This window comes from Kitasatospora sp. NPDC048715, assembly GCF_043198905.1.
In the GTDB taxonomy this organism is placed as follows: Bacteria; Actinomycetota; Actinomycetes; order Streptomycetales; family Streptomycetaceae; genus Kitasatospora; species Kitasatospora lactacystinica.
Map to the genome: position 1 here is coordinate 438,893 of NZ_JBICVH010000001.1, position 54,991 is coordinate 493,883.

The 54,991-nt window shown below is 74.5% G+C and carries 53 protein-coding genes (2 of these 53 cut by a window edge); 35 read left to right on the plus strand and 18 right to left on the minus strand.

The genetic code is table 11. The annotated features are described in order from the left end of the window. Positions 1-512, minus strand: the beginning of a protein-coding gene (locus ACGFSC_RS02015; protein WP_359910361.1) for an MFS transporter. The gene continues 1,051 nt to the left of window position 1, outside the view; the window shows 512 of its 1,563 coding nt (coding positions 1-512); its start codon is at positions 510-512; the stop codon falls past the left edge of the window. Between the two features lie 143 nt (positions 513-655). Between ACGFSC_RS02015 and ACGFSC_RS02020 the strand changes: the two genes are divergently transcribed. Then, entirely contained in the window at positions 656-1,246 is a 591-nt protein-coding gene (locus ACGFSC_RS02020) for a TetR/AcrR family transcriptional regulator (RefSeq protein ID WP_359910364.1), read from the plus strand. A gap of 76 nt (positions 1,247-1,322) precedes the next feature. On the opposite strand, the gene ACGFSC_RS02025 is transcribed toward ACGFSC_RS02020, so the two are convergent. Then, a complete protein-coding gene (locus ACGFSC_RS02025) occupies positions 1,323-1,640 on the minus strand; it encodes a cupin (protein ID WP_359910367.1) in 318 nt (105 codons plus the stop codon). Between the two features lie 131 nt (positions 1,641-1,771). On the opposite strand from ACGFSC_RS02025, the gene ACGFSC_RS02030 reads away from it, so the two are divergent. After that, the gene (locus ACGFSC_RS02030) at positions 1,772-2,038 is read left to right on the plus strand and encodes a hypothetical protein (protein ID WP_359910370.1); all 267 of its coding nucleotides are present in this window, start codon (positions 1,772-1,774) and stop codon (positions 2,036-2,038) included. 79 nt (positions 2,039-2,117) lie between these two features. Here ACGFSC_RS02030 and ACGFSC_RS02035 read toward each other — a convergent pair whose 3' ends face one another. Further along, positions 2,118-3,275 carry an acyl-CoA dehydrogenase family protein gene (locus tag ACGFSC_RS02035; protein ID WP_359910373.1) on the minus strand — a complete coding sequence of 386 codons (1,158 nt, stop codon included), beginning with the start codon at positions 3,273-3,275 and terminating at the stop codon, positions 2,118-2,120. A gap of 287 nt (positions 3,276-3,562) precedes the next feature. Between ACGFSC_RS02035 and ACGFSC_RS02040 the strand changes: the two genes are divergently transcribed. Continuing rightward, positions 3,563-4,768, plus strand: coding sequence for a TetR/AcrR family transcriptional regulator (locus ACGFSC_RS02040; protein ID WP_359910376.1), 1,206 nt, complete (start codon positions 3,563-3,565; stop codon positions 4,766-4,768). Here ACGFSC_RS02040 and ACGFSC_RS02045 read toward each other — a convergent pair. Next, complete coding sequence (locus ACGFSC_RS02045; RefSeq protein WP_359910379.1) at positions 4,765-5,145, minus strand: hypothetical protein; 381 nt, start codon at positions 5,143-5,145, stop codon at positions 4,765-4,767. The genes ACGFSC_RS02040 and ACGFSC_RS02045 overlap by 4 nt on opposite strands. A gap of 274 nt (positions 5,146-5,419) precedes the next feature. On the opposite strand from ACGFSC_RS02045, the gene ACGFSC_RS02050 reads away from it, so the two are divergent. The 6 genes from ACGFSC_RS02050 (at position 5,420) to ACGFSC_RS02075 (ending at position 15,401) form a co-directional block, all read left to right on the plus strand. Continuing rightward, positions 5,420-7,324 (plus strand): ATP-binding protein, encoded by a 1,905-nt coding sequence (locus ACGFSC_RS02050; protein WP_359910382.1) that lies wholly within the window; start codon positions 5,420-5,422, stop codon positions 7,322-7,324. A gap of 61 nt (positions 7,325-7,385) precedes the next feature. Further along, on the plus strand, positions 7,386-9,779 hold the full coding sequence (locus ACGFSC_RS02055) for a hypothetical protein (protein WP_359910384.1): 2,394 nt from the start codon (positions 7,386-7,388) through the stop codon (positions 9,777-9,779). A 197-nt stretch (positions 9,780-9,976) separates the two neighbouring features. Further along, a complete protein-coding gene (locus ACGFSC_RS02060) occupies positions 9,977-10,630 on the plus strand; it encodes a VTT domain-containing protein (RefSeq protein ID WP_359910387.1) in 654 nt (217 codons plus the stop codon). A gap of 238 nt (positions 10,631-10,868) precedes the next feature. Beyond that, positions 10,869-12,611, plus strand: a complete 1,743-nt coding sequence (locus ACGFSC_RS02065; RefSeq protein ID WP_359910390.1) for a threonine/serine exporter family protein — start codon at positions 10,869-10,871, stop codon at positions 12,609-12,611. 130 nt (positions 12,612-12,741) lie between these two features. After that, positions 12,742-13,815, plus strand: a complete 1,074-nt coding sequence (locus tag ACGFSC_RS02070) for a hypothetical protein (protein ID WP_359910393.1) — start codon at positions 12,742-12,744, stop codon at positions 13,813-13,815. Between the two features lie 308 nt (positions 13,816-14,123). Beyond that, positions 14,124-15,401, plus strand: coding sequence for a C40 family peptidase (locus tag ACGFSC_RS02075; RefSeq protein ID WP_359910396.1), 1,278 nt, complete (start codon positions 14,124-14,126; stop codon positions 15,399-15,401). A 176-nt stretch (positions 15,402-15,577) separates the two neighbouring features. Here the strand turns inward: ACGFSC_RS02075 and ACGFSC_RS02080 are convergent, their stop codons facing one another. Continuing rightward, positions 15,578-15,901: a hypothetical protein gene (locus ACGFSC_RS02080; RefSeq protein ID WP_359910399.1), complete on the minus strand. Its 324-nt coding sequence runs from the start codon at positions 15,899-15,901 to the stop codon at positions 15,578-15,580. 124 nt (positions 15,902-16,025) lie between these two features. Between ACGFSC_RS02080 and ACGFSC_RS02085 the strand changes: the two genes are divergently transcribed. Both ACGFSC_RS02085 and ACGFSC_RS02090 read left to right on the plus strand, forming a co-directional pair. Next, positions 16,026-16,547, plus strand: a complete 522-nt coding sequence (locus ACGFSC_RS02085) for a GNAT family N-acetyltransferase (RefSeq protein WP_359910402.1) — start codon at positions 16,026-16,028, stop codon at positions 16,545-16,547. A 40-nt stretch (positions 16,548-16,587) separates the two neighbouring features. After that, the gene (locus ACGFSC_RS02090; RefSeq protein ID WP_359910405.1) at positions 16,588-17,868 is read left to right on the plus strand and encodes a GNAT family N-acetyltransferase; all 1,281 of its coding nucleotides are present in this window, start codon (positions 16,588-16,590) and stop codon (positions 17,866-17,868) included. Between the two features lie 61 nt (positions 17,869-17,929). On the opposite strand, the gene ACGFSC_RS02095 is transcribed toward ACGFSC_RS02090, so the two are convergent. Continuing rightward, positions 17,930-18,748 (minus strand): TetR family transcriptional regulator, encoded by an 819-nt coding sequence (locus ACGFSC_RS02095; RefSeq protein WP_380355401.1) that lies wholly within the window; start codon positions 18,746-18,748, stop codon positions 17,930-17,932. Between the two features lie 180 nt (positions 18,749-18,928). Here ACGFSC_RS02095 and ACGFSC_RS02100 point away from each other — a divergent pair, with 180 nt between their 5' ends. Continuing rightward, positions 18,929-19,510: a GNAT family N-acetyltransferase gene (locus ACGFSC_RS02100; RefSeq protein WP_359910408.1), complete on the plus strand. Its 582-nt coding sequence runs from the start codon at positions 18,929-18,931 to the stop codon at positions 19,508-19,510. 73 nt (positions 19,511-19,583) lie between these two features. Here ACGFSC_RS02100 and ACGFSC_RS02105 read toward each other — a convergent pair whose 3' ends face one another. Continuing rightward, the gene (locus tag ACGFSC_RS02105) at positions 19,584-20,063 is read right to left on the minus strand and encodes a macro domain-containing protein (protein WP_359910411.1); all 480 of its coding nucleotides are present in this window, start codon (positions 20,061-20,063) and stop codon (positions 19,584-19,586) included. Between the two features lie 9 nt (positions 20,064-20,072). Further along, positions 20,073-21,407 carry an MFS transporter gene (locus tag ACGFSC_RS02110; protein WP_359910414.1) on the minus strand — a complete coding sequence of 445 codons (1,335 nt, stop codon included), beginning with the start codon at positions 21,405-21,407 and terminating at the stop codon, positions 20,073-20,075. A 114-nt stretch (positions 21,408-21,521) separates the two neighbouring features. Here ACGFSC_RS02110 and ACGFSC_RS02115 point away from each other — a divergent pair, with 114 nt between their 5' ends. Further along, positions 21,522-22,502, plus strand: a complete 981-nt coding sequence (locus ACGFSC_RS02115) for a LysR family transcriptional regulator (RefSeq protein WP_359910417.1) — start codon at positions 21,522-21,524, stop codon at positions 22,500-22,502. Between the two features lie 159 nt (positions 22,503-22,661). Here the strand turns inward: ACGFSC_RS02115 and ACGFSC_RS02120 are convergent, their stop codons facing one another. Beyond that, positions 22,662-23,276 (minus strand): YceI family protein, encoded by a 615-nt coding sequence (locus ACGFSC_RS02120; RefSeq protein WP_359910420.1) that lies wholly within the window; start codon positions 23,274-23,276, stop codon positions 22,662-22,664. Positions 23,277-23,459: 183 nt separating this feature from the next. Here ACGFSC_RS02120 and ACGFSC_RS02125 point away from each other — a divergent pair, with 183 nt between their 5' ends. The 8 genes from ACGFSC_RS02125 (at position 23,460) to ACGFSC_RS02160 (ending at position 31,616) form a co-directional block, all read left to right on the plus strand. Then, a complete protein-coding gene (locus ACGFSC_RS02125; RefSeq protein WP_359910423.1) occupies positions 23,460-26,684 on the plus strand; it encodes an SNF2-related protein in 3,225 nt (1,074 codons plus the stop codon). Next, complete coding sequence (locus ACGFSC_RS02130) at positions 26,681-26,884, plus strand: hypothetical protein (protein ID WP_359910426.1); 204 nt, start codon at positions 26,681-26,683, stop codon at positions 26,882-26,884. The genes ACGFSC_RS02125 and ACGFSC_RS02130 overlap by 4 nt, the downstream gene beginning before the upstream one ends. An 87-nt stretch (positions 26,885-26,971) precedes the next feature. Next, positions 26,972-27,952 (plus strand): RNA polymerase sigma-70 factor, encoded by a 981-nt coding sequence (locus ACGFSC_RS02135; RefSeq protein ID WP_359910444.1) that lies wholly within the window; start codon positions 26,972-26,974, stop codon positions 27,950-27,952. Between the two features lie 34 nt (positions 27,953-27,986). Then, entirely contained in the window at positions 27,987-29,084 is a 1,098-nt protein-coding gene (locus tag ACGFSC_RS02140) for a MerR family transcriptional regulator (protein ID WP_359910429.1), read from the plus strand. Positions 29,085-29,121: 37 nt separating this feature from the next. Continuing rightward, on the plus strand, positions 29,122-30,069 hold the full coding sequence (locus ACGFSC_RS02145) for an alpha/beta fold hydrolase (protein WP_359910432.1): 948 nt from the start codon (positions 29,122-29,124) through the stop codon (positions 30,067-30,069). Positions 30,070-30,174: 105 nt separating this feature from the next. Then, positions 30,175-30,582 (plus strand): helix-turn-helix transcriptional regulator, encoded by a 408-nt coding sequence (locus tag ACGFSC_RS02150; RefSeq protein WP_359910435.1) that lies wholly within the window; start codon positions 30,175-30,177, stop codon positions 30,580-30,582. A 2-nt stretch (positions 30,583-30,584) separates the two neighbouring features. Further along, a complete protein-coding gene (locus ACGFSC_RS02155) occupies positions 30,585-31,145 on the plus strand; it encodes a hypothetical protein (RefSeq protein ID WP_359910438.1) in 561 nt (186 codons plus the stop codon). Positions 31,146-31,262: 117 nt separating this feature from the next. Further along, positions 31,263-31,616: a DUF2516 family protein gene (locus ACGFSC_RS02160; RefSeq protein WP_359910441.1), complete on the plus strand. Its 354-nt coding sequence runs from the start codon at positions 31,263-31,265 to the stop codon at positions 31,614-31,616. Between the two features lie 112 nt (positions 31,617-31,728). Here ACGFSC_RS02160 and ACGFSC_RS02165 read toward each other — a convergent pair whose 3' ends face one another. Beyond that, positions 31,729-33,225, minus strand: coding sequence for a SpoIIE family protein phosphatase (locus ACGFSC_RS02165; RefSeq protein WP_359913711.1), 1,497 nt, complete (start codon positions 33,223-33,225; stop codon positions 31,729-31,731). Between the two features lie 234 nt (positions 33,226-33,459). Between ACGFSC_RS02165 and ACGFSC_RS02170 the strand changes: the two genes are divergently transcribed. Then, the gene (locus ACGFSC_RS02170) at positions 33,460-34,023 is read left to right on the plus strand and encodes an O-acetyl-ADP-ribose deacetylase (protein WP_359913714.1); all 564 of its coding nucleotides are present in this window, start codon (positions 33,460-33,462) and stop codon (positions 34,021-34,023) included. A gap of 236 nt (positions 34,024-34,259) precedes the next feature. Here the strand turns inward: ACGFSC_RS02170 and ACGFSC_RS02175 are convergent, their stop codons facing one another. After that, entirely contained in the window at positions 34,260-35,093 is an 834-nt protein-coding gene (locus tag ACGFSC_RS02175) for a class I SAM-dependent methyltransferase (protein WP_359913717.1), read from the minus strand. Between the two features lie 218 nt (positions 35,094-35,311). On the opposite strand from ACGFSC_RS02175, the gene mshA reads away from it, so the two are divergent. Both mshA and ACGFSC_RS02185 read left to right on the plus strand, forming a co-directional pair. Continuing rightward, positions 35,312-36,682 (plus strand): D-inositol-3-phosphate glycosyltransferase, encoded by a 1,371-nt coding sequence (gene mshA, locus ACGFSC_RS02180; RefSeq protein WP_380633278.1) that lies wholly within the window; start codon positions 35,312-35,314, stop codon positions 36,680-36,682. Positions 36,683-36,814: 132 nt separating this feature from the next. Next, positions 36,815-37,351, plus strand: a complete 537-nt coding sequence (locus tag ACGFSC_RS02185) for a YbjN domain-containing protein (protein WP_359913722.1) — start codon at positions 36,815-36,817, stop codon at positions 37,349-37,351. A gap of 52 nt (positions 37,352-37,403) precedes the next feature. On the opposite strand, the gene ACGFSC_RS02190 is transcribed toward ACGFSC_RS02185, so the two are convergent. Continuing rightward, positions 37,404-38,666, minus strand: a complete 1,263-nt coding sequence (locus tag ACGFSC_RS02190; RefSeq protein WP_359913725.1) for an MFS transporter — start codon at positions 38,664-38,666, stop codon at positions 37,404-37,406. Between the two features lie 176 nt (positions 38,667-38,842). On the opposite strand from ACGFSC_RS02190, the gene ACGFSC_RS02195 reads away from it, so the two are divergent. Then, positions 38,843-39,601 (plus strand): phosphoglyceromutase, encoded by a 759-nt coding sequence (locus ACGFSC_RS02195; protein WP_359913728.1) that lies wholly within the window; start codon positions 38,843-38,845, stop codon positions 39,599-39,601. 291 nt (positions 39,602-39,892) lie between these two features. Further along, positions 39,893-40,489, plus strand: coding sequence for a lytic polysaccharide monooxygenase (locus tag ACGFSC_RS02200; RefSeq protein WP_359913730.1), 597 nt, complete (start codon positions 39,893-39,895; stop codon positions 40,487-40,489). Positions 40,490-40,692: 203 nt separating this feature from the next. On the opposite strand, the gene ACGFSC_RS02205 is transcribed toward ACGFSC_RS02200, so the two are convergent. Together ACGFSC_RS02205 and phoU are read right to left on the minus strand one after the other, a co-directional pair. Next, positions 40,693-40,872, minus strand: a complete 180-nt coding sequence (locus tag ACGFSC_RS02205; RefSeq protein WP_359913733.1) for a hypothetical protein — start codon at positions 40,870-40,872, stop codon at positions 40,693-40,695. Between the two features lie 170 nt (positions 40,873-41,042). Next, entirely contained in the window at positions 41,043-41,732 is a 690-nt protein-coding gene (gene phoU / locus ACGFSC_RS02210) for a phosphate signaling complex protein PhoU (RefSeq protein ID WP_359830323.1), read from the minus strand. A gap of 306 nt (positions 41,733-42,038) precedes the next feature. Here phoU and ACGFSC_RS02215 point away from each other — a divergent pair, with 306 nt between their 5' ends. Then, positions 42,039-43,466, plus strand: coding sequence for an ATP-binding protein (locus ACGFSC_RS02215; protein WP_359913736.1), 1,428 nt, complete (start codon positions 42,039-42,041; stop codon positions 43,464-43,466). A 2-nt stretch (positions 43,467-43,468) separates the two neighbouring features. Next, positions 43,469-44,164: a response regulator transcription factor gene (locus ACGFSC_RS02220; protein WP_031069385.1), complete on the plus strand. Its 696-nt coding sequence runs from the start codon at positions 43,469-43,471 to the stop codon at positions 44,162-44,164. Between the two features lie 102 nt (positions 44,165-44,266). On the opposite strand, the gene ACGFSC_RS02225 is transcribed toward ACGFSC_RS02220, so the two are convergent. Continuing rightward, the gene (locus ACGFSC_RS02225; RefSeq protein ID WP_359913739.1) at positions 44,267-44,920 is read right to left on the minus strand and encodes a DUF461 domain-containing protein; all 654 of its coding nucleotides are present in this window, start codon (positions 44,918-44,920) and stop codon (positions 44,267-44,269) included. A gap of 428 nt (positions 44,921-45,348) precedes the next feature. On the opposite strand from ACGFSC_RS02225, the gene ACGFSC_RS02230 reads away from it, so the two are divergent. The 7 genes from ACGFSC_RS02230 to ACGFSC_RS02260 all read left to right on the plus strand — a co-directional run bounded on the left by ACGFSC_RS02230 (position 45,349) and on the right by ACGFSC_RS02260 (position 52,417). Then, positions 45,349-45,831 carry a CarD family transcriptional regulator gene (locus tag ACGFSC_RS02230; protein ID WP_014136563.1) on the plus strand — a complete coding sequence of 161 codons (483 nt, stop codon included), beginning with the start codon at positions 45,349-45,351 and terminating at the stop codon, positions 45,829-45,831. A 297-nt stretch (positions 45,832-46,128) separates the two neighbouring features. Further along, entirely contained in the window at positions 46,129-46,884 is a 756-nt protein-coding gene (gene ispD, locus ACGFSC_RS02235; protein WP_359913756.1) for a 2-C-methyl-D-erythritol 4-phosphate cytidylyltransferase, read from the plus strand. Next, entirely contained in the window at positions 46,874-47,377 is a 504-nt protein-coding gene (gene ispF, locus ACGFSC_RS02240; protein ID WP_359913742.1) for a 2-C-methyl-D-erythritol 2,4-cyclodiphosphate synthase, read from the plus strand. Before ispD ends, ispF begins: the two co-directional genes overlap by 11 nt. 141 nt (positions 47,378-47,518) lie before the next feature. Then, entirely contained in the window at positions 47,519-47,914 is a 396-nt protein-coding gene (locus ACGFSC_RS02245; RefSeq protein WP_359913744.1) for a PPOX class F420-dependent oxidoreductase, read from the plus strand. A gap of 94 nt (positions 47,915-48,008) precedes the next feature. Next, on the plus strand, positions 48,009-49,403 hold the full coding sequence (cysS, locus tag ACGFSC_RS02250) for a cysteine--tRNA ligase (RefSeq protein ID WP_359913747.1): 1,395 nt from the start codon (positions 48,009-48,011) through the stop codon (positions 49,401-49,403). Positions 49,404-49,539: 136 nt separating this feature from the next. Then, a complete protein-coding gene (gene rlmB / locus ACGFSC_RS02255) occupies positions 49,540-50,532 on the plus strand; it encodes a 23S rRNA (guanosine(2251)-2'-O)-methyltransferase RlmB (RefSeq protein WP_359913750.1) in 993 nt (330 codons plus the stop codon). Between the two features lie 217 nt (positions 50,533-50,749). Next, positions 50,750-52,417 carry a DoxX family membrane protein gene (locus ACGFSC_RS02260; protein ID WP_359913753.1) on the plus strand — a complete coding sequence of 556 codons (1,668 nt, stop codon included), beginning with the start codon at positions 50,750-50,752 and terminating at the stop codon, positions 52,415-52,417. A 235-nt stretch (positions 52,418-52,652) separates the two neighbouring features. Here the strand turns inward: ACGFSC_RS02260 and ACGFSC_RS02265 are convergent, their stop codons facing one another. From ACGFSC_RS02265 to ACGFSC_RS02275, 3 genes are all read right to left on the minus strand, one after another. After that, entirely contained in the window at positions 52,653-53,453 is an 801-nt protein-coding gene (locus ACGFSC_RS02265; RefSeq protein ID WP_359915312.1) for a nucleotidyltransferase family protein, read from the minus strand. A 147-nt stretch (positions 53,454-53,600) separates the two neighbouring features. Further along, positions 53,601-54,056, minus strand: coding sequence for a hypothetical protein (locus tag ACGFSC_RS02270; RefSeq protein WP_359915310.1), 456 nt, complete (start codon positions 54,054-54,056; stop codon positions 53,601-53,603). Positions 54,057-54,219: 163 nt separating this feature from the next. Next, positions 54,220-54,991 carry the 3' portion of a sn-glycerol-3-phosphate ABC transporter ATP-binding protein UgpC gene (locus tag ACGFSC_RS02275; protein WP_359915308.1) on the minus strand. The gene runs 320 nt beyond the window's last position, so the window shows 772 of its 1,092 coding nt (coding positions 321-1,092); its start codon lies off the right edge, out of view; its stop codon occupies positions 54,220-54,222.

Consider the following 54,991-nt stretch of genomic DNA (forward strand, 5'->3'; position numbering starts at 1 on the left):
GCCGAGCCCCACCAGAAGTGCTCCAGCAGGAGCCCGCCGGCGACCGGGCCGAGGGTGGCCCCGGCGGTGAGGATGCCGCCCCAGGCGCCGAGCGCGACCTGCCGCTGCTTGGGGTCGTGGAACATGTTGCGGATCAGCGCGAGGGTCGAGGGCATCACGGTGGCCCCGGCGGCGCCGAGCAGCGCACGCGCCGCGATCAGCTGGTCGGCGTCGTGCGACCAGGCGGCCAGCAGCGAGGCGCCCGCGAAGCCGGCGGCGCCGATCATCAGCAGTCGGCGGCGGCCGATCCGGTCGCCCAGCGCACCCATCGTGATGAGCAGTCCGGCCAGCAGGAACGAGTACATGTCCATGATCCACAGCTGCTGGGTGCCGCTCGGCGCCAGCGTGGTGGAGATGTACGGGACGGCGAAGAAGAGCACGCCCATGTCCATGGTGAGGACGAGGGTCGGGAGCAGGAGGACGGCCAGGCCGATCCATTCGCGACGGCCTGCGCGGCCGGTGGTTGCGGTCATGGGGAAGACGGTACGGATGACTCAGACGCTTGTCTAGTACATATGTGCAAGTCGCTCGTGCAAGACGGACGAGCGAGTAAGACGTACGACCGAGTGAGACGAATGTGCGAGACATTCGTCCATGGCTTCCGTAGGATCAGGGCATGGGAAACCGCGAAGACCTGATGGGCGGCGCCAAGCGCTGCCTGTACGAGAAGGGCTACGGCCGCACCACCGCCCGCGACATCGCGACCGCCTCCGGCGTCAGCCTGGCCGCGATCGGCTACCACTTCGGCTCGAAGGAGGCGCTGCTCAACGCGGCGATGATCGAGGCGATCGGAGAGATGGGGGAGGCCCTGGGCGCGGTGGTGATCGCCGCCAACCAGGTGTCGGACGACCCGGAGGTGCGCTTCGCGGCCGTCTGGGACGGCCTGCGGGACGTCTTCGTCGAGCACCGCGGGCTCTGGGCGGCCCAGTTCGAGGCGCTCGCCCAGGCGGGGCACGCCCCCGACCTGGCGGACGCCTTCGCGGCGGCGCAGAAGGAGGGCCGGCTCGGACTGGCCGCGGTGTTCCAGGGGCTGCCCGAGGTGCCGGACACCGCGGAGGAGGTCGCCCGCGGGTCCTTCTACCAGACGCTGCTGGCCGGCTACTGCGCCCAGTGGCTGGCCGCGCCCGAGCTCGCGCCCGGCGGGCAGGACTTCCTGCGGGGACTGCGGCTGGTCAGCGACAGCGTGTTCGCCCCCGTGGAGCACTGACCCGCTACCGAGCTCTCGCCCGCTGCGGAGTCCCCGCCCGCCGCGGAGTCCTCTCCCTCCACGGAGCCCTCGCCCGCTACGCGGTGACGGCGGTCAGCAGCACCACCGAGTCGACGTGCGCCAGCAGCCCGTGCCGCTCCTGCGGGACGGGCTCCAGGTGGCCGGCCGGCAGTTCCAGCCGCCGGCCGGCGATGGTCAGCGAGACCCGGCCGCGCAGCACCTGGACGCTGCCCGCGGCGGGCGGGTTGTGCTCGTCCAGCGTGGTGCCCGCGGTCAGCGCGATCACGGTCTGCCGCAGGATCCCGTCGTGCAGGACCAGGTGGGCGCTGCGCCCGTGCGGGCTCTCCGCCGCCCGGGCGGCGTGCTCCACGGCGAGCTGTTCGAGATCGGGCACCGCGCCTCCTCCTGGCTCCGGGCGCACTCCGTGAGCCCAGGGTCGCGGACGCCCGGGCGCCCCGCACCCGGAAGTGCCGCGGCCGGGCGGTCCGAGGTGCAGGCTCCGCCGACTGCCCGCATCGTGGAGGCATGGCGACCAACGACAGAGTCATTTCCGGGTTCCAGGTCAACCGCCCGCTGCTGACCGGCGGCGTGGCGCTCACCGCGATCGGCACGCTGCTCAGCGCGACCGGGACGGTGGTGGTGTGCGCGGCGCTGATCGCGGCCGGCCGCAGCTGGGTGCGCGGTCTGGACACCCCGCCGACCGCGCTCGCCCAGCGGGCCCTGCGGGAGGCGAAGGTGGCGTCCAACGCGGGCTGGGAGGCCTGGCGCGCCGAGCACAGCTCACCGAACTGAGCCCGCCCGCCGGGCCGGCGAACAGCGGGGCGGGCCGCCGCGGAACGGCGGCCCGCCGTGCCGTCGGACCCGAACGGCCCTACAGGCCGAGCGACTTGGCGATGATGCTGCGCATGACCTCGCTGGTGCCGCCGTAGATCCGGAACACCCGGTTGTCGGTGTAGAGCCGGGCGATCGGGTACTCCAGGATGTAGCCGTAACCGCCGTGCAACTGGAGGCACTTGTCGATCACCGTGGAGGCCGACTCGGTGCAGAACAGCTTCGCCGCGGCCGCGTCCGCGACGGTCAGCTCTCCGTGCTGGTACAGCTCCAGCGCCCGGTCCACCATCGACTGCTGCGCCACCACCTGGGACTCGCAGTCGGCCAGGGTGAACTTGGTGTTCTGGAACTCGGCCACCGCCTTGCCGAACACCTTGCGCTCCTTGACGTACTGGACCGCGAACCGCACCGCCGCCGCGGCCGCCGCGTACGCGCCGACGGCGATCGCCAGCCGCTCCTGCACCAGGTTGTGGGTCAGGTAGGAGAAGGCCCTGCCCTCCTCGCCGAGCAGGTTCTCCACCGGCACCCGGACGTCGCTGAACGCCAGCTCGGCGGTGTCCGAGGTGCGCAGGCCGATCTTCTGGAGCTTGCGGCCGACGGTGTAGCCCGCGGAGGCGGTGTCCACGCAGAGGATGGACAGCCCGGCCCGGCGGTTCTCCGGGTCGTACGGGGCGGTGCGGCAGACCACCAGGACGAGATCGGCCAGCACGCCGCCGGTGATGAAGGTCTTGGCGCCGTTCAGGACGTAGTGGGTGCCGTCCTCGGAGAGCCGCGCGGTGGTGGAGATGCCCGCGAGGTCGGAGCCGGCGCCCGGCTCGGTCATCGCGATCGCGGTCATGATGTCGCCGGAGACGAAACCGGGGAGCCAGCGCCGCTTCTGCTCCTCGTTCGCGTACTCCAGCAGGTACGGCAGCACCAGGCCGGTGTGCACGCCGGAGGAGCCGAAGCTCACGCCCGCCCGGGCGGTCTCCTCGGCGATCACCGCCTGGTACTTGAAGCCGCTCTCGCCCGCGCCGCCGTACTCCTCCGGCACCTCGATGCCGTAGACGCCGAGCTCGCCGAGCTGCCGGTAGAAGTCGCGCGGCGGGTGACCGTCGGCCTCCCAGCTCTCGTAGACCGGGACGACCTCGTTGGCGATGAAGTCCCGGATGGTCTCCCGGAAGGCCTCGTGGTCCTCGTTGAACACGGTGCGGCGCACGGCGGCGCTCCCTTCGACGGCGCCGGCCGGGGCTGCCGGCCGGGGCGGAACCTGCCTGGTGGTGGCTCCACAAGTTAATCCGGGGTAGCTTCGGCTGTCCAGAGTCGGCCGGGCGCGAAAAGCCGGTGGGGAGCACGGTCGGCGGGGTGCGAAGTGAATCCTTGCTAGCCTTCCGCCGACGCCGGTCACGGTCCCGTTCCAGCGGCCGGCGCCGTGCCGGACCAGTGCCGGGCCGGTGCGGGACCAGTGCCGGGCCGGTGCCCGGCCGAAGGGGAGGGAGGCTCGCCATGGTGGTCCGACGGCCGCCCGGGCGGCGCGCCCAGATCCTGGCCGTGGCCGCCGACCGCTTCCACCGCAGCGGCTACCACCAGGTCTCGATGACCGAGGTCGCCGCCGGTGTCGGCATCACCGCGCCCGCGCTCTACCGGCACTTCCGCGGCAAGCCCGAACTGCTGGACCGGGCCGTCCGGTTGGGCCTGGACGCGCTCGCCGAAGGCCTGCGCCCGGCCCGCACCACCGCCGACCTCGGCGCCGCGCTGGCCGCCGTCGCGGTCGGCCACCGCCCGCTCGGCACCCTGGTGCAGCGCGACGCCCGGCTGCTGCCGCCGGCCCGGCGGGCGGCGCTGCGCCGTGAACTGCGCGCCGACGTCGCCCTGATGGTCGCGGTGCTGCGCGTGGAACGGCCGGAACTCGCTGCCGGGGACGCCGAGTTGCTCTGCTGGTCGGCGCTCTCGGCCTGCGCCGGGCTGTCCTACCAGTCGGCGGCTCCGCAGCCCCGACGGGCCGAGGCGCTGCTGCGCGGGATGGTCGCGGCCGTCCTGGCGGTCCCCCTGGGCGGTACGGCCGCGGGGCCCTGCGCCGGGCCGGTGCCGGTGGTGCCGGAGTCCGCCTCCGGGCCGGTGCCGGCGGCGCCGGAGCCCAGGCCGCGGGCGCGCCGGGAGGAGCTGCTCGCGGCGGCCGTCCGGCTGTTCCACCAGCGCGGCTTCGACAACGTCAGCACCGACCAACTCGGCGCCGCCGTCGGCATATCCGGTCCCAGCGTGTACCGGCACTTCGACAGCAAGGCCGAGCTGCTCGCCGCCTCGCTGGTGCGCAGCCGCGAGCGGCTCTGGCACGAGGTGGACGGCGCGATCACGGCCGCCGCCGGGCCCGGGGCGGCGCTGGAGGCCGGGCTGGGCGCGTACGTCGGCTTCGCGCTGCGCAACGGGGACTACCTGGGCGCCATGCTGAGCGAGACGGAGCGGCTGGCCCCGCCCGACCGCCGGGCCGCGGTGGACTTCCGGCGGGACTTCCTGCGCACCTGGGTCGGCCTGCTGCGCCAGGTGCACCCCGGGCTCGACCCGGCGGCCGCCCGGATCCGGGTGCACGCACTGTTCGCGCTGGTCAACGACGGGGTGCGGAACCGTCCGCACAGCACCAGGCCGGACCTCGGGGACTGCCTGCTGCGGCTCGGCCGGGCGGTGCTGGGGACGTCCGGGGGAGGGGCGCTCTAGCGGTTGCCCCCGGTGGCCCCGGTGGCCCCGGTGGCCCGGGAGTTCCCGCCGGTGCCCCGGGAGTTCCCGCCGCTGCCCTGGGGGGTGCCGGTGTTCCCGCTGTTGTTCTGGGTGCCGCTGACGCTTCCGCCGTTGCCCGTCACCGCGAGGTTGTTGTTCTGGTTGCCCGCACCCGAACCGGTGGCCGTCTGCTGGGTGTTGACCACGTTTCCGTGGACGTCGCCGATGATGTTGCCGGAGCCCGCGTCGCTCACCACGCTGCCGGTGGAGTGGTCGGCCGCGCCGGCGCCGTCGTCGGCGTGTGCGGTGGCGGCGCCGACGCCGACGAGGAGGAACGCCCCGAGGGCGGTGGCGGCGGCTGCGCGAATACGGGACACGCTGGTCTCCCTGGCGAGAAGTGCGGACTGTGGCGCCGTCCGGGGTGGCCGCTCCGGGGCGCCGTGGCCCGCGGGGCCGGGCGGCTCGCCGTACGTACGTCGCCGGTTCAGCATTCACCAGTGCGGTGGACGAACTCCACCGAACGGGTGGCAATTCCCCCGATGGGGGAGGATCGGTCAATTCGAAGTTGACGGTATTCCGTCATTCCGTCAGGAGGGTGCCGAAGAAGAAAGAAATGGTCGCCAGATAGTCGCACTGGCACACTGGGGACCCATGTCTGATGGTGCCCCGCCCGAGCCCACCCCCGCCGAGGAGCTGCGCACGACCGAGGTCGATCTCGGCGGCCTGGTGAACGTCCTCGCCACCCACCTCTACTCCACCCCGCTGGTCGCCCTGCGCGAACTCGTCCAGAACGCGCACGACTCGCACACCCGCCGGCTCCTGGAGGACCCGGACGGCGACCACCGCCCGCTGATCCGGGTGCGCGCCGACGCCGCCCGGCGGACCGTCGCCATCGAGGACACCGGCGCCGGCCTCACCGAACCCGAGATCCACTCCTACCTGGCCACCGTCGGCACCGGCTACACCCGGATGCTGCGCGAACTGACCGGCAACCAGGAGCTGATCGGCGCCTTCGGCCTGGGCTTCCTCTCCGCCTTCTCGGTCGCCGACGAGGTCACCGTCACCACCACCTCGCACCGCGAACCGCACCTCGGCCACCGCTACCGCAGCCGCGGCGGCGAGCAGTACCGGGTCGAGCCGGTGCCCGCCCGGCCCCGCCCGGGCACGGTGGTCGAGCTGACCCTCAAGGCCGAGCACGCCCACCTCGCCGACGAGGACGTGCTGCGCGACGTGCTCACCCGCTACTGCGTGCTGCTGCCGGTCCCGGTCCACCTCGGGGACGACGAGCAGCCGGTCAACTCCGTCGAGGTGCCCTGGCGCCACCCCTCCGACGGCGACCAGTACGCCGCCCGGATGCGCTTCGCCGCCGCCTTCGGCCGCCGCTTCGAGCCGCTCACCGCGTTCCCGGTCCACCCGGTCGAGGACGTCACCGACGCGGTCGGCCTGCTCTGGGTCCAGGACGGCGGCACCTACGGCAGCAGCGACAACCGCGACCTCGCCGTCTACCTGCGCGGCATGCTGCTCGCCGAGGACGCCCGCGACCTGCTGCCCCGCTGGGCCGGGTTCATCGGCGGCGTGGTCGAGTCCAACCGGCTCACCCCCACCGCCAGCCGCGAGGACCTCCAGCGCGACGAGCACTACCACGCGCTGCGCAAGGCCCTCACCGACGCCATCGTGGACGGCCTCTACGAGACCGCCCGGCTGCGGCCCGCCGCGTGGCGCCGCATCCTCGCCCGGCACGGCAACGACCTGCTCGGTGCCGCGCTCTGCGACGACCGGCTGTTCACCCTGCTCGCCGACGACGTCCCGGTGCCCACCTCGCAGGGCGACCTCACGGCCGGCGCGCTGCGCGCGGCCGGAGGCGGCGCGGTGCACGTCGCGCTCGGCAGCGGCGGCGGCTTCGAGGAGATGCTGTACCGGGCGATGCGGGTGCCGATCGCCCGCGGAGACCGCTACGCCGTCCTGCCGTTCCTGCGCCGCTACGCCCAGCTGCGCGGCTGCCGGGTGGTCGAGCTGGGCAGCGAGCAGGGCGACCGCGAGCTGTTCCGCGACCCGGAGCGCCCGCTGCCGGAGCACGAGTCGGCCTGGCTGGCCGGCGCCCTCGCCGACCCGGGCGAGCAGCTCGTCCCGGCCCGCTTCGACCCGCCCGGCCTGCCGCTGGTGCTGGTGCCGGACCGCGAGGCCGAGCTGAAGGCCCGGATCGAGGACGACCGGGCGGACGCCCGGATACCCTCGGCCGCCCTGCGGCTGGCCCGCGCCTTCACGGCCCGCACCGACGGCGAGGTCCGGGCCCGGCTCTACCTCAACCTGGCCAGCCCGGCGGTCCGGGACCTGCTGGCGGCCTACCGCGGCGGGCACACCGGCAGCGCGACCGCCGCCGGGCTGCTCCGCTCGATCAAGGTGATCATGGCCGCGGCCTCGTCCGGACCGTCCGAGGGCGACCTCACCGCCGCGCTGGCCGGCATCGGCACCGCGGTCTCCGCCCTGACCGCCGCCGTCCCGGCCGGTCTGCCGGAGGTCCCGGACAGCCCCGGCGCGCTCTCGGAGGAGCGGTGACGGACGGATTGTCAGTGGGGTGCGGTAGACACCTCATCAGCACGACGCAGGGGGAGCAGGCATGACCACCGACATCTGGGCCTGGGTGCGCGACACCCACCGGCAGCTGGCCGAGGCCGGCCACCACCGGCTGGCCGACGCCATCGTCGAGCTGCCCGAGCACGCCACCGAGGGGCGGAACGAGCAGCTCGACGCGCTCTACCCGGAGGCCGTGGCCGCCGCCCGGGCGCTCGGCCTGCCCTGGGTCGAGGTCTACCTGCGGCACTGGCGGATGCAGAACCTGCTGAACAAGCGCCAGCAGGGCGAGGCGGTGCTGCCCGAGGCGGTCGACCTGCTGGACTTCGCGCACCGGGAGGAGACGGCGAACTGCCCGCAGTCCGTCTGCGTGGTGCAGGACTTCGCGATCTGCCACGCCCGGGTCGACGGGCCGGGGTACGTGGCCGAGCGGCTCGCCGTGGTCGGCGAGACGCTGGACCGGATCGAGCCCGACCGGGCCTGCTACGACTGCCTGTCCCGCGAGTACTCCGACGCCCTGGAGGACGACGGCCGGGCGGCCGAGGCGCTGGACCACCTGGACTCCGCGGCCAACCGGATGCGGGCGGCCGGCCAGCCGGTCTCGCTCCGCTTCCACCAGGCCCGGGCCGGCACCCTGCACCTGCTGGGCCGGCACGAGGAGGTGCTGGAGCTGCTGGAGACGGCCGAGCGGGCCGAGCAGACGCAGGGGCGCCGGCTGGACGAGCGCGACCAGCGCTGGGGCGCCCTGCTGCGGGCCCGCGCGCTCGCCTCGCTCGGCCGCACCGAGGAGGCGCTCGCCCTGCTGCCCGAGCGGGCCGAGGCCGAACGGCACGCCGACCTGCGCACCGCCTGGACGCAGACGGTCGAGCTGCTGGTCGCGGCCGGGGCCCGGGAGAACGACGCCGAACTGGGCGCCGTCCTGGCCGGCTGGGTCGGCTACCTGGACGGCGTCGGCGCGCACCGCCCGTGCGTGGACCTGCTGCTGGCGGCGGGGCGGCTCGCGCTCGCCCGCGGTGCCCGTACGGTGGCGCTCACCCTCGCCGTGACCGGGGAGCGCAAGCTCACCCGGCTGCGGCGCACCGACGGCGTGTCGGAGCAGGTCGCTGCGCTGCGCGCGGCCGCCGAGGCACTGCCGGAGCCCGAGCTGCCCGTCCCGCCGGGCGAGCTGACGGCGCACCTGGCCGAGGTCCGGGTGCCCTACGAGACCGGCGCCGACCTGCTCTCCGTCGCCCTGGACCGGTACCGGGGTGAGCAGGCCGGCGCCACCGGACTGGCGGTGCTCCTGGCCACCGTGCTGGGCGGCCTCGGCCACGCCCGTGCCGCGGCCGACCTGCTGTGGCGGTACCTGGAGGACGACCCGGCGGACCGCGAGCTGACCGGCGCGCTCGGCGAGATGCTGATCGAGGCCCGGGACGCCGAGGGCATCCGCCGCCTCGCCGACCGGGTGGCCGTCTCCGCCCCGGCCGACGGGCACTGGATACGCGCCCGCTGGGCCGCCGCCGAGGGCCGCTGGACCGAGGCGCTGGAGCAGTGCCGGGCGATCCTGGTGCTGGACGACGAGGTGATCAACACCCGTCGCCTCGCCGCCCACGCCGCCACCGAGCTGGGCGACCACGCCACCGCGCAGCGGATGTACCTGGAACTGCTGGAGCGCGCGGCGCCGGCCGCGGACACCTCCGAGGACAGCGCCGAGGACTCCGCCGAGGACTCCGCCGAGGAGGACGGCCACCGGGCGGTCCGGGAGCCGGACCTGTGGCACCTGATCACCGCGGCCACCGCCAACCGGGACTGGGCGGTGGTCCGCTCCACCGGCGCGCTGCTCGACATCGAGTTCGACGAGCCCGAGGGCCCGGTGGACGAGGAGTGGCAGCTGGTCACCGTCCGGGCCACCCGCACCAACGGCGCGACGTCCGACCTGCCCGCCCTGCGGACCGGCCCGGCCACCGCCCGCATCCTGCCCGTGCTCGGGGACGACCTGACGCTCAACCACGGCGACGTGGTGGTCTTCGCCCCGGCCCTGCTGGAGCGCCCGCCCGCCGAGGACGCCCCCGAGGAGGAGCGGCAGCGCTGGCGCCCGGTGTTCGAGTTGCTCACCCTGCTCGACCCGGCCGGGTACACCACCTACTGGATCGACGGCGGCTGGCCCGGCGACGAGCAGTGGTCGGCCCTGCGGGACGAGCTGCACGGGGCGGGGTACGCGGTCTGGGTGTACAGCGGGGAGCAGTACCGGATCACCGACCCGGCGGACGGCGGCGACACCCTGCCCGGTGTCTACGCGGCCCTCGGCGTCCCGCCGACCGCCTCGGCCGCCGAGGCCGACGCCCTGCTGCTGCGGCTGACCGACGGCTGGGCCCACCCGCTCGCCTGGGCGGAGCTGGCCAAGGCGGCCGGCGCGGCCCCCGCCCGGCACGAGGAGATCGTCGAGCGCTACGGGCTCTGACCGTCCTCGACCGCGCGGCCCCGGCGGGCCGGCCCTTCCCGGGCCCCCACCGGGGCCGCGCGCGTTCCCGGCCGTGCCGCGCGCTCCGCGCCCGGCCGTGTGCGGGCCGGCCCGGGAACCTTTCCGCCTCCAGCCGAGTCTTTGTCAATGCTTTACTGTTTCATTGCCAAGACTCGACCTCCCGGAGTGCCCGCACCGTGACCAGCCTCGCCCTCGGCCCGTCCTGGCTCGATCCGACCACCCTGATCTCCACCTTCGGCCTGATCGGCATCCTGGCCATCGTCTTCGCCGAGTCCGGTCTGCTGATCGGCTTCTTCCTGCCGGGTGACTCGCTGCTGTTCACCACCGGCCTGCTGGTGGCCGGCGGCACCTACCTGCACCAGCCGCTCTGGCTGGTCTGCGCGCTGATCGTGGTCGCCGCGGTGGCCGGGGACCAGGTCGGCTACCTCTTCGGCCGCAAGGTCGGCCCGAGCCTCTTCCGCCGTCCCGACTCCCGGGTCTTCAAGCAGGAGAACGTCGAGAAGGCCGCCGCCTTCTTCGACCGGCACGGCCCCAAGGCGATCGTGCTGGCCCGCTTCGTGCCGATCGTGCGCACCTTCACCCCGATCGTCGCCGGGGTGAGCAGGATGAACTACCGCGGCTTCGTGGTGTTCAACCTGGTCGGTGGCGTGCTGTGGGGCGGCGGCGTCACCGTGCTCGGCTACTTCCTGGGGCAGATCCCGTTCGTCCGGGACAACATCGAGGCCATCCTGGTCGGCATCGTGCTGGTCTCGGTGATCCCGGTGGCGATCGAGCTGCTGCGGGCGCGCCGCTCCGGCGCGGCGTCCGCCACCCGCCACCGCGCCGGGTAGGCGTCCGCCGCTCCGGCCACCGCGCCGGGTAGGCGTCCGCCGCTCCGGCCACGGGACGCCGCGTACATGTGCGTCCGGCTGTTCGATCAGGCAAGGTGTAACCCGAGATCGAGCGGTGGCCGGAGGCCGCCAGGGGTGGCGAGGAGCGGAAGTGCCTAAGCGGGGCCGACCGGGTACGGGCAAGCGGGCGAGGGGGGGCAGGGCGGTCCGACAGGCGCGGCAGGCACCCCCGAAGCCGGTGCACCCCGCCGACGCCCCGCCCACCGAGGGCCTGCTCGGCTACCCCGCCCCGCCGGTCGAGCCCACCACCGTCGTCCCGCTCGCCCTGCCCGTTCCGGAGACCAAGGGCCTGCTGGCCCCCGAGCCCGAGCCCGAGCCGGTACCCGAGTCGGTACCCGGGCCGGCGGTCCGCGCCGCGACCGGACGGGCCGAGACCGAGCGCCCGGTCCGTCGCCGTTCGGTCGCCGAGGACACCCTCACCCCCGAGGAGTGGCGGGCGGCCGGCTACACCCCGCCCACCGGCATCCCGGTCCCGGACCTCACCGCCGGCGCCCCCGGCGAGGCGCCCTGGCCGGACCGGATGCGCACCCTGCTGCGCACCCCGATGTCCGAGCGGCCCGCCTTCGAGCGCACCGCCCGCGAAATGCACCCCTCCGCGTCCGTCACCCGCAACGTCCCGCGCATCCTCGACCTGACGCTGCGCATCGGCGAGCTGCTGCTGGCCAGCGGCGAGGCGGCCGAGGACGTCGAGGCGGCGATGCTCGGCATCGCGCACGCCTACCGGCTGGACCGCTGCGAGCCGCAGGTCACCTTCACCCTGATCGGCATCTCGTACCAGCCCTCGCTGGTCGAGCCGCCGGTCACCGCCGACCGCGTGGTGCGCCGCCGGACCTCCGACTACACCCGGCTCGACGCGGTGTACGCGCTGGTCGCGGACATCACCGCGGAGAACGTGACGGTCAACGACGCCTACCGCCGGCTCGCGCTGATCCGCCGCAACCGGCACCCGTACCCCGCCTGGTTCCTCGCCCTGACCACCGGCCTGCTGGCCGGCGCGGCGACCTTCCTGGTCGGCGGGCGGGTGGACGACAAGGCCTGGCTGGTGTTCGCGAGCGCCTTCGTCGCGGCCGTCCTCGGCGACCGGCTGGCCTCCGCGCTGGCCCGGCGCCGGCTGCCGGAGTTCTACCAGTTCGTGGCGGCCGCGATGCCGGCCGCCGCCTCCGGCATCATCCTCTCGCTGAACGACTGGGGCCTGCGCGGCTCGGTCGTGATCACCGGTGGCCTGTTCGCCCTGCTGCCCGGGCGCGCCCTGGTCGCCGCCGTGCAGGACGGCCTGACCGGCTTCTACATCACCGCCGCGGCCCGCCTGCTGGAAGTGATCTACCTGGTCGCGGGCATCGTGATCGGGGTGATGGTGATCCTCTACCTGGGCGTCGGCTTCGAGGCGAACCTGCGCCCGGACGAGAGCCTGGTGGGCGTCAACTACCCGCCGGTCCAGATGGTCGCCGCGATGCTGCTGACCCTGGCCTTCGCGACGCTGCTCCAGACCGACCGCCGCACGCTGGCCCTGGTCACCGTCAACAGCGGCATCGGCTGGGCCAGCTACGGTGCGCTGGTGTACAACGCGGGCGTCAACCCGATCGCGGCGACCGGCGTGGCGGCCGGGCTGGTCGGCCTCTTCGGCCAGCTGATGGCGCGCTACCGCAACGGGTCGGCGCTGCCGTACGTGACCGCCGCGATCGGTCCGCTGATGCCCGGTTCGGCGCTCTACCTCGGGATGCTGGCCTTCGCCCAGGGGCACTCCAGCGCCGGCCTGGTGTCGGTCTTCCGGGCGGCGGCGATCGCGATGGCGCTGGCGGTCGGGGTGAACCTGGGCGGGGAGATCGCCCGGCTGTTCCTGAAACTGCCGGTCGGCGCCGAGCGCCCGTCGCTCTACCCGGTCGTGCCGCGCCGGGCGGCCAAGCGCACTCGAGGGTTCTGACCGGACGTCGGGCCGGTGCCGGGCCGGTGCCGGGCCGGTGCCGGGGCGATGCGGTCCCCGGGCCCCGGCCCCGGCCCCCGGGCCACGTCACGGCAGGCAGGACGCAGGACCAGGAACGAAGGTAAGACCCATGACGACACTGCTGGACGGCTACCGCGAGCACATCGTCGCCGCGCACAAGCAACCGCTGTTCCTGCTGCTGGTCGGATTCATCACCTCTTTCGTCTTCATCCGGTTCAGCGTCCGGATGATCCGCGCCCAGGTGCGCTGGTGGCCGGGCAACGTGACCCCGGGCGGCCTGCACATCCACCACATGGTGTTCGGCCTGGGCTTCCTGCTGCTCGGCGGCATCGGGGTGTTCGCCACCTACGGCGGGCACCCGTGGATCGACGTGTTCGGCCTGGCCTTCGGCATCGGCTGCGGTCTGGTGCTGGACGAGTTCGCGCTGATCCTGCACCTGGACGACGTGTACTGGAGCGAACAGGGCCGCAAATCGGTGGACGCGGTGATCTTCGGCATCCTGTTCACCTCCCTGCTGCTGGTCGGGTACGTGCCGCTCGGCGTGGTGCCCGGCGAGGAGACCAGGTGGGGCCTGATCACGATCATCTCGGTGAACTCGCTGGCCTCGGTGATCACCCTGCTCAAGGGCAAGGTGTGGACCGGCCTGCTCGGGATCATGGTCCCCGGCCTGTCTTGGATCGGGGCGATCCGGCTGGCCCGCCCGAGCAGCCCGTGGGCCCGCTGGCGGTACTCCACGCGCCCCCGCCGCCGGGCGCGTGCGCTGCGGCGCGAGCGCCTGCTGCACCGGCGCGCGGACCGGGCCCGCACCTGGCTTTTCGACCTGATCGCCGGCGCCCCCGACAAGGTGCCCGCCAACCACCCGGCGGCGCACCGGGTGGCCGAGCGGATGGCCGCCCGGGCCAGCGCCCACCTCGACGCGCACGCCGCCCGGGCGCTGGCCCGCCGTCAGGCCCGGCTGGCCGACCGCCGTTCGGCGGCCGCCGCCGGGACGGCCCGGGGCGCGGCGGACCCGGCGCTCGGGTCGGCCGAGGCCGGTCCGGACCGCTCCCGCCTGGCGCAGCAGCGCCGTCGTACCGTCCGGGCCGGGCGCAGCCGGGTCTTCGCGGTGGGGCCGACCGGGCTGGAGAGCCGGCCGGAGCGGCACCACCGGCTGCGCACCCACACCCGTCGGATCGGCCGGTAGCCCGGCCCTGCGCGCGGGTCCCGGTCCGTTCCCCGTCCGGTTTCCTGCCCGTTTCCTGCTCGGTTTCCCGCCCGCCCCGCTGTCCGGCCGGAGCCGAGGTTTGGTCAGATCATCCGATGGTCACCCGACCGGCGGAGCACTTTCCGGGCGTGAAGGCCGCCGGAATTGAGAACATGAGCGTCATGTGACCGTTCTGTCACGTGATGGGATGATTCATCGGATCCCCGCCGACCCCCGGGCCACCGACCGCCCGTACGCCGCGCGCCGTCCGACGCCGTCCCCTCCGGACCCGTCAGAAGGGATGTCGCGTGGCGCGCAGGATCCTGCCGACCCTCCTGTTGTCCCTCACCGCCCTGCTCGGGCTGCTCCCCGCCGCCCAGGCCGCCCCGGCCGACCCCGAACCGACGGCCGGCCGGGCCGTGGGCGAGGACCCGTACCCGACCACCGAGGAGATCGACCGGGCCCGGGCCGAGGCCGAGGGCAAGGCCTCCTCGGCCGCCGACCTGGAGGCCGCGCTCACCGCCGCCCGCACCGAGCTCGACCGCGCCGGGCGCACCGCCGAACAGGCCGTCGAGGCCTACAACGGCGCCCGGCTCGCCCTCACCCGGGCCCGCGCCGAGGAGGCCGCCGCCGCGCAGCGCGCCGCCGACGCCGAGACCGAGCGGGCGGCCGCCGCCGAGGACGCGGCCCGGCTCGCGGCCGAGACGTACCGGCAGGGCGCGGGTGCCGAACTGTCCGCCCTCAACGCCCTGCTCGGCGCCCACGGTGCGCGCGACGCGGGCGACCGCGCCGCCGCGGTCGGCCAGGTCAGCGAGCGCACCCGGCAGATCCTGGACGCCGCCACCTCCACCGCGGCCGCCGCCCGCGGCGCCTCCGCCGCCGCCCGGGCCGCCACCGAGGCCGCCGGGAAGGCCGCCGCCGAGGTCGGCGCGGCCAAGGCCGGGGCGGAGCAGCGGCTGGCCGCCCAGCAGGACGAGGTGGCCGCCGCCGGGCGGCGCCGCGAGCAACTGCTGGCCGAGCTGGCCGCCGCCCGGAACACCACCGTCGAGCTGGAGCGCCGGCGCCGCGAGGCCCTGGAGGAGATCGCCGCCCGCGAGGCCGAGGCCGCCGCCCGCGCCGCCGCCGAGCAGGCCGCCCGGGAGGCCGAGGCAGCGGCGGCGGCAGCGGCCGCCGCGGCAACCAGGGCCCACCCCGCACCGCCCCCCGCCCGCCCGTGGTCCGCCGAGGGCGCGGCCGCCGCCATCGCCTTCGCCAAGTCCAAGATCGGCCTGCCCTACGTCTGGGGCGGCGAGGGCCCGGGCGGCTACGACTGCTCCGGGCTGACGATGATGGCCTGGCGCGAGGGCGGCCGGCAGCTCAACCACTTCGCCGCCGACCAGTACGCCCAGAGCACCCCGATCGGCTACCGCCAGCTGCGCCCCGGCGACCTGGTCTTCTGGACCGACACCGGGCGCGCCGCCGACATCCACCACGTCGGGCTCTACATCGGCGACGACCAGATGATCGAGGCCCCGCGGGTCGGCATGCCGGTCAAGCAGGCCAGCCTCTGGATCATGGGGACCCCGGACTTCTACGCCCGCCCCTGACGCCCGGGCCTGCGGGTGCCGGTCAGCACCTCGACGGGTGCGACCGGCCCCGCCCCTCGGCGGCGGCCACGAGGACCGGGTCGAGCGCGCCCAGGGCGTCCCCCGGAGCCGGGTCGGCGCGAGGTACTCGGCACCGAGGGCGTCCGGGAGGCCGAGCCGGCCGCCGCCCCACCGGGTTACCGGCCGGCCACGGCGGCCACCGCCCGGCGGCTGTCGCGCAGCCGCACCACTGTCCAGCCCCAGAGCGCGGCGACCGGGAGCGACACGAGGAAGACGGCGAACGCGCCGCCGACCCGGCCGATCATCTCGGAGTCGCAGACCTCGGCCAGGTGGAAGCCGGTCGGCTGGTAGAAGGCCGGTGAGCCGCACAGCCCGTTGCCCGGAGCGAGGACCAGCCAGAGCGCCCAGAGCCAGCCGGCCACGGTCAGCCCGCCGACCAGCTTCGCCGTCAGCGCCCGGCCCTCGTACTCCTTCAGCCTGCGGACGTACTCGTCCTCCATGGTTCCCCCCGAAGCGGATCGTCTGTACCTGAACCGGCACGAGGATGCCAGGCGGGCCCGCCCGGACGCCACTGTCGGTGGGGCGCGCTAGCGTGACCGCGCGGACCGGCACTGAGGAGGCGTCGTGCGACTGCGGGATGTTCGGGCGGGGGACGTGGAGGCGTACGTCCGGATGCGCTGCGACCCGGTGATGATGGCCGAACTCGGCGGCCCGCTGCCCCGGGCGCGGGTGGAGGAGCGGCTGCGCAGGGACCTGGCCCTGGTGGCCGGGGACAGCTCCTGGATCAGGATGATCGTGCCGGACGGCGCGCAGGACGGAGAGGCGGCGGGCACCGTCACGCTCTGGTCGGACCAGGAGGACGGCGAGAGCGTCTCCGAGATCGGCTGGATGGTGCTGCCCGAGTACCAGGGGCGCGGCCTGGCCAAGGCGGCGGTCCGCAGGGTGCTGGACGCCGCCGCCGAGGACGGCCGCTGGGGCGAGGTGCACGCCAACCCGGGGACCACCAACGGAGCGTCCAACGGGATCTGCCGGGCGCTCGGATTCCGGCTGGTCGGCGAGCGGGACCTGGACTTCGCGGACCGCGTCCTGCGCACCAACCACTGGGTGGTGGTGCCCGGCGAGCACCACGGGTCGGGCACGGAATAATTCGGATGCCACCCCCGGAGGGCCGCCGTACGGTGGCCCCATGGGCAACAGCATCGATCACACGGACGTCGACAGCGTGAGCGGGCTCCAGGTCCGGGCCGTCTCGGTGGACGAGGTGGCGGAGTGGAACCGGGCGCTCAACTTCGGCTTCCTGCGCCCCCACGTGGCCGTCGCGGAGGACCTGCGCCGCCGGCAGTGGGAGCCGGGCCGGATGCTGGCCGGCTTCGACGGCGAGCGCCAGATCGCCACCTTCCGCAGCTTCGACACCGAACTGACCGTCCCCGGCGGGTCCGTCGTCCAGGCCGACGCCGTCACCAACGTCACGGTGAGCTCCACCCACCGCCGGCGCGGCCTGCTCAGCGCGATGATGCGCCGGGACCTCGCGGCCGCGGCCGAGCGCGGCTGCGCGGTCGCCGTCCTGATGGCCGCCGAGTACAACATCTACGGCCGGTTCGGCTTCGGTCCGGCCACCCACGGCAGCGGCTGGAGGATCGACCTGCGCCGCACCCGCGGTCTGCGCGAGGGCCTGCTGGGCGTTCCCGGCGGCCGGATCGACTTCGTGACCATGGCGGAGCTGCGCGAGCTGGGCGCGGACCTGTACGAGCGCTGGCGGCGCACCCAGCCGGGCGCGATCGAGCGCGACGCGCTCTGGTGGGAGCGCACCAGCGGCGAAGTCCGCACGTCCGGCGACGACTTCAAGGAGCCGTTCGCCGCCGTCCACCGGGATGCCGCCGGCACGGTCACCGGCCTGGTGCTCTACCGGATCGACCCCAAGTGGGACGGCGCCTACCCCGACGGCGCGCTCTCCGTGGACGAGTTCATCGCCCTCGACCTGCCCACCGCCGTCGAACTCTGGCGCCTGGTGCTGTCGGTGGACTGGGTGGCCCGGGTCGAGGTGCGCAACCTCGGCCCGGACGACCCGCTGCCGCTGCTGCTCCAGGACCCGCGCGCGGCCACCCCGCACGAGGACAACGGAGACCTCGTCTGGGTGCGAGTGCTGGACGTCGAGGCCGCGTTCGGCGCCCGCAGCTACGGCGCCCCCGGCCGGGTGGTGCTGGAGGTCGACGACAAGCTGGGCTACGCCTCCGGCCGTTGGGCGCTGGAGACGGCCGAGGACGGCACCGGCCGCTGCACCCGGACCACGGACGACGCCGAGCTCGCGCTCGGCGCCTCGGAGTTGGGCTCTCTCTACCTGGGCGCGGAGACGGCGTCGAGGCTGGCCGCGGCCGCCCTGGTCGCCGAGCTGCGCCCGGGGGCGGCGGCCGCCGCGGACCTGCTGCTGCGCACCCCGGTGCGGGCCTGGACGCCGACCGAGTTCTGAGCCCGTTCCAGCACCGGAGGCCGGCCCGTTCGCGGGCCGGCCTCCGGTGCTGCCGCGGGCGCTACTTGACGGCCGTCTTGCCGATGGTGGGCAGGATGAAGTCCTGGATCAGGCCCTTGGCGTCGCGGACGATCGGCCGGAACACCCGGTAGCGCGAGAGGTTGATCACCCGGGCCGCCATGGGGGTGGACCGGCGGACGAACTCCCGCGTCCGCTCGGTGTCCTCGGTCCGGTCGAAGACCCAGTAGAGGACCACGATCATCAGGTACAGCCAGAGCACGTCGGGCAGGAGCTCGACCAGTTCGGCGTCCAGTTTGGGCGCCAGCTCCGAGCCCTGGAGGACGTCGCGGAACAGCTCGACCGCCGTCGCCCGGGCCGGGTGGGAATCGTTGGAGAACGGGCTCAGCGAGCTGGTCGGGTCGGCAGCCGTCCGGAAGAACTGCGCGGCGAACTCGTGGTACGGCGCGGCCGTGTCGAGCCAGGAGGTCAGTGCGATCTCCAGCCGCTCGGAGAAGTCCCGGGTGTGGGACATCCGGCGCTTGGCGTCGGCCGCGTGCTCGTAGGTCATCCGGTCGTAGAACCCCTGGATCAGGAATTCCTTCGCCGAGAAGTAGTAGTACGCGTTGCCCACCGAGACGCCGGCCTCGGTGGCGATGGCGCGCATGGTGGTCTTCTCGTAGCCCCGTTCCTGGAACAGCCGCATGGCGGTCTCCAGGATCAGGGCACGGGTCGCCTCACTCTTGTCGGTCTTGGGCCGGGCCCGGCCGCCGGGCAGTGCTCCGCCCTCCGGCCCGGTCCCGCTCCCCGGGTCGGGCGCGGCCGGAGCCCCGGCCGTGCCGTTCTCGCCGTCCGTTCGGTTCGTCGCTGCCAGGTCGTCCACGAGCACGAGCCTAGCCGGAGACGACGTTCCATCCGGTGTCGGTGTTCGTGGCACCGGATGCCCCCTCCGCATCCGGTGCCACGGCGACCCCCCTCATTTCGAACGCGTTCAAAAGCTGAGCGGTACTGTAGACGTATCGGTTGAACATGTTCAACTCCATCTCTGTGGGAGGCTGGTCACATGATCAGTTCAGGACGGACCGTCATCCGGCGCGGCGGAGTACAGGACGCCGACTCCATCGCCGAGTTGCACGCCCACAGCTGGCGCACCGCCTACCGGGGGATCGTCCCCGAGGCGGGACTGGGCGACGGGATGGTCACCCAGCGACGCGAACTGTGGGCACTGCGCCTGGACACCGACTGCGCCGACTACGGCGGGCCGGAGAACACGCCCGAACTGCTGGTCGCCGAACGAGCGGGCGCGATGGTCGGATTCATCTACCTCGTCCCGCAGCCGGACGGCGGAGTGATGATCGACAACCTGCACGTCCGCCCCGGCCTGAACGGCGGCGGCATCGGGCGCGAGCTGCTGATCGCGGCCCGCACCCATGTCGCCGAGCGGCACCCCGGGGCCGGACTCTCCCTGGAGGTGCTGCGGGACAACACCCGCGCGATCGCCTTCTACGAGCGCGAGGGCGCAGAGCGGGTCCGGGCGCAGGAGGGCGAGTTCCCCGGAGGGTTCCTGCTGCCCGAGTACGTGTACGCCTGGCCGGCCGCGCGCGTGGCGGTCGGGTCCGAGCGGGCGGAGCCGGCGGACAGGTAGGAACCGGTCGACGGAACGCTGGAGAGGCGGAGAGCCGGATCGGTGGAAGGGGAGGGCCTGCTGGAGCAGGCCGTCAGTCGACGTCGTAGACGGTCACCGGGACGCCCCGGGCCGTCAGCCGGGCGGTGACCAGCGGTTCGACCCGGTCCCACCGCCCGCCCGCCAGGCCGCAGCCGATCCGCGGCATGTGGACGGAGGCACCGAGCCGGAGCGCGTGCTCACCGAGCGCGGCCAGTCCGGTGTCGATCGCCTCGTACCGCACCGGCACCCCGGTCGAGCGCCCCGTGCGGATGCCGCGCTGGCCGACCAGGTTGGCCACCCAGACGTGCGGATCGACCGCCACCAGCTGGACGGCGCCCAGGCCGAAGTCGTTCTTCGCCCGCTCCCTGTGCCAGCGCCGGTACGCGGCCTCGGGTTCGGGCCAGCGTCTGGAGAGCGCGAGCACGAAGCCCTTGCCCCAGCCGCCGAGGTCGTTGCAGACGTGCGCGATCACCTTCACGCCCTTGCCCTGGGGCGTGGTGGCATCGCCTCGGACGTACGTGATTTCCCCCATGCCTCGACGTTAGAGGGTGGGACTGACAATCTGCTCGGCATTTTCCGGCGCCCCGCCCGCCGCCCCGCCCGGCACTCCACCCGGCGCCCCCTCGGGCGGTGCGGCCGCCGCCGCCCCGCGCGTCGTCAGGTGCCGGCGCCCCGCCAGGGCGATCAGCAGCGCGAGCCCGGCGGCCGCGGCGGGCAGGAGGTAGCCGGTGCCCGGAGCGGCCCGCTCCGCGACCGTCCCGGCGAGCGCCGCCCCGGCCGAGATGCCGATCACGATGCCGGACACCGCCATCGCCATGCCCTCGTTGAACTGCCGCTGCGGCAGCAGCTCCTGGACCAGCGTCATCCCGGTCACCATGGTCGGCGCGGTGGCGGTGCCGGCCGCGAACAGGGCCGTCCCGAGCAGCCCGAGCCCGGTCCCGCCCAGCCCGGCGGCGAGCGGCAGCAGCAGCACCGAGGCCATCGCGGTGGCGCCGAGCAGGAACCGCGTGCCCGGTGCCCGGCGCGGGGTCAGCAGCCCGAACAGCAGCCCCGCGACGCAGGAACCGGCCGCGAACAGGGCCAGCAGCAGTCCGGCGGAGGCCTTGTGGCCGAGCGCGTCGGCGTACGCCACGGTGGTGATCTCGGTCGCGCCGAAGACCGTGCCGGTCGCCAGGAAGGTCAGCACCAGCACCCGCAGCCCGGGCACCCGCAGCGGGGAGCCGTGCCGCGGTCCGGCCGGTTCCCGCCCCTGCGCCGGGGCGGGGGGCAGCGGGGGTTCGGTGCGCCGCTGGGCGGCGAACAGCAGGGCGCCGGCGGCGCCGAGGGTCCCGGCGGTGATCAGTCCGGCCTCCGGGGCGAGCGTGGTGCAGAGCAGCATGGCGAGCACCGGGCCGGCCATGAAGCAGAGTTCGTCCAGGGCCTGTTCGAAGGAGTTGGCCAGGTGCCGGGCGGCCGGGTCGTCCCGGTACAGGTGCGCCCAGCGGGAGCGGGCCATGCCGCCGAGGTTGGGTGCCGCCGAGCCGGCCGCGGAGCAGAGGAGGAGCGTCCAGTCGGGTGCGCCGAGCCGGACGCAGAGCAGCAGCCCGGTCAGTGGAACGGCGTTGTACAGCGCGGCCGGTACCGTCACCCGCGCCTGCCCGTACCGGTCCACCAGCCGTCCGATCAGCGGCATCCCGACCGCGCCGGCGACCAGTCCGGCCGCCGAGACGGCCCCGGCCAGCCCGTACGAGCCGCGCCGCTCGGAGAGCAGCACCACCAGGGCGACGCCGTTCATCGACAGCGCCAGCCGGCCGAGCAGCCCGGTCAGGGTGAAGGCGACGGCACCGGGGGCCGCGAACAGCCGCCGGTAGGAGGTGAGGACGGCGCGCGGGGGCATCGGGCTCCTGTGAGCAGGGGGAAGGGGGGTGCTCACAGCCTGGTGCCGGTGGCGGGCGGCCGTCCAACACCTGTTTCGCCGCACTCACAACACGCTGTTGTTAATCTGCCGCCCATGCCCCGTGACCTGCACCCCCGCCTGCTCCGCGGCTTCGTCGCGACCGCCGAGACCCTGCACTTCGGCCGGGCCGCGGAGCGGCTGCACACCGCCCAGCAGGCACTCAGCCGGGACGTCCGGACCCTGGAGGGGCAGCTCGGCGAAGCACTGTTCACCCGCACCACCCGCAGCGTAGAACTCACCCCGGCCGGAAGGCGGTTGCTGCCCCGGGCGCGCGGGTTCCTCGCCCTGCACGACGAGATCCTCGCCGAGGCCGCGGCCGGATCCGGGGCCGCCGCCCGGCCGCTGCTGCTCGACCTCAACAGTGACGTCACCGGCCCGGACCTCACCGCCGACCGGGTGCTCGAACGGGCCCGGGCCGCCTGGCCGGAGGGCGAACTGCTGGCCCGCTTCCACGGCGGACTGGCCGCGGCGGCCGCCGAACTGCTGGCCCACCGGCTGGACGCCTCCTTCGGCCGCTTCGCCGGGCTGCCCGCCCCGGTGCGCGGTCGACTCGTCCAGCTGCCGGTGCGGTTGGAGCGGATCTCGGTGATGATGGCGGACACCCATCCGCTGGCCGACCGCTCCGTGCTGCGCCCGGCCGAGCTGGCGGGGCACCCCGTCGACGTCTGCGCGGGCAACCCGGCGACCACCGAGTGGGCCGACCTCGGCACCCGGCTGCTGCGGGAGCACGGTCTGACGGCGGCCGCGCCGTACGTGCCGCCGGTGGGCGTCGACGAGACCGCCCGCTACCTCGCCCGGCACGGCGATCCGATGCTGACCACGGTCGGCGGCCCGCGGATCCCGGGGACGGTGAACGTGCCGCTGGTGGAACCGGTGCCGCTGAGCCTGGTCAGCCTGGTGCACCGGCCGGGGGAGCGTCACCCGGGGCTGCGGGCGCTCGCCGCCGCGGCCGGCGCGCTCGGCGCGGCCGAGGGCTGGCTGCGCCGTCCGCCGGGCAGCTGGCTTCCCGAGGCGGACGCGGCGCTGCTGCGGTAGGGGCGGACGCGGCGTGGCTGCGGCAGGGGTGGACACGGTGCTGTCGGCGCAGGGGCGGACGCGGGCGGCCGACCGCCGTACGGGCGGGCGGCCGTCACGCGAAGACCGCCCCTGCCCCCGGGGGGAAGGGCAGGGGCGGTGCTCGGGGGGACGGCCGGCTCAGGCCGCCTTGACGGCGGAGATGTCGAAGCTGAGCTTGACCTTCTCGCCGATCAGCACGCCGCCGGTCTCCAGCGCGGCGTTGTAGGTCAGGCCGAACTCGGTGCGGTCGACGACGGCCTTGCCCTCGAAGCCGACCCGGTCGGCGCCGTACGCGTCGGTGGCGCTGCCGGTGTACTCCAGGTCGAGCACGACCGGGCGGGTGGTGCCCTTGATGGTGAGGTCGCCGGTCATCCGGTACGAGTCGCCGCCGAGCAGCTGGGCGGAGGTGCTGCGGAAGCGGATCTCCGGGTGGGTGTCGACGGCGAAGAAGTCGCCGGTGCGCAGGTGCTCGTCGCGCTGGGCCTGGTTGGTGTCGACGCTCGCGACCTTGATCACCAGCTCGGCCGAGGAGTTGCCCGGGTGGGTCCCGTCCAGGTGCAGCTTGCCGTCGTACTCGGTGAAGCGGCCCTTGACGTTGGTGACCATCGCGTGGCGGACCGAGAAGCCGATCTCGCTGTGCGTGTTGTCGACGGTCCAGTCGCCGGTCAGGTGGGCGAGGTCCGGGCCGGCCGGGGTCGGGACGGCGGTCGCGGCGGGGGCGGTGACGGTCTTGGTGCGGTTGAACAGGCCCATGGCTTCCTCCTTGGTTCGAAGCCAGTTGTTTAGGCTTCAACTTGTTGGCTCCAGCGTAGGACAACTTCGTTCAACTTTCAACCATGGTGCTCCGGATTCCTCCGAACGGCTCAGCGGACCCGCCCTGTCGGACCTCCCGGATAGGCTGCGAAGGACGGTCCCACCCCGCCCGGAAGGCCCCCGATGTTCGTCCTGCACGCGCTCTGGCGGGCGGACGGGCAGCTGGCGCTCTGGGCCGAGGACGCCCGCGCCCACCCCGGCGCCGCCGAACCGCAGCCCGACCGGCCCGCCCCGCGCGCCCACCCCTACGCCTGCCCGGCCGGCGAGCTGGCCGCCGTGCTCGGCGGCATCGGTCCGGGTCTCGGCTGGCTCGCCGGACAGGCCCCCGAGCGCTGGGCCACCCTGCTGCTGCCCACCGTCGGCACCGTCCCCGCGCCCTCGCCCGACCTTCCGGTCGCCCCGCCGCGCGGCGGCGCCGTGCTCACGCCCTGGCGGGTGCCGGCCCTGCTCTTCGGGGCCGGGGCCGCCGCCCAGCTGCTCGGTGAGGTCTTCGACCCGGTCTGGGCCGTCACCAGCAGCGATCTGCCCGGCGCCGGACGGGTCGAGGTGGTCCACGGCCCCTCGCTGCGCTGGCTCACCGGAGTGCACGACCTCGCCTGGCGGACGGTCGGCCGCGGCCGGGTCCAGCCGCTGCCCGTGACCGCCGCCGACGGCCGCCCGCAGGCCCGGTGGCGGCCCGACCTCACCCCGGCCGGGCGCCGCGAGGCCGCCGCCCTGGCCGCTGGCTGCCCGCCCGTCCTGCTGGGGGAGTGGCCGTACGGCGCCGACGACGGGGACGCGCTGCTGGGCGCGGCCCTGGGCGCACTGGTGGACGCCGAGGCCCGCGCCGCACTGGCGGACGCCCCGTCCCCCTTCCCGGTCGACGGCGGCGCCGGACCGGGGGCGGCCGTCGCCGAGCGCTGGCTGCACGCCCTCACCACCCCCGACGGCGGGTTCGACGGCTCCCCGCCCGAGGAGCTCGCCGAACTGCGCCGCGGGCTCGGCGCCTGGTACGCCGCCGCCGAGCCCGTCGATCCGGCGCTGCGGCTCTGCTTCCGCCTGGTCGAGCCGCTCGGCCCCGATCAGGACGACCCGGAGGGCCGGCCCTCCGACGACGCGTGGCAGCTGGAGTTCCTGCTCCAGGCCGTGGACGAGCCCTCCCTGCTGGTCCGCGCCGCCGACCTGCACGAGGGCGGCGCCGCCCACGCCGCGCTCGCCCGCAAGGGCGCCGACCCGGTCGACGTGCTGGTCGCCGAACTCGCCCGCGCCGCCCACCGCTGGCCCGCCCTGGACGGGCTGCGCCACCGCTCCCACCCGTCCGCCCTGCCGCTCGGCCGGGCCGGCGCGCTCGACTTCCTGCGCACCGCCGCGCCCGCCCTCGCCGAGGGCGGCTTCGGGGTGCTGCTGCCCGCCTGGTGGCGCCGCCGCCCCCGGCTCGGGCTCGCCCTGCGCGCCACCGCCCCGCCCGCACCCGGCTCGCTCGCGGCCGCCGGCCAGGTGGACCGGGACGCCGTGGTCGCCTTCCGCTGGCAGGTCGCGCTCGGCCCGGAGGGGGAGCCGCTCACCGAGCGGGAACTGGCCGAACTCGCCGCGGCCAAGCAGGAGCTGGTCCGGGTGCGCGGCACCTGGCTGGAGGCCGACCCGGCCCAGATCGCCGCCGCGCTCGCCTTCCTCGCCGACCGGCGCGACGGCGTGCTCGCCGCCGGAGAGCTGCTGCGGCTCGCCCTCGACCCGGAGGCGACGGTCGCCGGGCTGCCGGTCACCTCGGTGCGCGCCGACGGCCCGCTCGGCGAGCTGCTCGCCGGGCAGGCCGTCGCCGCCCCGGCCCCGGAGCTGCCGGCGGACTTCCGGGCCGAGCTGCGCCCGTACCAGGAACGCGGGCTGGCGTGGCTGCGGACCATGTCCGGACTCGGCCTCGGCGCCGTGCTGGCGGACGACATGGGCCTCGGCAAGACCGTCCAGACCCTCGCCCTGCTCGCCTCCGAGCGGGCGGAGGCGGCGGAGGCGGCAAAGGCGGCGGACGGGCTGAAGGGGGCGGACGGGCCGGAGGCGGCGAAGGGGGCGGAGGACACCGCCGGCCCCACCCTGCTGGTCTGCCCGATGTCCCTGGTCGGCAACTGGCAGCGCGAGGCCGAGCGCTTCGCCCCCGGTCTGCGACGGTACGTCCACCACGGCGCCGGCCGCCTCGGCGCGGAGCAACTCGCCGCGGCCGTCAGGGGCGTGGACCTGGTCATCACCACCTACGGGCTGGTCCAGCGCGACCTCGCCGCCCTGCGCGCGATCCGCTGGCGCCGGGTGGTCGCCGACGAGGCCCAGCACATCAAGAACAGCGGCACCGCGCAGTCCCGGGCGATCCGCGCCCTTCCCGTCACCCGGCACCGGATCGCGCTCACCGGCACTCCGGTGGAGAACCGGCTCGCCGAACTGCACGCCGTCCTGGACTTCGCCAACCCGGGCCTGCTCGGCCCGGCCGAGCGCTTCAAGGAGCGCTACGCGATCCCGGTCGAGCTGCACCGCAGTCCCGAACGCACCGCCGAACTCCTCCGCCGCACCGCACCGTTCGTGCTCCGCCGGGTCAAGTCCGACCCGGCGGTGGCGGCCGAGCTGCCCGCCAAGCAGGAGATGACCGTCTGGTGCAACCTCACCGCCGAACAGGCGGGCCTCTACCAGGCCGTGGTCGCCGACCTGCTGCGGCGGGTCGAGGGCATCCGGGGCGTGGAGCGGCGCGGCACGGTGCTGGCCGCGATCGGCAAGCTCAAGCAGGTCTGCAACCACCCGGCCCAACTGCTGCACGACGGTTCGGCGGTGGGCGGGCGCTCGGGCAAGGTCGCCCGGCTGGCCGAACTGCTGGAGGAGGCGCTGGCCGAGGGCGACCGGACGCTGGTCTTCACCCAGTACGCCGAGTTCGGTGCGATGCTCCGCCCGTACCTTGAGCGCCGGCTCGGCGAGGAGGTGCTCTACCTGCACGGCGGCCTGCCCCGGACGCGCCGTGAGGAGCTGGTCGAACGCTTCCAATCCCCGGACGGGCCGGGGGTGTTCCTGCTCTCGCTGCGGGCCGGCGGCACCGGCCTCAACCTGACCGCCGCCAACCAGGTGATCCACCTGGACCGTTGGTGGAACCCGGCGGTCGAGGAGCAGGCCACCGACCGGGCCTTCCGGATCGGCCAGCGCCGGGACGTCCAGGTCCGCCGACTGGTCTGCGTCGGCACCGTCGAGGAGCGGATCGACGAACTCCTCGCCGCCAAGCGCTCGTTGGCCGATGCGGTGGTGGGGGAGGGGGAGCGCTGGCTCACCGACCTGCCGGTCGAGGCGCTGCGCGAACTGGTCGCCCTCACCCGGGAGGACGCCGTGGCCGAGGAGGACGCGTGAGCGACGAACCGAAACCGCCCGTGGTCAACGTCGCCGCCTACTGGTGCGGCGACTTCACCCTGCGCCGCGCGCCGGCGGCGGAGGAGGAGGACGGTCCGGACGAGTCCTCGCTGCGCCGCCTCGGCCGCTCCGGCATCACTGTGCACGGCCGCGACCTCGCCGTCGTGCTCGCCCCCGCCTACGAGGCCTTCCGGGGCTGAGCGCGGCGGCTACCGTGCGGTAGCGTCGCGCGGGTGACCGACACCCACGACGCGCCGTCGGCCGACTCCCGGTCGGCCGACCCCCGCTTGGCCGACTTCGAGCGGCACCGGCGGACGGTCTTCGGCATCGCCTACCGGATGCTCGGCAGCGTCGCCGATGCCGAGGACCTGGTCCAGGACACCTGGCTGCGCTGGAGCGGCGTCACCGGCCCGGTCGCCAGTCCCGGCGGCTTCCTGGCCCGTACGGTCACCAACCTCGCGCTCAACAAGCTGGACTCGGCCGCCGTGCGCCGCGAGTCCTACGTCGGCCCCTGGCTGCCCGAGCCGCTGGTCACCGAGCCGGACGCGACCGAGGGCGTCGAGCGGGCCGAGACGGTCTCGGTGGCCCTGTTGGTGGTGCTGGAGAGCCTGTCCCCGCTGGAGCGGGCGGTGTTCGTGCTCAAGGAGGCCTTCGGATTCACCTACCAGGAGATCGCCGAGGCCCTGGACCGCACCGAAGCCGCCTGCCGTCAGGTCGGCAGCCGGGCCCGGGCGCACGTGCGCGCCGGCCGGCCGCGCTACGACGCCCCGCCCGAGCTGCGCCGCCGCGCCACCGACGAGTTCCTGGTGGCCTGCGCCGGCGGCGACCTCAACCGGATGCTCGAACTGCTCGCCCCCGACGTCACCGCCTGGACGGACGGCGGTGGGGTGATCCGCGCCGCGCTGCGGCCGGTCGTCGGTGCCGAGAACGTCGCCCGCTTCGTCCTCGGGGTGCTCGGGCAGCTCGGTGAGGGTGCCGGCGCCCGTCCGGTCCTGGTCAACGGCGAGCCCGGTGCGCTGGTCACCGTGGACGGCGCCGTCGACTCCGTGTCGGTGTTCGAATTCGCCGAGCAGCCCGACGGCACCGTGCGGATCGCCGGGATCCGCAGCGTCCGCAACCCGCACAAGCTGGCCCACCTCACCGGCGCCGCGCCCGTGCCTCCCTCGGCCCCCGTCCCTCCCGCCCCCGTCCCTTCCGCCGCTCCCGCTCCCGCCGACGCTCCCGCTCCCGCCCCCGGCGACGGCGCCGACCGGCCCGACCCGGCTTGACCCTCGACCAGGTCGAGCCCGCAGAGTCACCGGCATGGAGAGCGAGCTGCACAGCATCGGCGAACTGGCCCGCGCCAGCGGACTGGGCGTCGGTACCCTGCGCTACTACGACGGCGCCGAGGTGCTCACCCCCGCCTGGGTCGATCCGCAGACCGGCTACCGCTGGTACCGGCCCGGCCAGCTCGCCGACGCCCGGCTGCTGGCCAGGCTGCGCCGGGTCGGCCTGCCGCTGACGGACGTCCGCGCCGTGCTCGGCGCCGCGCCCGGCGGCGAGGAGGCCCGGCAGGTGCTCGACGCGCACCTGCGCCGTCTGGAGGACGGCCTCGCCGACGCCCGCCGCGAGCTCTCCCTGATCCACGCGATGATCGACCAGAGGGAGCAGCCGATGACCACCACCCCCGCCGGACTCCGGTTCACCGTCCCGGCCGAAGAGCTCGCGGCCGCCCTGGACGCCGTCCGCTTCGCGGTCTGCGGGGACCCGGAGCTGCCCTCGCTCGCCGGCGTGCTCTTCGAGCCCGACGGGCCGGTGCTGCGCCTGGTCGCCACCGACCGCTACCGGATGGCCCTCGCCGAGGTGTCCGCCGCCGGTGACACGCCCGAGCGGCCGGTGGCGGGCACGGTCGTCCCGACCGCGCTGGTGGACGCGCTGCGCGCGCTGCTCGGCTCGGGGGCGGCGGAGGTCGCGCTCACCCTCGGCGGCGGTCCGGTCCGGGCCGAGGTCGGGGAGCACCGGATCGAGGGCGCCGCGCTGGACTTCGACTACCCCGACCACCGGGCCGTCACCCGGCTCGCGCCGGAGCACCGGATCACCCTCTCGGCCGCCGAACTGCGGGCGGCCGTGGCGGCCGGGGCCACCCGTACCCTGCCCTCCGGCCCGGACGGCGCCGACTGCGAGGTCACCGTCCTGACCCTGACCGGGGACGGCCGCCTGACGGTCGCCGACGATCCGGCCCCCGAGGGCTACCGACTGGCCGTCAACCGGGACTTCCTGCTGGAAGCCCTCGACGCCGGCCGCCCCGGGCAGCTGCTCCTCGAACTCGGCGGCCCGATCGCCCCGCTGGCCGTCCGCACGCCCGGTCGTTCGGGCACCTTCTCCGTGCTGATGCCGGTCCGGCTGCCCGAGTCCGGCTGACCGGCGGGCCTCGCCGGGGCTCTGGAAGGATCACCGCATGAGCCCGCACCCCGACGCCCCCGACGCCCCTGCCTCGGACGTCCCTGCACTTGACGCCCCCGGCTCCGAAGCCCCCGGCTCCGGGGTCCACGTCCCCGCGGAGCACGTCCCCGCGGAGCACGTCCCCGCGGAGCACGTCCCCGCGGAGCACGTCCCCGCGGAACAGGTCCGCACGGTCCACGTCCCGGCCCCCGGCGGCGGCCGGCTGTGGGCGGAGCGCCGAGGAGCCGGCAGCCCGGTGGTGCTGCTGCACGGCTCCGGCATGGACTCCCGGCTGTGGGACGCCGTCGCCCCGGCGCTCGCCCGCCACCACGACGTGATCCGCTACGACGCCCGCGGCCTCGGCCGCTCCAGCACGCCGGAGCAGGCCTTCGACGACGTCGCGGACCTGGGCGCCGTCCTGGACCACTTCGGTCTGCCCGGTGCCGCGCTGGTCGGTCTGAGCATGGGCGGGGAGACCGCCCTGGACTTCGCCCTCGCCCACCCCGACCGGGTCACCGCGCTCGGCCTGGTCGGCGCCTCGGTCAGCGGCCACGACTGGCCGCCGTCCCCGGAGACCACCGCCTACGCCGAGGCCCGGCGCCGTGGCGACGCGGCGGAGCTGGCCGAGCTGGAGCTCTCCGTCTGGGCCGCCCTGGGCCGCGGCGCACCGGGCGGCGAGCTGATCGCGGCGATGGTCGAGGAGAACGCGGCCCGCCGGATCGTCAGCGAGCACCACCTCGCGGGCGCCCCGGCCCGGGCGGCCGAGCCGCTCCTGGGCACGGTCGCCGCGCCCACCCTGGTCGTCCACGGCGACCGCGACCACCCGGAGATCGCGGCGATCGCCCGGCGGCTCGCCGACGACATCCCCGGCGCCCGCGGCCACCTCGTCCCGGACGCCGACCACTACCTCCCGCTGCGCACCCCCGAACGGCTCATCGAGCTCCTCCTCGCCCATCTGGCCTGACCGCCCGGTCCGCCCGGCCCCGGCCGCGCCCCGACGGGGACGCGCGCGTTTGCTGCCGCTAGCACCCTGCTTGCATTTGCAAGCGGGGTGTTGCAGGCTGTCCGCATGGCCTCACTGAACGTCGGCTCGCTGGGCGAGTACATCCGCGAGCAGCGCCGCAACGCCCAGTACTCGCTGCGGCAGCTGGCGGAGGCCGCCGGCGTGTCCAACCCGTACCTCAGCCAGATCGAGCGCGGGCTGCGCAAGCCGAGCGCGGAGATCCTCCAGCAGATCGCCAAGGCGCTGCGGATCTCGGCGGAGACGCTGTACGTCCAGGCCGGGATCCTGGAGGAGCGGCGGGGCGAGGGCCTGGAACTGCGGGCCTCGATCCTGGCCGATCCGCTGATCAACGAGCAGCAGAAGCAGGCGCTGCTCGCGGTCTACGACGCCTTCCTCAAGGAGAACGCCGCGTCGGCACCCACCCCGACGACCGACGGCCCAGCCACCCAGAACATCCACCGGGAGGACCGGTAACCATGCCCATCACCGACGAGATCAAGAAGACCCTCAGCGACCCGACCCCGCTGTACGCCCTGGCCGGCGCCGGGGACCTCGCGTACGAGAAGCTGCGCGAGGTGCCGGGCCGGGTCGAGGCGCTGGCGGCGGACCGCAAGGGCGCTCAGGAGAAGGCCACCGCCACGCTCCAGGAGGCGCAGTCGCTGCTGACCGGGGCGCAGGCCAAGGTCACCGAGACCGTCACCGGCATGCCGACGGACCTCAAGGCCCTGCAGGAGCGGGCCCAGGGCTTCGCGCTGCAGCAGGTGGCCCGTGCGGTCGAGCTGGCGGTGAAGGCCAAGGAGACCTACGACGAGCTGGCCGAGCGCGGCAAGGTCGTGGTGGACAAGGCCCGCCCGGGAGCCTCGGAGGAGGCCGAGCCGTCCGAGCGGCCCGAGCTGACCGTGGAGCCGGTTGAGGTCGTGGAGCCGGTCGAGGTCGCGGAGCCGGCCGAGCCCGCGCCGGCCGCGGAGGGCGGCGCCGAGCCCGCCCCGAAGAAGCCCTCCCGGGCCCGCAAGGGCGCCGCCGACGCCGCGGAGTGACGTGGTGCCCCGAGGGGCACAGTAGGTGACCGTGGGACGTTGACCCCGTCGTGGACGGTCGTCGTGCCAGGATGGGCGACGGTCGCAGTGCCGGAGTCGAGAGCAGAGGAGATCGAAATGGTCGGAGTGTTGCAGATTCTGGCCTTTTCCTATCTGAACCCGATCTGGTGGGCGACCATCGCCATCCTCGGCTACAAGCTGTTCGCCCTGGCCGACGCGGCCACCCGCCGGGAGGACGCCTACCGGGCGGCCGACAAGAAGACCAAGGGCTTCTGGGTGGCGATCCTGGCGATCTCCTTCGGCTGGGACTTCCTGTTCGGGGTGAACTTCTTCACCGGCATCGGCACCCTGGCCGGTCTGGTCGCCTCGATCGTCTACGTGGTGGACGTCCGCCCGGCGATCCGGGCACTGACCGGAGGCAACGGGGGCCGGGGCGGTCGGAGCAACACCGGTCCGTACGGCCCCTGGTAGCCCCGGCGGCGGACGACGCGGCGGCCCGGGCGGGGAGTTCACCCGCCCGGGCCGCCGCACGCCCACCACGTGCCCGGCGCATGCCCGGCCGGCGGCGCAGAGAGCCGGCCCGTCAGCCGAGGATCAGCTGCACCGGGTTGCGCTCCAGCAGCAGCACCGCGACGTCGTCGGTCAGCGCCCCGCCGTTCAGCTCCTCGACCTCGGCGATGGCGCTGTCGACCAGCCGCCCCCGGGTCAGCCCGGCGGCCTGGTGGTCGCCGACCAGGTCGGCGAGCCCGTCCTGGCCCAGGCGGCGGGACCCGGCCCCGACCCGGCCCTCGATCAGCCCGTCGGTGTAGAGCAACAGCCGCCAGCCGGCCCGCAGTTCGACCTCGTGGGCGGGCCAGGCGGCCTGCCCGTCGTGGCACGGCAGCAGGCCGAGCGCGGGCCCGGCGAGGTCGGAGGGCAGCGAGATCGGCTCGTGGTCCCGGCCGAGCAGCAGCGGTGCCGGGTGCCCGGCGAGGTAGAGCCGGGCCCGCTCGCCGGCGCCGAGCGAGCCGAGGTCGCTGCCGCTGCCGCCGGGCTCGATGACCAGCATGCAGAGCGTCGCGAAGATCTCGTCGCTGCGCCGCTCGTGCTCCAGCACGTGCTGGAGGGTGGTGAGCAGGGTCTCGCCGGTGAGGCCGGCGAAGACCAGGGTGCGCCACGCTATCCGGAGCGCGACGCCGAGCGCGGCCTCGTCCGGGCCGTGGCCGCAGACGTCGCCGATCACGACGTGGACGGTGCCGTCGTCGGTGCGCACGGCGTCGTAGAAGTCGCCGCCGAGCAGCGCGCGGCGGCGGCCGGGGCGGTAGCGCCGGGTGAAGGAGAGCCCGGCGCCGTCGAGCAGCGGGGTGGGCAGCAGGTGGCGCTGGAGGCGGGCGTTCTCCTGGCCGCGCAGCTCGGCCTCGACCAGGCGGCGCTGGGACTCGTCGGCGCGCTTGCGCTCGACGGCGTAGCGCAGGGCGCGGGCGAGCAGCGGGCCGTCGGTCTCGTGCTTGAGCAGGAAGTCCTGGGCGCCGGCCGCGACGGCGGCCGCGCCGAGTTCGGCCCCCGCGGCGTCGGTGAGCACCACGACCGGGGTGTGCGGGGCCCGGCGGAGCAGTTCGTGCAGGCCCTCCAGCCCGTCCGAGGGGTCGGACGGGTGCGGCAGGTCGGCGGGCGAGGCGAGGTCGAGCAGCACGCAGCCGAACTCGGGGGTGCGGGAGCGCCCGCGCCGGGCCCAGGGGGCGGGCGGGGCGAGCAGTTCGGTGGCCTGGTCCAGGCCGCGGGCCCAGTGGATCTCGATCGAGGTGCCGCTGTCGGCCACCGCGGCCTTGATCAGCTGGGCGTCCGAGGCGTCGTCCTCGATGACCAGCAGCCGCAGCGGTGTGCCGTCGGCGGGCCCGTCCGCCGCGGCGGGGTCGGCCGGGTCGGGGATGTGGGACGGGTGGGAGGCGTGCGCGGCCCGTGAGCGGGGGTGAGGTATCGGGGAAGTCGCCGTGGCCGGTCCGGTCGTGGCACGGCCGCGGGCATGGCCGACGCGGGCGCCGTCGTGGGCGCCCGGCAGGTCCGCGGCACCAGGTGCCCGCCCGTCTCCCGTTGCGGGCATCGGTGGTTCCTCCCTTTCCCCGACTGCGTAACGGCCGGCGTCCGTCCGCAGTGCCCGCCTGGCACCGCGCGTCGGGGAACTTCTCGCGACCATAACGTGATCTCCGGGGATTTCTCCGGCCGACCGGCGCCGTTGTGGTTATTGCCACGCCGGTGGCGGTGCGGTGACTGGACTCGGACGACGACTCGGTTCCGTCCCGGCGGATGCCGGGCGGTCCGGGAATGGGAGCGGGCGATGGTGGAGCGGATCACCCTGGTGGAGGGTGACATCACGGAGCAGCAGGTGGACGCGGTGGTGAACGCCGCCAACTCGTCCTTGCTGGGCGGTGGCGGGGTGGACGGCGCGATCCACCGCAAGGGCGGGCCGCAGATCCTGGAGGAGTGCCGCCGGCTGCGCGCCTCGCACTGGGGCAGGGGGCTGCCCACCGGACGGGCGGTGGCGACGGCGGCCGGACGGCTGCCGGCCCGGTGGGTGGTGCACACCGTCGGGCCGGTCCACCGGGCGGAGGAGTACGAGGAGCGGGCGGAGCTGCTGGCCTCCTGCTATCGCGAGTCGCTGCGCACCGCGGTGGCGCTCGGCGCGCGCACGGTGGCCTTTCCGGCCGTGTCGGCCGGGATCTACGGCTGGCCGCCGGCGGACGCGGCCCGGATCGCGCTCGGCACCGTCGCGGAGGTGCTGGACGGCGGTGACGTGGAGGCGGGTGCGGAGCTGGCGGAGGTGCGGTTCGTGCTGTTCGGGTCGGAGATGTACGGGGTGTTCGAACGGGCTCGGCGGGAGCTGTCCGAGCGGGGCGCCTGACGGCCGGGTGGGGCGTGGTGCCGGCCGGGTGGCGTGTGGTGTCGCCGTTCGGCCGGGTCCATGGTGGCGTGTCGAGGCGTCAACACGCCAGAGATATTCGATAACTCGTTCGAGTGAATGCATCAGGTCGGTCACCAGCTCCGGCGCTCGCGGGCAGGTGGGCGCCCCCGAACCCGGCAGCACCGCGCCGGCCCGCCGCTACGGTGCCGGCCCGTCGTCACGGTGCCGGCCCGCCGTCACGGTGCGAGCGCCGACCAGGGCAGCGTGACCTCGCCCTGCCGCCACCGTCCGCGCGCGTCCACCAGCGGCCAGCCGCCCGCCAGCGCCGTGCAGGCCGCCACCCAGCGCTGCCGCGCCCCGAACGCCCCGTACGGCGCGGCCGCCGCCCAGGCCCGGTCGAAGTCGGTCAGGAAGGCGTGCACCGGCCGTCCGGGCACGTTGTGGTGGATCAGCGCCTTCGGCAGCCGCTCGGCCAGGTCGGAGGGCTGGCCGAGGCCGCCCAGCCGGGCCGCGAAGGTCACCGTCCGGGGCCCCTCCGGACCGAGCGCGACCCAGACGTGCCGCCGCCCGATCTCGTCGCAGGTGCCCTCGACCAGCAGCCCGTCCGGGGCGAGCCGCGCGCACAGCCGCTCCCACACCCCGGCGACCGCCGACTCGTCGTACTGCCGCAGCACGTTGGCGGCCCGGATCAGCTGGGCCGGCGCGCCGCCGTCCAGCGGCACCTCGAAGCCCCCGCGCCGGAAGGTGAGCAGCGGCGGCTCGGCGTACGGCAGCGCGGCGGCGACCCGCTCCGGCTCGATCTCGATCCCGACCACCCGGACGTCCGGCCGCACCGTGCGCAGCCGCCCGGCCAGCTCGACGGCGGTCCACGGCGCCGCGCCGTAGCCGAGGTCCACCGCGACCGGCGGGCGCTCGGCGACGCGCAGCGCGCGGCCGAGGGTGTGGGCGATCCAGCGGTCCATCCGGCGCAGCCGGTTGGTGTTGGTGGTGCCCCGGGTGACCGTCCCCACCGGTCGCCCGGTCCGTCCGCGGGCGGGCGCGGCGGGAACGGGTTCGAAGGAGGCAGCCATGCCCAGAAGGGTAGTCGGGCCGTCGGCGGCACCGTGCTGACCTGGGGCGATGGCGACCGCCCCGGGCCGGTGGGCCGGGGCGGGAATGCCGAGCGCGGTCCGTGTGGTTGGCAGACTGGTGGTGATGTGTGCCCGGGACGGGGCAGCGCACACCGGACAACGGGCGGCCCGGTACGGACCGCCTCGACGGGCAGCACAGAGGAGGCTTCAGCCAGGTGATCCAGCACCCCGTCCGTTCGGTCCGCCGTGCCCAGTCGGCCGCCCCCGCGCGCGGCCGGCTCCAGTCGCTCGTCCCCGGCCGCCGCCGTCCGCGCCGGATCGCCATGCTGAGCGTCCACACCTCGCCGCTGCACCAGCCCGGCACCGGGGACGCCGGCGGGATGAACGTCTACATCGTCGAGCTGGCCAAGCGCCTGGCCGACCTCAACATCGAGGTCGAGGTGTTCACCCGGTCGATCTGCTCCGACGACGCGCCGACGGTCGAGCTGGCCCCGGGCGTGCTGGTCCGCCACGTCACCGCCGGGCCGTACGAGGGCCTGATCAAGGAGGACCTGCCGGCCCAGCTGTGCGCCTTCACCCACGGGGTGCTGCGGACGGAGGCGGGCCACCGCCCCGGCCACTACGACCTGGTGCACTCGCACTACTGGCTCTCCGGGCAGGTCGGCTGGCTGGCCGCGCAGCGCTGGGGGGTGCCGCTGGTGCACACCATGCACACCATGGCGAAGGTCAAGAACGCCGCGCTGGCCGCGGGCGACACGCCCGAGCCCGCGGCCCGGGTGATCGGGGAGACCCAGGTGGTGGAGGCGGCCGACCGGCTGATCGCCAACACCACCGAGGAGGCCGCCGAGCTGGCGCTGCACTACGCCGCCCGGCCGGACCAGCTGGCCGTCGTCCACCCCGGGGTCAACCTGGACGTCTTCCGTCCCGGCGGGCCGCGGACGCCCGCCGCCGCACGGGCCCGGCTGGGCCTGCCGCAGGACGCCGCGGTGCTGCTGTTCGCGGGCCGGATCCAGCCGCTGAAGGCCCCGGACGTACTGCTGCGGGCGGTCGCCGCGCTGCTGGCCCGGCGCCCGGAGCTGCGCGAGCGCCTGGTGGTGCCGGTGGTCGGCGGGCCGTCCGGCACCGGGCTGGCCCGGCCGGAGAGCCTGCACAAGCTCGCCGCCCAGCTGGGCATCTCCGACGTGGTGCGGTTCCACCCGCCGGTCGGCCAGGAGCTGCTCGCCGACTGGTACCGGGCGGCGACGGCCCTGGTGATGCCCTCGTACAGCGAGTCCTTCGGGCTGGTCGCGCTGGAGGCGCAGGCCTGCGGGACCCCGGTGGTGGCGGCCGCGGTCGGCGGTCTGCCGGTCGCGGTGCGGGACGGCGAGACCGGCACCCTGGTGCAGGGCCACGACCCGCTGGACTGGTCGTACGCGCTGGAGCCGTACATCACCGACCGGGGCCTGGTGGCCCGGCGCGGCGCGGCGGCGGCCCGGCACGCGGCCGGCTTCGGCTGGGACACCGCGGCGGCGACCACCGCCGAGGTGTACGCCGGCAGCATGGCCCGGCCGGCCGGCCGGATGGCCGCGGCCCGTCGCCGACTGGCCTGAGCGCGGGACGGCCCGGCCCTCGGCCGGCCCGTCGCCGACCGGCGCGGGGGCGGCCCGGCGGAACGTCGCGCGGCCCGCGCGCCGACCGGCCGGGGCTGCGCCGGCCCGGTACCGGCGAGTAACGTCACCCCCATGGCAATCCGCACCAAGGACGAGGCCCTGACCCTCCTGCGCACCGCCCTGGACGACGCCGGGGTGGCCTGGGAACCGGCCGCCACCGACCCGTACACGCTGGTGGCGGCCCTCCCGGGCACCCGGAAGCTGAGCACCACCTGCGCCCTGCGGGTCGGCGACCACACCCTGTCGGTGAACGCCTTCGTGATCCGCCGTCCGGACGAGAACCACGAGGCCGTCTACCGCTGGCTGCTGGAGCGCAACACCCGGCTGTACGGCGTCGGCTACGCGGTCGACGCGCTCGGCGACGTCTACCTGGCCGGCCGGCTGCCGCTGGAGGCGCTCACCCCGCAGGTCGTGGACCGGCTGCTCGGGACGGTGCTGGAGAACGCGGACGAGCCGTTCAACACCCTGCTGGAGCTGGGCTTCGCCACGGCGATCCGCCGGGAGTGGGAGTGGCGGACCAAGCGCGGGGAGTCCACCCGCAACCTGGCCGCCTTCGCCCACCTGGCCGCCCCGAAGGAGCCGCCGGCGGACGCCCCGGACGCGGACTGACCCGTGCGGACCGACCCGTGCGGACCGCCCCCGTGCGGACCGGCCCGTCCGGTCAGGCGCCCGCCGGGGCCTTCCCGGCGGGTTCCGCCGCGGGCGCCGGGACCGTGACGACGGTCCCGCCGGGCCGGATGCCCTGCGCGGCGCCGGTCCGCTTGCCCAGCAGCAGGTAGCCGACCGCGGCGACCGTGCCGAAGACTCCGCACGCACCCCACAGCGCCCCGCCGCCGGCCCGCTCCAGCAGCACCCCGCCGACGGCCGGGCCGAGGAACGAGGCGAGCGACCAGGCGAGCGAGTAGACGCCCTGGTAGCGGCCGCGGGCATGGGTCGGCGACAGTTCGGCGATCAGGCCCATGAGGGTCGGCGTGTAGAGGATCTCCCCGACCGTCCAGACCGCCACCGTTCCGGCGTAGAACCACGCGGACGACCCCGCCAGGGCCGTCAGCCCGAATCCCCAGCCGATGAACAGCGAGGCCGCCGCCAGCATGGCCGACCGGCTGCGGCTCTCGACCCACCGGGTGAGCGGGATCTGCAGCAGGACGATCAGCAGCCCGTTCAGGCCGATGACCAGGCCGTACTCGGTGGACGTGATCCCCCGGTGGCCCATGTCCACCGCGAGGGTGGTGGCGCCCTGCTGCAGCACCAGGGCGAGCAGCAGGGTGAGGCCGACCACGGCCATGAAGCGGCGGTCGCGGAACACGGTGCCCAGGCCGACCGCCGGTTCGTCGGCCTTCGCCGTCCGGACGTCGGGCTTCGTCTCCGGGATCCTGACGAAGATCACCACCGCGCAGAGCGCCGTGGAGAGCGCGTCCAGCAGGAACAGCGTGAGGTAGCCGTGGCTGGCGATCAGGCCGGCGACGGCCGAGGAGAGGCCGAAGCCCAGGTTGATCGCCCAGAAGTTCAGCGAGTAGGCGCGGACCCGGTCGGCGACCGGGACGATGTCCGCGATGATCGCCGAGATGGCCGGCCGGGTGGCGTTGTTGCAGAAGCCCACCAGGAAGGCCACCACCGCGATCGCCACCTGACCGTCCGTGAAGCCGAGCACGGCGGTGAACAGCGCGGTGCCGAGCTGGGCGGCGAGCAGGGTCGGACGGCGTCCGATCCGGTCGGTCAGCACGCCGGCGATGATCGCGGAGGCCGCCGAGCCGAGGCCGAACAGGGCGGCGACCAGGCCCGCGTAGGTGGCCGAGTACCCGCGGCTGCTGGTGAGGTAGAGCGCGAGGAAGGTGACCACGAAGGCGCCGAGCCGGTTGACCAGGGTCGAGACCCAGAGCCACCAGAACTGGCGCGGCAGCCCGCCCGCCGTCTCCTGGATCATTCTTCGGAAACCGGCGGTGACGAGCATGTGGGGGCTCCCGGGGGCAGGCGTCCGCCGATCGGTGCGGCAGGCCCGGTCAGCCGACGCATGTAAGTGTCAGATGCGCGAGGCACACGTTACACATTGGTCGAAGGTCCCCACCAGGGGTTTTCATGGCCCCCACTAAGCTGGGGGCCATGGCTGACACGACGTACCGACTCATCCTGCTCCGCCACGGCGAGAGCCAGTGGAACCAGAAGAACCTGTTCACCGGTTGGGTCGATGTCGACCTCAACGAGAAGGGCGAGAAGGAGGCCGCCCGCGGTGGCGAGCTCCTGGCCGCCGAGGGTCTGCTCCCCGACGTGCTGCACACCTCGCTGCTGCGCCGCGCCATCCGCACCTCGCAGATCGCCCTGGACAAGGCCGACCGGCACTGGATCCCGGTCAGCCGCAGCTGGCGGCTGAACGAGCGCCACTACGGTGCGCTCCAGGGCAAGGACAAGGCCCAGACCCTGGCCGAGTTCGGCGAGGAGCAGTTCCAGCTGTGGCGCCGCTCGTACGACACCCCGCCGCCGGTGCTGGCCGACGACTCCGAGTACTCGCAGGCCGGCGACGCCCGTTACGCCGAGATCCCGAGCGAGCTGCGTCCGCGCACCGAGTGCCTGAAGGACGTCGTGGAGCGGATGCTCCCGTACTGGTACGACGCCATCGTCCCGGACCTCGCCGCCGGCCGGACCGTGCTGGTCACCGCCCACGGCAACAGCCTGCGCGCGCTGGTCAAGCACCTCGACGGCGTCTCCGACGAGGCCATCGCCGGCCTGAACATCCCGACCGGCATCCCGCTGGTGTACGAGCTGGACGCCGACTTCAAGCCCGTCACCCCGGGCGGCCGCTACCTCGACCCGGACGCCGCCGCGGCCGCCATCGAGGCCGTCAAGAACCAGGGCAAGAAGTAAGCCGCTTGCCGCTGCGGCCCCGCCCCCGGTCCGACCGGGGGCGGGGCTTCGTTCGTTTCCGGTCGGTTCGTTGTGGGTCGGTTCGGGTTCAACCCGGTTGTCCGGTAGGGGAGTTGGGCAGTGAATGGGAAACTGGTTCAGACCATTGACGGGCTCGGTCGGCGACTCCTACCGTGAGGGCACCGGACCGGCGCAGGCATGCCAGGATCTCCCCGTCCGGGCCGCCGCACCCCCACGCGCGCGCGTCCGCGCCCCCGGCGCACACTCCATCCACCCCCACGGAGGAGCACCATGCGCACACGTCACATCGTCGGGGCCGCCGTCGCCGCGCTGGCGATCCCGCTGACCCTCGCCTTCCCGGCCTCGTCCCACGGCTGGATCTCGACCCCGCCCAGCCGGGCCGCGCTCTGCGACACCCACGTGGACGGCGTCCCGTGGGACTGCGGTGACATCCAGTGGGAGCCGCAGAGCGTCGAGGGCCCCAAGGGCTTCCCGGCCCTCGGCCCCTCGGACGGCACCATCTGCGCCGGCGGCAACGCCCGCTTCGCCGAGCTGGACGACCCCCACGGCGGCGCCTGGCCGACCACGCCGGTGACGGCGGGCCAGCAGCTCACCTTCACCTGGACGTTCACCGCCCGGCACGCGACCGCCGACTTCCGGTACTACATGACCAAGCCGGGCTACGACGCGAGCCAGCCGGTCACCCGCGCCAACCTGGACCTGACGCCCTTCCTGACCGTCCCGTACGGCGGGAAGCAGGTGCCGAGCACGCTCAGCCACACCGCGACCGTCCCGGGCGGGCGCACCGGGCACCAGGTGGTCGTCGCGGTCTGGACGATCTCCGACACCGGGAACGCCTTCTACTCCTGCTCCGACGTCCGGTTCTGACCTGCGCAAGGCCCGCGCAAGGCCTGCGGAAGGCCCGCGCAAGGCCCGCGCAAGGCCTGCGGAAGGCCTGCGGAAGGCCCGCGCAAGGCCCGCGGAAGCCCGCGGGAGGGTGAGCGGGCGAGCAGGCGAGCGGGCCGGAAAGCGCGAGGTGCACGGTCGCCGGTGGGCCGTGCACCTCGGGAGCTCCTCGGGTGGTGCCGCGTTCAGTGGCCGCCGCAGCAGCCGCCGTCGGCGCCTCCGCACTGGCAGGGCGCGCCGGACTGGCAGCCGCAGCCGCAGCCCGGGCCGCAGCCGCAGCCGGCCGCGAGGACGGGAAGCAGCTTCGGGGCGGGTGGCTCGACGGAGTGGTGGGCGGTAGCCGGTCGGGACGGGTTGGCCTTCATCGAGCTTCCCTCCTTGTGACGGGCACAGTCCTGTGCCCCCAATGTCGAGTGAAGCCGTCGAACGGATGAGCGTCAACGGGCGCGCAGTGGTGGGGCGCACGGAAGTCCGTGCGCCCGCACCACCCTTGCCACAGGTTTACTCACCCCTCGGGGTGAGCCCGGACCGGCGGTCAGTCGACCGGCGCGGCCTCGGCGGCCTCGGTGGCGGCCACGAACTCGGCCACGTGCTCGCCCGTCACCAGGTACACCACGCGCTTGGCGACCGACACCGCGTGGTCCGCGAAGCGCTCGTAGTAGCGGCCGACCAGGGTGATGTCGACGGCGGTCTCTATGCCGTGGTGCCAGCGCTCGTCGATCAGGTGCGACAGCAGCTCGCGGTGCAGGGTGTCGATCGCGTCGTCGTCCTGCTCCATCTCCAGGGCCTTGTCGACGTCCTTGGTGGCGATGACCAGGCCGGCCTTGGCCACCAGGCGCTGGGCGAGCTGGCCCATCTCCAGGACGGTGGAGTGCAGGTCGCTCGGCACGGCGGTGTCGGGGTAGCGCATCCGCGCGACCTTGGCGACGTGCCGGGCGAGGTCGCCGCAGCGCTCCAGGTCGGCGCTCATCCGCAGCGAGGTGACGACGATGCGCAGGTCGGTGGCGACCGGCTGCTGGCGGGCGAGGAGGTCGATGGCCCGGTTCTCCAGCTCGTGGTGGAGCTCGTTGACCTTCTCGTCGGCGGCGATCACGCTCTCCGCCAGCGCCAGGTCCGCGTCGAGGAGGGCGGTGGTGGCCCGGCCCATCGCCGATCCGACCAGCCGGGCCATCTCGACCAGGCTGTCGCCGATCGCATCGAGTTCCTCGTGGTACGCGTCGCGCATGTTCTCTCCTCAGTAGCTGTGTCGGTGGCGGTGCCGACCGGTCGGCCCGTACGACCGTCGTTCCGGCGTCCGGGTGACCGCTGCTGGTGGCGCGCATCGTACGCGCACACCCGAGCCGATGGCCGCTGTTCGGCACACCGATCTCTCCCACACGGGCTGCCCGGCCAACTTTCCGCCGCCAGGGCGACGGTGCACGGCCGCTCCGGTGAATCGACAGCTACCTGAAGGTGAATTCTCGGCAACGCGTGGTGGATGCCTTGACCCAGTGCATGGGGACTGCCCTGGTCGTGCGCTTACGCTGGCCACATGGACGTGAACGTGGCCGCCGCCGCTGCCTGTGCCATAGCCGGGCTCGGCGTCGGCCTCACCGCCTCCATCGCTTTCCGCTGGAGCGAGCGCGAGCAGGCCAGGGGCAGGTACAGCGCAACCGGCGGCAGGAACCCCGGCCGGTACCAGTCACTGGGCACCGGCAACCCCGAGCCGCCGCTGCCGCCCGGGGTCGACACCGTGCTCTCCGTGCTCCGCTCCTGCGCGATCGTGCTGGGCGAGGGCGACGAGGTGGTCAAGGCCAGCTCGGCGGCGTACGCGATGGGCCTGGTGCGCGGTGGCGCCGTCGCCGTGGACCAGATGCTCGGGCTGGCGCGCGCCACCCGCAGGGACGGCGAGATCCGCCAGGTCGAGCTGGAGGTGCCCCGGCCGGGCGCGGCCCGCGCGGCGGAGCCGCTCGCGGTCTCCGTCCGGGTGGCCCCGCTGGGCTCCCGACTGGTGCTGGTGCTGGTCGAGGACCAGACCGAGCGGCGCCGCGTGGAAGCCGTCCGCCGGGACTTCGTGGCCAACGTCAGCCATGAGCTCAAGACCCCGGTCGGCGCCCTGTCGCTGCTCTCCGAGGCGGTCGTCGACGCGTCCGACGACCCGGAGGCGGTGCAGCGCTTCGCCGGCCGGATGCAGGTCGAGGCGGCCCGGCTGGCCAGCCTGGTGCAGGAGATCATCGACCTCTCCCGGGTCCAGGACGACCGGCTGATGGTCGACGCGGAGCCGGTCGCGGTGGACGAACTGATCGCCGAGGCGATCGACCGCTGCCGCCAGCAGGCCGCCGCCAAGCAGATCCTGATCGCGGCGGGCGGCATCGCCGGCCTCTACCTGCACGGCAACCGCGGCCAGCTCGCCGCCGCGCTCGGCAACCTGGTCGAGAACGCCGTCAACTACAGCCCGCCCCGCACCCGGGTGGCCATCGCCACCCGCCGGATCTCCAGCGCCGCGGCGCTCGGGGAGGCGGACGGCGAGCTCATCGAGATCTCGGTCACCGACCAGGGCATCGGCATCTCCGAGAAGGACCGCGAGCGGGTCTTCGAGCGGTTCTACCGCGTCGACCCCGCCCGCTCCCGGGCGACCGGCGGCACCGGCCTGGGCCTGTCCATCGTCAAGCACGTCGCGGCCTCGCACGGCGGCACCGTCTCGGTGTGGAGCGTCGAGGGCCAGGGTTCGACCTTCACCGTCCGCCTGCCCGCCGGGCAGGCACCCACGGAGGACGAGCCCGACGACGCGTTCGACGACGAGCCCGACGCGTTCGACGGTCCCGACGACGCGCCGGACCGCGCGCCGGGCGGCGACCCCGCCGGGCCCGCCGCCGCACCCCGAACCCTCACCACGGCCCGTACGGACCGTCCGCTCCCCGCCGGGGAACGGAAACAACACCTGTCAGACACAACCCCTCAGCTTGCCCCGGAGGCCTGATCGTGACCCGAGTACTGGTGGTCGAGGACGAGGAGTCGTTCAGCGACGCCCTCTCGTACATGCTCCGCAAGGAGGGCTTCGAGGTGGCCGTCGCCGCCACCGGCCCCGACGCCCTGGAGCAGTTCGAACGCAACGGTGCCGACCTCGTCCTGCTCGACCTGATGCTGCCGGGCCTGCCCGGCACCGAGGTCTGCCGCCAGCTCCGGGTGCGCTCCAACGTCCCGGTGATCATGGTGACCGCCAAGGACAGCGAGATCGACAAGGTCGTCGGCCTGGAGATAGGCGCTGACGACTACGTCACCAAGCCGTACTCCACCCGCGAGCTGGTCGCGCGGATCCGCGCGGTGCTGCGCCGCCGCGGCGAGGACGGCGGCGCGGGCGACAACGGCGGCGGCCCGGGCGCCCTGGAGGCGGGCCCGGTCCGGATGGACGTGGACCGCCACGTGGTGACCGTGGACGGCGCCAAGGTCGACCTGCCGCTGAAGGAGTTCGACCTGCTGGAGATGCTGCTGCGCAACGCGGGCCGGGTGCTCACCCGGATGCAGCTGATCGACCGGGTGTGGGGCGCGGACTACGTCGGCGACACCAAGACCCTGGACGTCCACGTGAAGCGCCTGCGGGCCAAGATCGAGCCGGACCCGGGCGCGCCGCGCTACCTGGTCACCGTCCGCGGCCTGGGCTACAAGTTCGAGCCGTAAACCGTCCCGACCACGCGGAAGGCCCCCGCCGGCAGCAGCCGGAGGGGGCCTTCGCGTCGCTCCGGCGGGCCCTGGAGGGCCCGCCGGGGGCGGGGTGCGGCGTCAGTGCGCGGCCGGGACGGCCGGAGCGGTGGTGCCGGCCGGGACGGCGGCGCCGGTGGTCGGCGCCCCCGGGGTGGTGGCGCCGGTGGCCGGGGCGGTGGCGCCGGGGGTGGCGGTCTTGGCGGGGGTGGCGGTCGGCGAGGGGGTCGGCCCGTAGCCGCTGTAGAGGCCGAGGTTCGGGTTCACGCCGGCCTGGGCCTCGACCTTCTGGCCGTCCTTGAAGGTGAAGACGGTCGGGGCGAAGCCGCCGACGTGGACGGTCGCGGAGGCGACGGTGGCGGACGGGTTGCCCTGACCGCCGATCGCCACCGCGCCACCGGCCGGGACGACGATGCTGGACAGCGGAGCGCCGGCGGCGTCCGCGAAGGTGGCAGCGGCACCGCCGACGGTGACGGACTGGAGCTCGGCCGGGATGTTCGCGGTGTTCGCGATGTTCACGACCACGCTGGCGGCACCGGTGTAGTCGCCCGCGGTGTTCTCCCCGGTGACGACCACGATGTTGTTCAGCCGGAGGTTGGTCCCGAGGGTCGCCGCAGCGTTGTCGGGCTTGATCTGCAAGGTATCCGGCGTGTTGCCGGCGGCGCAGGAGGACAGCGAGGCGATGGCGATGGCGGCGATGGCGGCGATGCTGCCGCGTCGAAGGCTGCGGCTCACGGCGGCGGCTTCTCCTAAGTCACGTGTCGGTAGGTCAGGTCTCAGATTATCGACCTCACTTATGCGCTCCTCACGGGGTGGCCCCCGTGTCGCACTCCCGGGGGCCGCCGGGGGGCCGTCCGGCGGCACGCTCGACGTGTCCAGGTCACTCGACGGACAAGGTTCGACCAAGATCGAATAACGATTCGGTCGCGACCCGAAAAGGGGTGAAAGCTCAAGATCCAATCATGGTTGCGGGGGTGTTGCGCAAGGGTTTCGTCCAACCCCGGAACCGCCTCCGACCTGCGGGAAGCCGTTCTCGAACACCGGTCGCAGCACGTCATGGGGGTCGTTGTCAAGCCCCGAGACCGGCCCTGACCTGCGAAAACGCCCTTCGAGTGTGCCGAGAAGCGTGTTATTCTGGAAAGCCACGGAAGGGGTCCTGTCACATGACGTTCAAGGTTGGCGACACGGTGGTCTACCCCCATCACGGGGCCGCGCTGATCGAGGCCATCGAAACTCGCCAGATCAAAGGTGTGGACAAGACCTACCTGGTGCTCAAGGTGCAGCAGGGAGACCTGACGCTCCGCGTGCCCGCCGAGAACGCGGAGTTCGTCGGTGTGCGCGATGTAGTCGGCCAGGAGGGTCTGGACCGGGTCTTCGAGGTGCTGCGGGCACCGTACACGGAAGAGCCGACCAACTGGTCCCGTCGCTACAAGGCGAACCTGGAGAAGCTCGCCTCGGGTGATGTCATCAAGGTCGCCGAGGTCGTTCGCGACCTCTGGCGCCGCGAGCGCGAGCGCGGCCTCTCGGCCGGCGAGAAGCGAATGCTCGCGAAGGCGCGCCAGATCCTCGTCAGCGAGCTCGCGCTGGCGGAGAACACCAACGAGGACAAGGCGGAGACGCTGCTCGACGAGGTCCTCGCCTCGTAGCGCGCGCCACCGCAGTGCGGTCGGGCTGCCGCCCAACGCTCACAGCGCCCGGTGCCGGCGCGCCGCTCCTCGGACGAACCGTCCGGGAGTGGTGCATTGGCACTTCGGGCGCTGAGGCATGTCCGGACCACGCCACCCGCCCTGGCCGGCCGAGGCCGGCAAGGCCGTTTCGGCTCCCGCTGTTGCGGAGAGCTTGCGGAGCTGTGCGGCGGGCGGTGGACCGTGGTTCTTCGGAAGGGGCCCGGTGCGCCCGCCGGGCACGCCATGGCCATACCCACTTCGCCGAAGGAGTGAAACCTGAACGCGTCAGGAGCAGTCGCAGCAGCAGTGGTGCCCGCCGCCGGACGCGGTGAGCGGCTGGGGCCGGGGGCCCCGAAGGCCCTGCGGGAACTGGGGGGTGTGCCGCTCCTGGTGCACGCCGTCCGGGCCCTGGCCCGCAGCCGGGCGGTCGGCCTGGTCGTGGTCGCCGCGCCCGCCGACGGGGTGGCCGAGGTGGTCGCCCTGCTGGACAGCCACGGGCTGGACGACAAGGACATCCGGGTGGTGGCCGGCGGGGCGACCCGCCAGGAGTCGGTCCGGCTCGGCCTGGCCGCGATCCCGGACGAGGTCGGGATCGTGCTGGTGCACGACGCGGCCCGCCCGCTGGTCCCGGTCGAGGTGGTGGACGCCGTCGCGGCCGCCGTCCGGGCCGGAGCGCGGGCCGTGGTGCCCGCGGTGCCGCTGGCCGACACGGTGAAGCGGGTCGAGCCGAACCCGGGCGGTCCCGAGCCGGTGCTCGACACGCCCGAGCGCGCCACCCTGCGCGCGGTGCAGACCCCGCAGGGCTTCGACCGCGCCACCCTGGTCGAGGTGCACGCCAAGGCGCTGGCCGGGGAGAGCGACGGCACCGCCGACGCGCCGCCGGTCACCGACGACGCCGGCCTGGTCGAGCGCTACGGCGGCCGGGTCGTCGTGGTGCCCGGCCACGAGGAGGCGTTCAAGGTCACCCGTCCACTGGACCTCGTGCTCGCCGAGGCCGTACTCGCCCGCAGGAGGGCCGCCGATGCCTACTGACCCGCAGACCGCCCCCGTGATCCCCCGGGTGGGGATCGGCACCGACGTGCACGCCTTCGAGGCCGGCCGGCCGCTCCGGGTGGCCGGGCTGGACTGGCCGGACGCCGGGGCCGGGCTCTCCGGGCACTCGGACGCCGACGTCGCCGCCCACGCCGCCTGCGACGCGCTGTTCTCGGCCGCCGGGATCGGCGACCTGGGCGCCCACTTCGGCACCGACCGCCCGGAGTGGGCCGGCGCGTCCGGGGTGAAGCTGCTCGGCGAGGCGGCCCGGCTGGTCCGCGAGGCGGGCTTCGAGATCGGCAACGTCGCCGTCCAGGTGATCGGCGTGCGGCCGAAGATCGGCAAGCGGCGGGACGAGGCGCAGGCGGCGCTGTCCGGGGCGGTCGGCGCCCCGGTGTCCGTCTCCGGCACCACCACCGACGGACTGGGCCTGACCGGCCGGGCCGAGGGGCTGGCCGCGATCGCCACCGCCCTGGTGTACGAACGGCGTTGAGCCGGTCGCGGTGAGCGGGCGGGAAGAAACCGCTCCTGACGGGTGTTCACCCGGTGTCCTCGGGGCCCGAGTCGCTACTGTTCGGCTCGGGCCCGTACGGGCTTCCGCTCGGGCCGAACCGCCGACGAGAAGAGGTAATCCGTGACCGCCCAGCTCTCCGACCGTGCCAAGGCGCTGCTCGACGACAAGAGCTTCGCCGTGGTCTCCACGATCCAGCCCGACGGCAGCCCCCAGGCCTCGGTGGTCTGGGTCAAGCGGGACGGCGACGACATCCTGTTCTCCACCGTCCAGGGCCGCCGCAAGCACCTCAACCTGGAGCGGGACCCGCGGGTCTCGATCCTCGTCAACCCGTCGGAGGACCCGTACGAGTACCTGGAGGCCCGCGGCGAGGTCTCGCTGACCACCGAGGGCGGCCGGGAGCTGATCGACGAGCTGGCCGCCAAGTACCGCGGCGTGGACAAGTACACCTGGGACGGTCCGGACGACGTCCGGGTGGTCGTCCGGCTCACCCCGCGCAAGGTGCTCGGCAGCATCTGACCCCGCCCGCGGGCCACTGTTTCCCCGGGATCACGCCCCCGTTGTCCCGGGGAATGTGGCGGGGCACCCCCTGCTGCCCACTACGCTTGACGCTGTGAGCATTCGTCTGTACGACACCAGCACCCGCCAGGTACGCGACTTCGTCCCGCTTGTACCGGGTTGTGTCTCGATCTACCTGTGCGGCGCTACCGTCCAGTCGGCGCCACACATCGGGCACATCCGGTCGTACCTCAACTTCGACATCATGCAGCGGTGGTTCGCCTACCGCGGCTACCAGGTGACCTTCGCCCGGAACGTCACCGACATCGACGACAAGATCATCGCCAAGGAGCGTGAGCTCGGCACGCCGTGGTGGCAGATCGCCTACGAGAACGAGCGTGCCTTCAACGACGGCTACGACGCGCTCGGCTGCCTGCGGCCGACCGTCGAGCCGCGGGCCACCGGGCACATCCCCGAGATGATCGCGATGATGCAGGGGCTCATCGCCAGGGGCCACGCCTACGCGGCCGACGGGAACGTCTACTTCGACGTGCGGTCGTACCCCGGCTACCTGGCGCTCTCCAACCAGAAGCTGGACGACCTGCGCCAGCCCGAGGGCGAGGGCGAGACCGGCAAGCGGGACCAGCGCGACTTCGCGATGTGGAAGGCCGCCAAGCCGGGCGAGCCGAGCTGGGAGACCCCGTGGGGCCCCGGCCGTCCGGGCTGGCACCTGGAGTGCTCGGCGATGGCCCACAAGTACCTGGGCGCGGCCTTCGACGTCCACGGCGGCGGGCTGGACCTGATCTTCCCGCACCACGAGAACGAGATCGCCCAGTCCAAGGCCTACGGCGACGACTTCGCCAACTTCTGGGTGCACAACGCCTGGGTCACCATGGCCGGCGAGAAGATGAGCAAGTCGCTGGGCAACTCGGTGCTGGTCTCCGAGATGGTCCGGGCGTGGCGGCCGATCGTGCTCCGCTACTACCTGGCCGCCCCGCACTACCGCTCGATGATCGAGTACAGCGAGGAGTCGCTGCGCGAGGCCGAGGCCGGTTTCGGCCGGATCGAGGGCTTCATCCAGCGCGCCGTCGAGCGCTGCGGCACGGTCGACGCGGCGCCCGAGGTGCCGCCGGCCTTCGCCGAGGCGATGGACGACGACTTCGGCGTCCCGCAGGCGCTGGCCGTCGTGCACACCGCCGTCCGCCAGGGCAACAGCGCCCTGAACGCGGACGACAAGGAGAGCGTGGTGGCGCGACTGGCCGAGGTCCGTGCGATGCTCGGTGTACTGGGCCTCGACCCGCTCGACCCGCACTGGGCCGGGACGGAGCGCGGCGAGGACCTTCACGGCGTGGTCGACTCGCTGGTCCGCCTGGTCCTGGACCAGCGGCAGGCGGCGCGCGAGCGCAAGGACTTCGCCACCGCGGATGCCATCCGCGACCAGCTCGGCCTGGCCGGGCTGGCGATCGAGGACACCCCGTCCGGCCCGCGCTGGACGATCAACAGCCAGTAACCCCATCCGACGATCGGGGTGATGGGTGGGCCGTACCGGACCGGTGCGGCCCTCCCGCATGACGTACGCATGTCGTCGGCGGCCACCGGGCAGACCGGGGCGGTCGGGGCATGCCGGACAGACAGGAAGTACAGCCATGGCCGGCAACAGCCAGCGCAGGAACCGCCGCAACCCCGGATCGAAGAAGGGCGCGTCTGTCGGTACCGGCGGGCACAGCCGGAAGGCGCTCCAGGGCAAGGGTCCGACCCCGCCCGGTGCGGAGCGCAAGGGTCACCCCAAGCAGCGCGCCGCCAACGCCGCGATCAAGCGCGAGCGGGACGCCAAGGCCCGGGCCGGCATGCGCCGGGCCGGCGCCGGCGGTCGCGGCGGTCGCGGCGGCGCGGGCAGCGCCGAACTGGTCTTCGGCCGCAACTCGGTGGTCGAGGCCCTGCAGGGCGACGTGCCGGCCAACGCGCTGTACGTCCAGCAGTTCATCGACACCGACGACCGGGTCCGTGACGCCTTCCAGGCCGCCAACGACCGCGGCATCCCGCTGATGGAGGCCCCGCGGCCCCAGCTGGACCAGATGACCGGCGGGATGAACCACCAGGGCCTGGTGCTCCAGGTGCCGCCGTACGAGTACGCGCACCCCGAGGACCTCCTGGCGGACGCCGCCGACGCCGGCCAGGACGCGCTGATCATCGCGCTGGACGGCGTGACCGACTCGCGCAACCTGGGCGCCGTGGTCCGCTCCGCCGCCGCCTTCGGCGCGCACGGCGTGGTCATCCCCGAGCGCCGCGCGGCCGGCATGACCGCCGGTGCCTGGAAGACCTCCTCCGGCGCCGCGGCCCGGCTGCCCGTCGCCCGGGCCACCAACATGACCCGTGCCCTGGAGGCCTACCAGAAGGCCGGCCTGATGGTGGTCGGCCTGGCCGCCGACGGCGAGGCCGAGATCGGCGACCTGGAGCTGCTGACCGGTCCCGTGGTGATCGTCGCGGGCAGCGAGGGCAAGGGCCTGTCCCGGCTGGTCTCGGAGACCTGCGACATGCGGGTCCGGATCCCGATGTCCGGCCTGACCGAGTCGCTGAACGCCGGTGTCGCGGCGGGCATCGTGCTGTACGAGGCCGCGCGGCTGCGCGCCAAGCGCTGAGCGCTGAGAGCTCGGTGCTGAGCGCTCAGTGCTGACCGTTTGGTGCTGAGCACGGCCGGGGCGCGGAGCGCAGGCGATCTTCCGAATTCCCCGCAATCCGAGTGGAAGGCGATCGGGCCCGATCGGGCCCGATCGCTTTTTTCATGATCACTTCAAGTGTGCGCCGGACATCCACCCGGCAGAGTGTCCTAAGCGGCCGTCACCCGGTTAGACGGGCGTGGACACCAGAACACCTCGGCGCCCCCTGTTCGGCAACGGCAGTTCCGGGATAGACGCGGGCCCCGCCCTCAACACCGTCAAGGTGGAGTCGGACCCTTCGCGGCTCAGCAGCACCCAGGCGAGCTTCCGGCTGCGGCTCGGCGCCCCGACGGCGCCGCTGATCGAGGCCCCGGCCGGACTGCTGTCCACCGGCGCCGCGTTCGGCGACCCGTACGCCAACCAGGGCCTGATCCGCCGTCCGCTGGTCACCCCGCAGGTCGTCGTGCCCGCCTCCGCCGTCCCGGCGCTGGCCGGGGCCGGGGCCGGCGGCGCGCCGCGCCGCAAGGGCCGGGTCACCGCCGTCACCTGGACCGGCCAGGCGCCCCCCGGGGACCTCGCGGCCACCCAGCTGCTGGAAGCGGTGCGCCTCGGCGGCACCCCGGCCGGCGGCGTCCGCCTGGTCGAGCCGGACACCCGGGCGCTCCCCTCCCTCGCGGGCGCCCGGGCCGTCCCGCGCCAGCCCCGCGAGGGCGCCGGCACCGCCACCGACGCGGGCGTCGGCCCGGTCGGCGAGCCGCACGGCTGGACCCCGAGCGGCGAGCTGCCCGAGGTCTCCGCCGCCGACGCCGCGGGCAAGCAGCCCTGGTACCCCGGCCGCCGGGTCGACCTCGGCCTGGTGCTGCTGCCGCTGCGCGCCGTCCTCGGCTCGCTCTCGGTCTACGCCGGGTTCAGCAAGCTCTGCGACCCGGTGTACTTCGACGGCGGCGAGCGCGGCTCGATGATGCGCTGGCTCTCCTCGCTGCACCCCTGGAAGGTCGCCGAGCCGCTGCTGGCCTTCGCCATGGCGCACCCGGTGGGCGCCGGCCTGGCGGTGTCGTTCACCCAGATCGTGGTCGGCGTGCTGACCGTCCTCGGCCTCTGGCAGCGGCTCGCCGCCGGCGCCGCGATGGCGCTCTCCGCCGCGCTGCTGTTCACCGTCAGCTGGCGGGCGGTCCCGGTCTACGACACCCCGGACCTGATCTTCCTCGCGGCGTGGAGCCCGCTGCTGATCGCCGGGGCGCCGTTCGCCTCGCTGGACGGGCGGCTCGGCCTGGAGGCCTGGCGCCGGTTCGGCGCGGACACCTCCGGGGCACTGCGCCGCCGGGTGCTGCGCCGCGGCGCCGTGGTCACCACGGTCGTGGTCGGCCTGACCCTGCTGCTCGGCTCGATGCTCGGCGCCGCCGTCCGCACCGGCGCCCGGGCGCACCAGGCGCCGGACCGTCCGGCCACCGACTACGGCACCCCGGTCTGGCCGTCCGGCAGTCCGTCCGGCGCCCCCGGCGGTGGCAAGGGCACGTCCACCACGCCCCCGCCCGCCGCCCCGCGCCCGGCCACCCCGACGCCGAGCGCGACCACCCCGGCCACCACGCCGCCCGCCAAGCCCGCCACCCCGACGCCGAGCGGCAAGGGGCACTCGGGCCGGGCGGAGGCCGGGTCGGGCGCCTCCCCGGCCGCGCCCGCGCCGCCCACCGGCCCGGGCGGCACGGCACCCGCGTCGCGCAGCACCCCGGGTGCCGGCGGCGCGGGGCCGGGGTCCAAGTCCAGCCCGAGCTCCGGCGGGCTGCTCGGCGGGGTGCTGGGCAGCGCGCCGCTGGCCGACCTGTCCGGCGGCCGGGCCTCCCACCCGGGGGCGCCGACCGCGACCTGAGGCCCCGTAACGGCGATCGGCCGGGTGCTCCGTGGGGGAGCACCCGGCCGATCGCCGTGCGCGTGCGCGTGCGGTGGGGCGGGGCGGGGGCGTCCGTGTCCGTGTGGGGTCGGGCGAGCGCGTCCGAGGCCGTGTCCGGTGGCGCGTCCGCGTCCGACTCCGTGCGCGGGTGGGCAGCCGGGCGGGGCCTGCGGCCGTCCGGTCCCGGCGCGGACGGGCCTGCGGTGCCCGTCGGCTACCGGGGTGCCCGGCCGGCGCCGGAGGCGAGCTCCTTGGCCGCCTCGGTGAGGTCCTTGGCGGTGTCGATGGCCCGCCAGTACACGCCCTGCGGCAGCTGGTAGCCCGCCAGCCGCTTGCCGCGGGCCAGCTGGGGGAAGGTGGTGCGCTCGTGGTCGCCCACGTCCGGCAGCAGCTCGGCGAACTCCGGGCTGAACACGTACAGGCCGGCGTTGATCAGGAAGGGCGAGGGCGGGGCCTCGATGAAGTCCAGCACGTTGCCGAACTGGTCGGTCTCCACCGCGCCCCAGGGGATCCGCGGCCGGGCCAGCGCGAGCGTCGCGACGGCGTCCCGCTCGTGGTGGAAGGCGGCCATCTCGCGCAGGCTGAAGCGGGTCCAGATGTCGCCGTTGGTGGCGTACCAGGGCTCGTCCGGGCGGGGCAGCGCCTTGGCCGCGTACTTGAGCCCGCCACCGCGCCCGAGCGGCTCCGCCTCGACCACCGTGCGCACCCGCAGCGGCAGGTCCGCCTTGTCCAGCCACTCCTCCAGCACGTCGGCGAGGTGCCCGCAGGAGATCACGACGTCGGTGACGCCCTCCTCGGCCAGCCAGGCCAGCTGGTGGCCGAGGATCGGCGTGCCCGTCCCGGGGATCTCGACCAGCGGCTTCGGGCGGTCGTCCGTGTAGGGGCGCAGCCGGGAGCCCTGGCCGCCGGCCAGGATGACGGCCTGGGTGACGGGCGTCGTGGTCGGCCGGGGCGCGTGGGGCTGCGGGGGCCGGGCGGACGGGAGGTCGGCGGTGGGGCCGGAGTCAGCGGTCATGCCTGAACAATAAGGCGGCGGACGGGGGTGTCAGCCGCCTCGGGGACCGGGGTCCGCCCGGCCTTCCGCAGCCTTCCGCAGCCTTCCGCAGCCTTCCGCAGCCGTCTCCGACCGCCTCCGACCGCCTCCGACCGCCTCCGGCCTTCCTCAGCCGACGACGCCGGCCGCGAACGAGCCGTCGCAGACCGGGCGGGCGAAGGAGCGGGCCCGCTGGACGTCGCCCTGGTACTTGCGCACCGCCGCCTTGCCCAGCTCGCCGGCCAGCGAGGTGCAGTAGGGCGTCAGCGAGGGCTGCTCGCGCATCGAGCGCTCCAGCAGGTCCAGCGCGGCGGAGGGGTTCTTCGCGCGCAGCTCGTCGAGCAGCGCCACCCGCAGCGAGTCCTGCGGGGCGAGCCCGTCCGAGGTCCTGGCCGCGGCGCCGGCCGCGTTGTTGGAACGCCCGATCCCGGCGCCGTCGCCGCTCGACGCCGCCACGACCTGCTGGTCGAGCCCGGTCGGCGGGGCCCACGGGACCCGGGTCACGGCGAGGGTGCCGGTGGTCACCAGGACGACCGGCAGGGTCAGGGCGACGGTCTGGCCGATACGGCGCACTAGCTGCTTCACCCTCAGGAGAGTAGCGGTGGGTACGGGCAGGATCGCCCTCCGTTACACCATCGAGTGACACACTGTCCGGTTTCGTCCCTCCGCCGTGTTGACGCGGGGGTGTACGGACGGAGCCCGCCGGACCACGGGGGTCCGACGGGCTCCGGGGAGGCGCGAGGTCGCGTCAGTTGCTCAGGCGCAGGCCGGAGCTGGTGGAGAAGACGTGGGTCTCGTTGGCGATCGGCACGACGTGGATGGTCTCGCCGCGGGCCGGGATCTGGCGGCCGGGCACGCGGACGACCAGCTCGTGGTCCTTGCCGCCGATCTGGGTGGTGCCGTAGACGAAGCCGTCCGAGCCGAGCTCCTCGACCACGTTGACGGTCACCGCGACGCCCTCGATGCCGCCCGACGGGACGACCTCGAAGTGCTCGGGGCGGATGCCGACGGTCACCGTCTTGTCGGTGCCGGCGCCGGACAGGTCCTCGCGGGAGATGTTGACGACCGAGCCGCCGAACTTCACGCCGCCGTCCACCAGCGGCACCTCGACCAGGTTCATGGCCGGCGAGCCGATGAAGCCGGCCACGAAGAGGTTGGCGGGCTTGTCGTACATGTTGCGCGGGGTGTCGACCTGCTGGAGCAGACCGTCCTTGAGCACCGCGACCCGGTCGCCCATGGTGAGCGCCTCGGTCTGGTCGTGGGTGACGTAGACCGTGGTGATGCCCAGGCGGCGCTGGAGGCCGGCGATCTGGGTGCGGGTGGAGACGCGGAGCTTGGCGTCCAGGTTCGACAGCGGCTCGTCCATCAGGAAGACCTGCGGCTGGCGGACGATCGCCCGGCCCATCGCGACGCGCTGGCGCTGACCGCCGGAGAGCGCCTTCGGCTTGCGGTCCAGGTAATCGGTCAGGTCGAGGATCTTCGCCGCTTCCTCGACCTTGGTGCGGATGTCCGCCTTGTTC

What these genes read in the sequence shown, in the direction of transcription:
- ACGFSC_RS02020 (WP_359910364.1), top strand. Translation starts at nt 656, where the DNA reads ATGGGAAACCGCGAAGACCTGATGGGCGGCGCCAAGCGCTGCCTGTAC.
- ACGFSC_RS02030 (WP_359910370.1), top strand. Translation starts at nt 1,772, where the DNA reads ATGGCGACCAACGACAGAGTCATTTCCGGGTTCCAGGTCAACCGCCCG.
- ACGFSC_RS02040 (WP_359910376.1), top strand. Translation starts at nt 3,563, where the DNA reads ATGGTGGTCCGACGGCCGCCCGGGCGGCGCGCCCAGATCCTGGCCGTG.
- ACGFSC_RS02050 (WP_359910382.1), top strand. Translation starts at nt 5,420, where the DNA reads ATGTCTGATGGTGCCCCGCCCGAGCCCACCCCCGCCGAGGAGCTGCGC.
- ACGFSC_RS02055 (WP_359910384.1), top strand. Translation starts at nt 7,386, where the DNA reads ATGACCACCGACATCTGGGCCTGGGTGCGCGACACCCACCGGCAGCTG.
- ACGFSC_RS02070 (WP_359910393.1), top strand. Translation starts at nt 12,742, where the DNA reads ATGACGACACTGCTGGACGGCTACCGCGAGCACATCGTCGCCGCGCAC.
- ACGFSC_RS02080 (WP_359910399.1), bottom strand. Translation starts at nt 15,901, where the DNA reads ATGGAGGACGAGTACGTCCGCAGGCTGAAGGAGTACGAGGGCCGGGCG.
- ACGFSC_RS02090 (WP_359910405.1), top strand. Translation starts at nt 16,588, where the DNA reads ATGGGCAACAGCATCGATCACACGGACGTCGACAGCGTGAGCGGGCTC.
- ACGFSC_RS02100 (WP_359910408.1), top strand. Translation starts at nt 18,929, where the DNA reads ATGATCAGTTCAGGACGGACCGTCATCCGGCGCGGCGGAGTACAGGAC.
- ACGFSC_RS02105 (WP_359910411.1), bottom strand. Translation starts at nt 20,063, where the DNA reads ATGGGGGAAATCACGTACGTCCGAGGCGATGCCACCACGCCCCAGGGC.
- ACGFSC_RS02110 (WP_359910414.1), bottom strand. Translation starts at nt 21,407, where the DNA reads ATGCCCCCGCGCGCCGTCCTCACCTCCTACCGGCGGCTGTTCGCGGCC.
- ACGFSC_RS02115 (WP_359910417.1), top strand. Translation starts at nt 21,522, where the DNA reads ATGCCCCGTGACCTGCACCCCCGCCTGCTCCGCGGCTTCGTCGCGACC.
- ACGFSC_RS02120 (WP_359910420.1), bottom strand. Translation starts at nt 23,276, where the DNA reads ATGGGCCTGTTCAACCGCACCAAGACCGTCACCGCCCCCGCCGCGACC.
- ACGFSC_RS02125 (WP_359910423.1), top strand. Translation starts at nt 23,460, where the DNA reads ATGTTCGTCCTGCACGCGCTCTGGCGGGCGGACGGGCAGCTGGCGCTC.
- ACGFSC_RS02140 (WP_359910429.1), top strand. Translation starts at nt 27,987, where the DNA reads ATGGAGAGCGAGCTGCACAGCATCGGCGAACTGGCCCGCGCCAGCGGA.
- ACGFSC_RS02145 (WP_359910432.1), top strand. Translation starts at nt 29,122, where the DNA reads ATGAGCCCGCACCCCGACGCCCCCGACGCCCCTGCCTCGGACGTCCCT.
- ACGFSC_RS02150 (WP_359910435.1), top strand. Translation starts at nt 30,175, where the DNA reads ATGGCCTCACTGAACGTCGGCTCGCTGGGCGAGTACATCCGCGAGCAG.
- ACGFSC_RS02155 (WP_359910438.1), top strand. Translation starts at nt 30,585, where the DNA reads ATGCCCATCACCGACGAGATCAAGAAGACCCTCAGCGACCCGACCCCG.
- ACGFSC_RS02160 (WP_359910441.1), top strand. Translation starts at nt 31,263, where the DNA reads ATGGTCGGAGTGTTGCAGATTCTGGCCTTTTCCTATCTGAACCCGATC.
- ACGFSC_RS02165 (WP_359913711.1), bottom strand. Translation starts at nt 33,225, where the DNA reads ATGCCCGCAACGGGAGACGGGCGGGCACCTGGTGCCGCGGACCTGCCG.
- ACGFSC_RS02170 (WP_359913714.1), top strand. Translation starts at nt 33,460, where the DNA reads ATGGTGGAGCGGATCACCCTGGTGGAGGGTGACATCACGGAGCAGCAG.
- ACGFSC_RS02175 (WP_359913717.1), bottom strand. Translation starts at nt 35,093, where the DNA reads ATGGCTGCCTCCTTCGAACCCGTTCCCGCCGCGCCCGCCCGCGGACGG.
- ACGFSC_RS02185 (WP_359913722.1), top strand. Translation starts at nt 36,815, where the DNA reads ATGGCAATCCGCACCAAGGACGAGGCCCTGACCCTCCTGCGCACCGCC.
- ACGFSC_RS02190 (WP_359913725.1), bottom strand. Translation starts at nt 38,666, where the DNA reads ATGATCCAGGAGACGGCGGGCGGGCTGCCGCGCCAGTTCTGGTGGCTC.
- ACGFSC_RS02195 (WP_359913728.1), top strand. Translation starts at nt 38,843, where the DNA reads ATGGCTGACACGACGTACCGACTCATCCTGCTCCGCCACGGCGAGAGC.
- ACGFSC_RS02200 (WP_359913730.1), top strand. Translation starts at nt 39,893, where the DNA reads ATGCGCACACGTCACATCGTCGGGGCCGCCGTCGCCGCGCTGGCGATC.
- ACGFSC_RS02205 (WP_359913733.1), bottom strand. Translation starts at nt 40,872, where the DNA reads ATGAAGGCCAACCCGTCCCGACCGGCTACCGCCCACCACTCCGTCGAG.
- phoU (WP_359830323.1), bottom strand. Translation starts at nt 41,732, where the DNA reads ATGCGCGACGCGTACCACGAGGAACTCGATGCGATCGGCGACAGCCTG.
- ACGFSC_RS02215 (WP_359913736.1), top strand. Translation starts at nt 42,039, where the DNA reads ATGGACGTGAACGTGGCCGCCGCCGCTGCCTGTGCCATAGCCGGGCTC.
- ACGFSC_RS02230 (WP_014136563.1), top strand. Translation starts at nt 45,349, where the DNA reads ATGACGTTCAAGGTTGGCGACACGGTGGTCTACCCCCATCACGGGGCC.
- ispF (WP_359913742.1), top strand. Translation starts at nt 46,874, where the DNA reads ATGCCTACTGACCCGCAGACCGCCCCCGTGATCCCCCGGGTGGGGATC.
- rlmB (WP_359913750.1), top strand. Translation starts at nt 49,540, where the DNA reads ATGGCCGGCAACAGCCAGCGCAGGAACCGCCGCAACCCCGGATCGAAG.
- ACGFSC_RS02265 (WP_359915312.1), bottom strand. Translation starts at nt 53,453, where the DNA reads ATGACCGCTGACTCCGGCCCCACCGCCGACCTCCCGTCCGCCCGGCCC.